This window comes from Halochromatium glycolicum (genome assembly GCF_016584085.1).
In the GTDB taxonomy this organism is placed as follows: Bacteria; Pseudomonadota; Gammaproteobacteria; order Chromatiales; family Chromatiaceae; genus Lamprobacter; species Lamprobacter glycolicus.
The window spans coordinates 1-57,671 of record NZ_NRSJ01000008.1 but is presented as its reverse complement, the minus strand read 5'-3'; the positions used below and the strand labels follow the sequence as shown (position 1 = coordinate 57,671).

Annotated in this window: 42 protein-coding genes and 1 riboswitch (1 of these 43 running past the window's edge); of the genes, 24 read left to right on the top strand and 18 right to left on the bottom strand. The window is 65.5% G+C overall.

Translation table 11 applies throughout. The features are described 5' to 3' along the window. Window positions 1-32 carry the beginning of a dodecin family protein gene (locus tag CKO40_RS06585; RefSeq protein WP_200345407.1) on the bottom strand. The gene continues 169 nt to the left of window position 1, outside the view, so the window shows 32 of its 201 coding nt (coding positions 1-32); its start codon is at window positions 30-32; its stop codon lies beyond the left edge, outside the window. A 737-nt stretch (window positions 33-769) separates the two neighbouring features. Between CKO40_RS06585 and CKO40_RS06580 the strand changes: the two genes are divergently transcribed. Further along, window positions 770-3,886, top strand: coding sequence for a cation-translocating P-type ATPase (locus CKO40_RS06580; protein ID WP_200345406.1), 3,117 nt, complete (start codon window positions 770-772; stop codon window positions 3,884-3,886). A gap of 138 nt (window positions 3,887-4,024) precedes the next feature. After that, a complete protein-coding gene (locus CKO40_RS06575) occupies window positions 4,025-4,807 on the top strand; it encodes a VIT1/CCC1 transporter family protein (protein WP_200345405.1) in 783 nt (260 codons plus the stop codon). A gap of 90 nt (window positions 4,808-4,897) precedes the next feature. Here the strand turns inward: CKO40_RS06575 and CKO40_RS06570 are convergent, their stop codons facing one another. Next, window positions 4,898-6,547, bottom strand: a complete 1,650-nt coding sequence (locus CKO40_RS06570; protein WP_200345404.1) for a response regulator — start codon at window positions 6,545-6,547, stop codon at window positions 4,898-4,900. 9 nt (window positions 6,548-6,556) lie between these two features. Next, complete coding sequence (locus CKO40_RS06565; RefSeq protein ID WP_200345403.1) at window positions 6,557-8,017, bottom strand: ATPase domain-containing protein; 1,461 nt, start codon at window positions 8,015-8,017, stop codon at window positions 6,557-6,559. 32 nt (window positions 8,018-8,049) lie between these two features. Between CKO40_RS06565 and CKO40_RS23930 the strand changes: the two genes are divergently transcribed. Together CKO40_RS23930 and CKO40_RS06560 are read left to right on the top strand one after the other, a co-directional pair. Next, window positions 8,050-8,238 (top strand): hypothetical protein, encoded by a 189-nt coding sequence (locus tag CKO40_RS23930; protein ID WP_207173453.1) that lies wholly within the window; start codon window positions 8,050-8,052, stop codon window positions 8,236-8,238. Between the two features lie 133 nt (window positions 8,239-8,371). Next, window positions 8,372-8,815 carry a YbhB/YbcL family Raf kinase inhibitor-like protein gene (locus tag CKO40_RS06560; RefSeq protein WP_200345402.1) on the top strand — a complete coding sequence of 148 codons (444 nt, stop codon included), beginning with the start codon at window positions 8,372-8,374 and terminating at the stop codon, window positions 8,813-8,815. Window positions 8,816-9,073: 258 nt separating this feature from the next. Here CKO40_RS06560 and CKO40_RS06555 read toward each other — a convergent pair whose 3' ends face one another. Beyond that, a complete protein-coding gene (locus tag CKO40_RS06555) occupies window positions 9,074-11,797 on the bottom strand; it encodes a sensor domain-containing protein (protein WP_207173451.1) in 2,724 nt (907 codons plus the stop codon). Here CKO40_RS06555 and CKO40_RS25275 point away from each other — a divergent pair. Both CKO40_RS25275 and ppsA read left to right on the top strand, forming a co-directional pair. Continuing rightward, a complete protein-coding gene (locus CKO40_RS25275; RefSeq protein WP_420827364.1) occupies window positions 11,745-12,041 on the top strand; it encodes a hypothetical protein in 297 nt (98 codons plus the stop codon). The two genes, CKO40_RS06555 and CKO40_RS25275, sit on opposite strands and share 53 nt — an antisense overlap. 449 nt (window positions 12,042-12,490) lie before the next feature. Beyond that, window positions 12,491-14,908 carry a phosphoenolpyruvate synthase gene (gene ppsA / locus CKO40_RS06550; RefSeq protein ID WP_200345468.1) on the top strand — a complete coding sequence of 806 codons (2,418 nt, stop codon included), beginning with the start codon at window positions 12,491-12,493 and terminating at the stop codon, window positions 14,906-14,908. A 57-nt stretch (window positions 14,909-14,965) separates the two neighbouring features. On the opposite strand, the gene CKO40_RS06545 is transcribed toward ppsA, so the two are convergent. Next, window positions 14,966-15,790: a lytic transglycosylase domain-containing protein gene (locus CKO40_RS06545; RefSeq protein ID WP_200345400.1), complete on the bottom strand. Its 825-nt coding sequence runs from the start codon at window positions 15,788-15,790 to the stop codon at window positions 14,966-14,968. Window positions 15,791-15,962: 172 nt separating this feature from the next. Between CKO40_RS06545 and mepK the strand changes: the two genes are divergently transcribed. Then, window positions 15,963-16,502, top strand: coding sequence for a peptidoglycan L,D-endopeptidase MepK (gene mepK / locus CKO40_RS06540; protein WP_200345399.1), 540 nt, complete (start codon window positions 15,963-15,965; stop codon window positions 16,500-16,502). Between the two features lie 401 nt (window positions 16,503-16,903). Here mepK and gltX read toward each other — a convergent pair whose 3' ends face one another. Further along, the gene (gene gltX / locus CKO40_RS06535) at window positions 16,904-18,322 is read right to left on the bottom strand and encodes a glutamate--tRNA ligase (RefSeq protein WP_200345398.1); all 1,419 of its coding nucleotides are present in this window, start codon (window positions 18,320-18,322) and stop codon (window positions 16,904-16,906) included. 330 nt (window positions 18,323-18,652) lie between these two features. On the opposite strand from gltX, the gene CKO40_RS06530 reads away from it, so the two are divergent. Both CKO40_RS06530 and CKO40_RS06525 read left to right on the top strand, forming a co-directional pair. After that, entirely contained in the window at window positions 18,653-19,717 is a 1,065-nt protein-coding gene (locus CKO40_RS06530) for an HVO_0234 family beta-propeller protein (RefSeq protein WP_200345397.1), read from the top strand. A 28-nt stretch (window positions 19,718-19,745) separates the two neighbouring features. Next, the gene (locus CKO40_RS06525; protein ID WP_200345396.1) at window positions 19,746-20,414 is read left to right on the top strand and encodes an SOUL family heme-binding protein; all 669 of its coding nucleotides are present in this window, start codon (window positions 19,746-19,748) and stop codon (window positions 20,412-20,414) included. A gap of 305 nt (window positions 20,415-20,719) precedes the next feature. On the opposite strand, the gene CKO40_RS06520 is transcribed toward CKO40_RS06525, so the two are convergent. Beyond that, window positions 20,720-23,263, bottom strand: a complete 2,544-nt coding sequence (locus CKO40_RS06520) for an FAD-dependent oxidoreductase (RefSeq protein ID WP_200345395.1) — start codon at window positions 23,261-23,263, stop codon at window positions 20,720-20,722. Window positions 23,264-23,449: 186 nt separating this feature from the next. On the opposite strand from CKO40_RS06520, the gene CKO40_RS06515 reads away from it, so the two are divergent. The 3 genes from CKO40_RS06515 (at window position 23,450) to CKO40_RS06505 (ending at window position 28,033) form a co-directional block, all read left to right on the top strand. Then, the gene (locus CKO40_RS06515) at window positions 23,450-24,889 is read left to right on the top strand and encodes a dynamin family protein (RefSeq protein WP_338074136.1); all 1,440 of its coding nucleotides are present in this window, start codon (window positions 23,450-23,452) and stop codon (window positions 24,887-24,889) included. 81 nt (window positions 24,890-24,970) lie between these two features. Next, a complete protein-coding gene (gene treZ, locus CKO40_RS06510; RefSeq protein WP_200345394.1) occupies window positions 24,971-26,848 on the top strand; it encodes a malto-oligosyltrehalose trehalohydrolase in 1,878 nt (625 codons plus the stop codon). Between the two features lie 672 nt (window positions 26,849-27,520). Beyond that, window positions 27,521-28,033, top strand: a complete 513-nt coding sequence (locus tag CKO40_RS06505; RefSeq protein ID WP_200345393.1) for a Uma2 family endonuclease — start codon at window positions 27,521-27,523, stop codon at window positions 28,031-28,033. Between the two features lie 300 nt (window positions 28,034-28,333). Here the strand turns inward: CKO40_RS06505 and CKO40_RS06500 are convergent, their stop codons facing one another. Further along, window positions 28,334-29,842 carry an ABC transporter permease/substrate-binding protein gene (locus CKO40_RS06500; RefSeq protein WP_200345392.1) on the bottom strand — a complete coding sequence of 503 codons (1,509 nt, stop codon included), beginning with the start codon at window positions 29,840-29,842 and terminating at the stop codon, window positions 28,334-28,336. A gap of 280 nt (window positions 29,843-30,122) precedes the next feature. Beyond that, window positions 30,123-30,896, bottom strand: a complete 774-nt coding sequence (locus tag CKO40_RS06495) for an ATP-binding cassette domain-containing protein (protein ID WP_200345391.1) — start codon at window positions 30,894-30,896, stop codon at window positions 30,123-30,125. Window positions 30,897-31,258: 362 nt separating this feature from the next. Between CKO40_RS06495 and CKO40_RS06490 the strand changes: the two genes are divergently transcribed. Both CKO40_RS06490 and CKO40_RS06485 read left to right on the top strand, forming a co-directional pair. After that, window positions 31,259-32,620 (top strand): TrpB-like pyridoxal phosphate-dependent enzyme, encoded by a 1,362-nt coding sequence (locus CKO40_RS06490; RefSeq protein WP_200345390.1) that lies wholly within the window; start codon window positions 31,259-31,261, stop codon window positions 32,618-32,620. A 361-nt stretch (window positions 32,621-32,981) separates the two neighbouring features. Then, entirely contained in the window at window positions 32,982-34,274 is a 1,293-nt protein-coding gene (locus CKO40_RS06485; RefSeq protein WP_200345389.1) for a LysM peptidoglycan-binding domain-containing protein, read from the top strand. A 138-nt stretch (window positions 34,275-34,412) separates the two neighbouring features. On the opposite strand, the gene CKO40_RS24865 is transcribed toward CKO40_RS06485, so the two are convergent. Beyond that, window positions 34,413-35,834, bottom strand: coding sequence for an NAD(P)/FAD-dependent oxidoreductase (locus CKO40_RS24865; protein WP_200345388.1), 1,422 nt, complete (start codon window positions 35,832-35,834; stop codon window positions 34,413-34,415). Next, the gene (locus CKO40_RS06475) at window positions 35,831-37,195 is read right to left on the bottom strand and encodes a hypothetical protein (protein WP_200345387.1); all 1,365 of its coding nucleotides are present in this window, start codon (window positions 37,193-37,195) and stop codon (window positions 35,831-35,833) included. Before CKO40_RS06475 ends, CKO40_RS24865 begins: the two co-directional genes overlap by 4 nt. 157 nt (window positions 37,196-37,352) lie before the next feature. Between CKO40_RS06475 and CKO40_RS25270 the strand changes: the two genes are divergently transcribed. From CKO40_RS25270 to CKO40_RS06445, 6 genes are all read left to right on the top strand, one after another. After that, entirely contained in the window at window positions 37,353-37,751 is a 399-nt protein-coding gene (locus CKO40_RS25270; protein WP_420827363.1) for a diguanylate cyclase domain-containing protein, read from the top strand. A 64-nt stretch (window positions 37,752-37,815) separates the two neighbouring features. Beyond that, window positions 37,816-37,980 (top strand): diguanylate cyclase domain-containing protein, encoded by a 165-nt coding sequence (locus tag CKO40_RS06465; protein WP_200345466.1) that lies wholly within the window; start codon window positions 37,816-37,818, stop codon window positions 37,978-37,980. 53 nt (window positions 37,981-38,033) lie between these two features. Further along, window positions 38,034-39,752, top strand: coding sequence for a circadian clock protein KaiC (kaiC, locus tag CKO40_RS06460; RefSeq protein WP_200345385.1), 1,719 nt, complete (start codon window positions 38,034-38,036; stop codon window positions 39,750-39,752). Then, a complete protein-coding gene (locus CKO40_RS06455) occupies window positions 39,749-40,126 on the top strand; it encodes a circadian clock KaiB family protein (protein ID WP_200345384.1) in 378 nt (125 codons plus the stop codon). Before kaiC ends, CKO40_RS06455 begins: the two co-directional genes overlap by 4 nt. An 87-nt stretch (window positions 40,127-40,213) precedes the next feature. Continuing rightward, entirely contained in the window at window positions 40,214-42,526 is a 2,313-nt protein-coding gene (locus CKO40_RS06450) for a sensor domain-containing protein (protein ID WP_200345383.1), read from the top strand. 93 nt (window positions 42,527-42,619) lie between these two features. After that, the gene (locus tag CKO40_RS06445) at window positions 42,620-43,099 is read left to right on the top strand and encodes an LEA/WHy family protein (protein WP_200345382.1); all 480 of its coding nucleotides are present in this window, start codon (window positions 42,620-42,622) and stop codon (window positions 43,097-43,099) included. A gap of 48 nt (window positions 43,100-43,147) precedes the next feature. Here CKO40_RS06445 and CKO40_RS06440 read toward each other — a convergent pair whose 3' ends face one another. Together CKO40_RS06440 and thiC are read right to left on the bottom strand one after the other, a co-directional pair. Continuing rightward, complete coding sequence (locus CKO40_RS06440) at window positions 43,148-43,501, bottom strand: metalloregulator ArsR/SmtB family transcription factor (protein ID WP_200345381.1); 354 nt, start codon at window positions 43,499-43,501, stop codon at window positions 43,148-43,150. Window positions 43,502-43,675: 174 nt separating this feature from the next. After that, on the bottom strand, window positions 43,676-45,568 hold the full coding sequence (gene thiC / locus CKO40_RS06435; RefSeq protein ID WP_200345380.1) for a phosphomethylpyrimidine synthase ThiC: 1,893 nt from the start codon (window positions 45,566-45,568) through the stop codon (window positions 43,676-43,678). Window positions 45,569-45,644: 76 nt separating this feature from the next. Next, window positions 45,645-45,740, bottom strand: a riboswitch (TPP riboswitch). A gap of 121 nt (window positions 45,741-45,861) precedes the next feature. Between thiC and CKO40_RS06430 the strand changes: the two genes are divergently transcribed. After that, the gene (locus tag CKO40_RS06430; protein WP_200345379.1) at window positions 45,862-46,371 is read left to right on the top strand and encodes a hypothetical protein; all 510 of its coding nucleotides are present in this window, start codon (window positions 45,862-45,864) and stop codon (window positions 46,369-46,371) included. 77 nt (window positions 46,372-46,448) lie between these two features. On the opposite strand, the gene CKO40_RS06425 is transcribed toward CKO40_RS06430, so the two are convergent. Both CKO40_RS06425 and CKO40_RS06420 read right to left on the bottom strand, forming a co-directional pair. After that, window positions 46,449-48,008 (bottom strand): mechanosensitive ion channel family protein, encoded by a 1,560-nt coding sequence (locus tag CKO40_RS06425; RefSeq protein WP_200345378.1) that lies wholly within the window; start codon window positions 48,006-48,008, stop codon window positions 46,449-46,451. A 443-nt stretch (window positions 48,009-48,451) separates the two neighbouring features. After that, on the bottom strand, window positions 48,452-49,489 hold the full coding sequence (locus CKO40_RS06420) for a thioredoxin family protein (protein ID WP_200345377.1): 1,038 nt from the start codon (window positions 49,487-49,489) through the stop codon (window positions 48,452-48,454). Between the two features lie 163 nt (window positions 49,490-49,652). Between CKO40_RS06420 and moaA the strand changes: the two genes are divergently transcribed. From moaA to CKO40_RS06405, 3 genes are all read left to right on the top strand, one after another. Beyond that, entirely contained in the window at window positions 49,653-50,654 is a 1,002-nt protein-coding gene (moaA, locus tag CKO40_RS06415; protein ID WP_200345376.1) for a GTP 3',8-cyclase MoaA, read from the top strand. A gap of 377 nt (window positions 50,655-51,031) precedes the next feature. Then, a complete protein-coding gene (locus tag CKO40_RS06410) occupies window positions 51,032-53,089 on the top strand; it encodes an AMP-binding protein (protein WP_200345375.1) in 2,058 nt (685 codons plus the stop codon). A gap of 15 nt (window positions 53,090-53,104) precedes the next feature. After that, window positions 53,105-56,077, top strand: coding sequence for an AMP-binding protein (locus CKO40_RS06405; protein WP_200345374.1), 2,973 nt, complete (start codon window positions 53,105-53,107; stop codon window positions 56,075-56,077). A gap of 593 nt (window positions 56,078-56,670) precedes the next feature. Here the strand turns inward: CKO40_RS06405 and CKO40_RS06400 are convergent. The 3 genes from CKO40_RS06400 to CKO40_RS06390 form a co-directional block, all read right to left on the bottom strand. Next, complete coding sequence (locus tag CKO40_RS06400; RefSeq protein ID WP_200345373.1) at window positions 56,671-56,925, bottom strand: Txe/YoeB family addiction module toxin; 255 nt, start codon at window positions 56,923-56,925, stop codon at window positions 56,671-56,673. Beyond that, window positions 56,922-57,173: a type II toxin-antitoxin system Phd/YefM family antitoxin gene (locus tag CKO40_RS06395; protein WP_200345372.1), complete on the bottom strand. Its 252-nt coding sequence runs from the start codon at window positions 57,171-57,173 to the stop codon at window positions 56,922-56,924. The genes CKO40_RS06400 and CKO40_RS06395 overlap by 4 nt, the downstream gene beginning before the upstream one ends. A gap of 152 nt (window positions 57,174-57,325) precedes the next feature. Further along, on the bottom strand, window positions 57,326-57,671 hold a 346-nt coding region (locus tag CKO40_RS06390; RefSeq protein WP_200345371.1), incomplete at its 5' end, for a group II intron maturase-specific domain-containing protein.

Below are 57,671 nucleotides of genomic sequence, written 5' to 3'. Positions count from 1 at the left end.
GCGGTGACCTCGATGATCTTGGCGACAGACATGAATGGCTCCTCATCCGGTTGTGTCAGTTGCAGGATGTGCCGGGGTGACCGTGACGGTGACGGTGACCGCGGCACCCTCGCTCTCAGCATGGCGCGTGCCAGCGTCCATCTACCGCGCGCAATCCGTTGATCGGGACGCGCTCGACCCCGAGCCGACCAATTTGGACTCGCGGAATCCGTCATGAGGTAGCCGCGGGCTGAGTGGCGATAGCGGCTGTCGAGCGGAGCACACGGGGCAAAGGCGGTTGTTTTGACAGCCCCATGGCTCATAGCAACCAGCCATCGCAGGCCCGGCCGCTGTCAGACGCGGCTCAGGCCACGTCGGTCGCTCAAGCTGTCGAAACTCGTCGCACAAGACGACGACAGCTCACCCACCATTGATTCAAGAACCCAAGAGAAAGCCCTCAGAATGGCATATAAATTGCTGCCCCTGTCGAGTTAGACCACCGAGGGGCAGCCGTATCTGGCCCCGGCCCAAAGCATCAATCACGATCCAGCAGAGAGCTAATGGAAACTGGGATGCACAGCACCCTCGACCTAAGGCGATTGCCGGAAAAGCTCGTATCGAATTGCGCAGGATTGTCGTTTGCCTTCGAGGAGCGTCGCCGGGAGCATCGCCGGGCTATGTGACCGGCGGCGCGACGAAGAAGGCGAGCGAAAAGACCAGCAAGGCGGTATGAGCTTTGACAGAAATCGCCTAAGCCCCGAGCGAGACCCGAGATAGCCCTTCCGCGCAGATGGCCAATTTCTACCAGCACCCGCCGGAGACCGCGCTCGAGCAGTTCGACAGCGATGCCGACAACGGCCTCGCTGAGGCCGCAGTGCGCGAGCGGCGCGAGCAGGATGGCCCCAATGCGCTGCGCCAGACGCGCTCGCGTCCGGCCTGGCGCATCCTGATCGATCAGCTCACCAGCATCGTCGTGCTGCTGTTGCTGGCGGCCTCTGGTGCAGCGCTGCTGTTCGGGCAGGTCATCGAGGCGATCGCCATTGGTGCCGCGATTCTGGTCAACACCCTCATCGGCTTCGCGATGGAGCTGCGGGCGACGCGTGCGATGGAGGCCCTGCAGCGCATGGGCAAGACCCAGACGCGGGTGCTGCGTGAGGGCCACAGCCGCGAGATCCCGGCCTATGAGCTGGTACCGGGCGACATCGTACTGCTCGATGCTGGCGACCTGGTGCCGGCCGACCTGCGCCTGCTCGAGGCGAATCGGCTGCAATGCGATGAGGCCGCGCTGACCGGCGAGTCGATGCCAGTCAACAAACGGATCGAGGCGATCGAGTCCGCATCGGAAGTCAGGCCAGAGGAGAAGGACAACGTCAAGAGGGGCGCCGGGAAAGGCAAAGGGGAAGGCAATGAGGAAGAAGATATCAGGGAAGAGGCAATAGAAGACAGGAAGCTAGGCTCCACGGAAGAAGCGACGGGCAAAGCGCCGCCGCTAGGCGAACGCTACAACATGGCCTACAAGGGTACCGCCGTGACCCAGGGCTCGGGCAGCGGCGTCGTCGTCGCCACCGGCATGGAGACCGAGCTGGGCCACATCTCGGATCTGGTGGCACAGGCCGAGCAGTCCACGACGCCGTTGGAAAAGCGGCTTGATCGCCTCGGCCGTCGCCTGGTCTGGCTGACGCTGGCGATCGCGGTGGTGGTCGCCGGCGCCGGTCTGATCGCCGGCAAGGATCTGCTCGTGATGTTGGAGACGGCCATCGCACTGGCCATCGCCGCGGTCCCCGAGGGACTGCCCGTGGTCGCGACCCTGGCCTTGGCCCAGGGCATGCGTCAGATGGCCCGGCGCAACGCGGTGGTGAAACGGCTCTCGGCGGTGGAGACGCTCGGTGCCGCGAGCCTGATCTTCACCGACAAGACCGGCACCCTCACCGAGAACCGGATGGTGCTGGCACAGCTCGCCCTCGAGCAAGGCACCCTGCGCTTCGAGCGCCCGGGCCAGACGACGACGGAAGCGACCGAAGGCCGTAGCCAAGACGAACACAGCCGTCATGACGAAGACGGCCGTCGAGATGAGCGCCATCGTGGAGGCAGTGGCGACGGCGAAGTCAGGGCCGGCACCCGGATCACGATCGACGGAGAAGCCCTGGATCTGGCCAATGAGCTGGCTGCTCGCGCTGCCCTCGAGACCGGCGCCCTTTGCAACAACGCCGAGCTCGGGAGCCAAGCAATACCCGGTGATTCCGATGCGCGCGCTGGCGCTGGCGACAACGCCGATGTCCCCGCTGGCGGGACTGCGAAAGCCGAGGCTGGTGGCGATGGCAAGACCAACGCCAATGCTTCTGCTGGCGAGAATGCGAAAGCTGAAACTGGCGGCAGCGCCAAAGCCGATGCCATCTCCAACGCCACCGGCGACCCCACCGAGGTTTCCCTGCTCGAGGCCGCGACACTCGCCGGCCTACACCGCCCTGAACTGCTCGAGCGTTGGCCCGAGCAGCGCGAGATCAGCTTCGATCCCGACCTGAAGATGATGGCGACTGTGCATCAAAGCGATGACGGCTTCCGCATCGCCGTCAAAGGCGCACCGGAGTCGGTGCTCGACGTCTGCGACCAGGTTCTCACCGCAAACGGCGAGACCTCGCTCGATGATGAGGCGCGCGAACACTGGCAGCAGCGCAGCGAGGCACTTGCCGCTGACGGGCTGCGGGTGCTCGCACTGGCACAACGCCAAGCCGAGCGCGAGGATGAAGACCCCTATCAACGCCTCACCCTGATCGGCCTGGCCGGCCTCTACGACCCTCCCCGCCGCGGCATCCAGGACGTGATCGCGGCCTGCCAACAGGCCGGCATTCGCATCGTGATGGGCACCGGCGATCATGCCGCCACGGCGCAGGCCATCGCCGCCGAGATCGGCATCGCTGGCAGCGACGAGCCGGCGATCGAAGGCGCGCGGCTCGACGATCTCGAGCAGCTCGATGACGACGAGCGTCGCGAGCTGCTCGAGCGCTCGGTGTTCGCGCGCATCAGCCCCGAGGAAAAGCTGCAGCTGATCGGGCTCTATCAGGACGCCGGCTGGATCGTCGGCATGACCGGCGACGGGGTCAACGACGCGCCGGCCCTGAAGAAGGCCGACATCGGCATCGCCATGGGTCAGCGCGGCACCGAGGTGGCGCGCGCGGCCTCGGACATGGTGCTCAAGGACGATGCCTTCGCGACCCTGGTCGCGGCCATCGAGCACGGGCGGACCATCTTCAGCAATATCCGCCGCTTCATCGTCTATCTGCTCTCCGGCAATCTGGCCGAGATCGTGGCGGTGGCGGCAGCGGCGCTGGTGGCCGCGCCTCTGCCCTTGCTGCCACTGCAGATCCTCTACATCAATTTCGTCTCCGATGTGATGCCCGCGCTCGCGCTCGCCCTGAGCCCAGGCGAGCGCGGTGTGATGCAGCAGCCGCCACGCGCACCCGATGAGCCCATCCTGATGCGCCGGCATTGGGCCGCTGTCGGCGGCTATGGGGCGCTGATCGCGGCACCGGTCCTGATCGCCTTCGCCATCGCGCTCGGGCCGATGCAGCTCGACACCGCCCATGCGGTGACCATCAGCTTCCTGACCTTCGGCTTCGCCCGGCTTTGGCATGTGCTGAACATGCGTGACACCGAGTCGCCGATGCTGCTCAACGAGGTCACGCGCAATCCCTATGTCTGGATCGCGATCGCGGTCGGCGTCCCGCTGCTGATCGTCGCGACCTACATCGCGCCCCTTGCGGCGATCCTCTCGATCGAGATCCCAACCCTTGGCGAATGGCTGCTGATCCTCGGGTTCTCGCTGCTGCCGCTGATCCTGGTGCAGCTCGGCAAGCTGGTGGCGCATCACCTGACCCGGCGTCGGCGCCCGTCACAGGTCGATTCATAGCACTAGTGCACCAGTGCACCAGTCGCAATCAGGAACGGTGCAAGAATAGCTGGAGCATCCACAGGGCAGCCAAGCCCTTCTTGAGCTAGCCCTCTGCAACAGGTCTGCAACCTCTGCCAACAAGGAGCACATCGCACTATGCCCGCAAAACAGCCTCGACAACGCTCACGCTGGCACCTGGCCCGCGCACACCATGCCGACGAGGTTCGCGCGCGACTCGCATCTGAGGGCGGTGGCGGGCACCTCGGCGATGCGGTGCTGGGCGCGATCGACGGCGGCATCACCAGCTTCGCGGTCGTCGCTGGCGCCGTCGGCGGTGGCTTCTCGAGCCTGGTGGTCATCATCCTCGGCGTCGCCAGCCTGCTCGCCGATGGCTTCAGCATGGCGGTCAGCAACTATCTCAGCACCAAGAGCGATGCCCAGGCCGCCGATCAGGCCCAGCGTGAGGAGCTGCGGCATATCGAGGAGATTCCCGAGCATCAATGCTTGGAGCTGCGCGAGCTGTTCGCCGCGAAAGGCTTCGAGGGCGAGACACTGGATCGCATCGTCGAGACCATCGCCGCCGATCCCGAGCTTTGGGCCAAGACCGTCACCCAGGAGGAATTCGGTCTGCAGCCGGGCGACACCGGTCAGCCGTTGCAGTCGGGTGCCGCGACCTTTGCCGCTTTCGTGCTGGTCGGAGCGATCCCGCTGATCCCGTTCGCGATACCGGCCCTCAGCATCGACCAGGCCTTCATCGCCAGTATCGCCGCAACCTCACTGGCGTTCCTGGGCGTCGGCATCACCAAAGGCTGGGCGCTGGATCAGTCGCGGTTCCGTTCCGGTCTCGAGACCCTGCTCACCGGCGGCGGTGCCGCGGTGCTTGCCTACGGAGCGGGGACCCTACTGCGGACCTGGCTGGGAGCGGGTGCGGTCGCCTGATAAACAGCGAGATCGCCAGGCAAGAGGTCGCGGTCGGCGAATGATCGGCAGCCCGAAGATTAGCGCATACCGCATTGGCGCATTAGCGCCCTAGCGCCCGGCAATGGCCGCCTCCAGCTCCGGCATCGCCACCGGCTTGACTAGGTGACGATCGATGCCGGCGCGGTGCGAGCGGCGCCGGTCCATCTCGCGGCCAAAGCCGGTGACCGCAATCACCCGCAAGCCGGCGAAGCCCCTGAGCCTGCGCAGTCGCGTCGCCACCTCGTAGCCGTCGAGACCCGGCAGGCCGATGTCGAGTACGACGACGTCGGGCCGATGGGACTCGGCCGCGCTGAGGCCTCCGGGGCCGTCGTGGGTTAGCACCACATCATGCCCGCGTTGCTCCAGCAGCCGCTTCAGGCCGTGACCGAAGTCCTGATTGTCCTCGATCAACAGGATGCGTTGCGACGGGTCCGGAGCCCTGTGCACCGGCGCTTGCTGTGTCGGTTCTTGCCCTGCCCCTTGCTGTGTCGGTTCTTGCTGCCCTGCCCCTCGCTGTCCTGGCCCTTGCTGCGTTTGCAGGGAGCGATCAGCCCCGGCCTCGGTCGACGGCGCTGTCTGCAGCGGCAGCAGCACCCGGAATTGGCTGCCTTGGCCGGGTCCGTCACTCTCAGCGTGGATCGAGCCGGCGTGCATCTCGACCAGCGAGCGTGCCAGCGTCAGCCCCACCCCCAAACCGGAGCGTGAGGTCTGCGGCTCGCCGTCGCGCTGCGGGGCCTGAAAGAAGGGCTCGAAGATGCGCGCTTGGGTCTCGGCGCTCATGCCGACGCCCTGATCACGGATGCAAACCTCAGCCAAGCCATCGTGCGAACTGGCGCTGAGCCGAATCTCGCTCTCCGCCGGCGAATAACGGCTGGCGTTGACCAGCAGGTTGGCGAAGATCTGGCGCAGCCGGGTGGCATCGGCCAGCAGCGGCATGGGCTCATCGCTGATGTCGAGCGCGAGACCTTGGTTGCTGGTATCGAGCGTCGATTGGACCTGGACCACGACGTCTTGCAGCGTGGTGCTCAAATCCAGCGGCTCGCACTGCAGGCTGAGCTTGCGACGGGCGATGCGCGAGATATCGGAGAGATCGTCGAGCAGGCGCTTGATCTGCGCCGACTGCGTCGAGATGACGCTCAGGCAACGCGCGACGGCTGGCGCCTCGAGCTGCAGCGAGTCCAAGACTTCACCACAGGTCATGATCGCCGCGAGCGGATTGCGCAGCTCATGGCCTAGGGTGGCCAAGAACTCGTCACGCTGGGCCACATGCTCGGCACGCTCCTTGAGCAGATTCCGCATCCGATATTGCTGACGACGCTCACGCAGCGCCATCGTCACCGCATTGACGAAGACGGTGCTGTTCACGGGCCGCTCGATCAGCCGCACATGACCGTAGATGTCGTAGTCGTCCAAGGCCTCGAGACTGGCCTTGGCGAGCCGCCGGGTGAGCACGATCAGCGGCAGCGACGACCACTCTTCCTGCTGCGCGAACTGCTCCCGGATGCAGACACCGGCATCACCGCGCAACGCCTCGTCTGCGACCACCAGGGCGGCGGCGGACTCCGACTCCGACAGCGCTGAGCAAAGGGCTGCGGTATCGGCACAGATATGAGGCTTCAGCTGCGCCTGACGGAGGAAACGCTCGCACAGCGTCGCATCATTCGGGCTTGGCGCCAAGATCAGGATGCGCTCGGTGCCGTTGGGGGTGCGATGAGCCACGCGCATGACTCAGAGCAGCGGCTTGTCTTCGCCGAGATACTCGGGCAGACCCGTGAGCACACCGCGGAATTCGCTCAGCGGCTCGCCGACGATAACCCCGCCGGTGCCGATCTTGTACTCGCGGATGGTACGCTCATGATCACCATAACGCTTCTTCATCACCGAGAGCGCATAGCGAATCGCCCCAGCGGCCTCGAAGTAGCGCTGGGCAATGACGGTATCGGTCAGATAGCTCAGATCGACCGCGATGCCTTCTTGCCGGTTCCACGGGCTCGGCTGCGCCAGTGTGATCAGCGTCAACGCGCCCTGCGCGCTCAAGTAGCTCAGCAGGTCATGCACCTGAAGGCTGATCGACGGGTCATTCGGCATCGCCTGCAGATAGCCGTTGAGGCTGTCGATGATGATGATCTGGGTCTTGTAATGGTCGACCTCGGCGACGAGCTCACACGCGAGCTCGCCCGGCGCGACCTGGCCAGGGTTGATTTGGCGCAGCTTCAGCAGATCCGAGGCCAGCGCCGAGTCGATCGCGAGTCCCTGACTGAGAGCACGCTTGCGGAAGGTGGTCAAGGATTCATCGAAGGCATAGAGTGCAACCCGCTCGCCGCGCTCCGCGGCTGCCATGGCGAAGCTGCTGACCAAGGTCGACTTGCCGCAGCCGGGCGGGCCGATGACGCCGACGCTGGTGCCGCGCTCGAGTCCTCCGCCGAGCAGCGCATCCAATTCAGCGCTGCCACTCGAGATCAGCCCATTAGGCGATTGCGAGCAGGATCGATCCGCTTCAAGCCGCGGGAAGACGCTCAGCCCACCGGTCTCGATACGCATATCATGAAAGCCACCGACATAGGGCTGGCCGCGCAGCTTCGGCAGCCAGAGCCAGCGCCGTCCGGGTCCGTAGTCATTGAGCCGCTGCTCCATCCGGATGATGCCCCAGGCCAGACTGCGCGGGTGCAGCTCTACGGGTCCGCTCGCCTCGTCGGTGACCAGCAGGGTGGTGCCGAGCTCGACGGCCTTGCTGCGGAAGAGCTCGATATGGCGGCGGAAAAACGAAGACTGATCACTGTAGACACGCAAGGCGGCCAGGGTGTCGAGGACGAGGCGTTGAGGTTTCAGGTCATCCATCTCCGCGAGCGCTGTCTGAACACGCTCATCGAGCGCGATCTCAGTGAGATCGAACAGCGCCGTGCTGTGCATCTCCTCTGAGCTGACCAGGTCGCGCATCTGCAGGCCATCAATGGACCAACCGTGCGAATCGGCGATTACGGCAACCTCTGCCGGACTCTCGGCGAGGGTGATCAGCAGGCAACGTTCGCCGCGGCGCACCCCCTCGAGCAAGAACTGCAGTCCGAACGTGGTTTTGCCGGTGCCCGGACTGCCTTCGATGAAGTAGAGATGGCCCGACCGGAGTCCGCCCTTCAGGACATCATCCAGCCCAGGGACACCGGAAGGGATCAACGCGGTCGACGTCGACATGCATACGCTCCTTATCAAATCACGAGCCAGCAGTGCCTCGCTGGCTGATCGACAATCATCATGTTGCGGTGTCAGCGAAGGTGAACGTGGCTTGGGGAGCACGAGATTCTGATTTCATCATCAATCCAGAAAAACACCACTATTCCGGCTTGTCGCCTGGGCCAGCTTGCATTGAGAAGCTGCCTGAAGTCCCAATCGCGGCGGCAAAGCTCCGTGCTTGAGAGACGTCTAGGGCGGCCAACGCAGCATTTCCAGACAGCTTCTGAGACTGCGCTAGCAAGGCAGGTGTGGCTCAGCCTTTGCTTGCGGCCTTTGGCAGAAGATAACGCTAATCATCGAGACGGAGCCTTTCTTATGTCCATGCAGCTGTCATCCCCGGCCTTCGCCAACGGCGAGCGCATTCCCGATCGCTATACCAAGAGCGGCAGCAACGACCAGCCAGAGCTGATCATCGCCGGCGTGCCCGAAGAGGCGCAGGAGCTGGCGGTGATCTGCCATGATCCGGACGCACCCATGCCCAACGGCTTCACCCACTGGCTACTGTACGGCATCCCCGCCGGCACGGAGCAGATCCCGATGAATGGTGAGAAGCAGTTCCGCCCGGCCGTCAACGATTTCGGCGACATCGGCTGGGACGGCCCGATGCCACCGGAAGGTCATGGCCCGCATCATTATTATTTCTGGCTCTACGCGCTAGACAGCCCCGTCTCTGGCATGCCGGACCGCGAGACCTTTCTGCGCGACTACGGCGCGCATGTGATGGACCAGAGCCGCATCATCGGCCTCTACGAGCGTTGAGGCAGTGGCTGAGGGTCAGGCTGAGGCTGAGGCGTCATCTGAGAACGAAATGCCCCACTCTTGGTGTATTTCCACAACGCGATTCGCCACTGGCTGGCGAAGGACAGATGCCCGTGGCGAAGGCCGTCTTGCAGGACGTCGTCCAAACGAGGGGCACCTGCTGGTATCAACGAAGTCGACGTCGACGTGGCTAGCGCCCATATTCGCCGACGAGCCGGCATCGCGCTTGCCGGCTGACTGAGGAGACGCGTCTCGCGGCTAATCCAATAAGACCCCTTGCGCATCAAGATGGCCCTCAAGGGCTTCCGCGCTCATCGGTCTCGCATAGAGGTAACCTTGAACCTGATCGCAGCCGTGTTGGCGCAGGAACTCAGCCTGCTCCTCTGCCTCGACCCCTTCAGCAACCGTGGTCAGACCAAGCGCCGACCCCAGGGCGATCGTGGCCTTGACGATCTCGGCGTCTCCTGGGTCGGTGAGCAGATCGCGCACAAATTCACGATCGATCTTAAGCTTGTCGGTGTGGAATAGCTTGAGGTACATCAACGACGAGAAGCCAGTGCCGAAGTCATCGATGGCGAAGCTGATCCCGATGTCCGAAAATTCGTGCAAGGCGGCGCGACTGGAGTCGCTCGCCTTCATCAGCATCGTTTCTGTGTATTCAAGCTCCAGCAATCCTGGGTCGACACCCGTGTCGTTCAAGATACCGCGGACGACTTCGGCAAAGGCCTCATCATTGACTTGAGCAGCACAAAGGTTGATCGCAAGCCGTCCAAACACGAGGCCACGAGACGCCCAATCGGCCGCCTGACGCGCAACCTCGTCCAGCACCCAGTTACCGACTGGTCGCATCAGTCCTCGCTTTTCGGCGACCTCGAGAAAATCGCCTGGGTAGAGCACACCGCGTTGCGGATGACGCCAGCGCAGCAACGCCTCGGCGCCGACGAGGCGCCCATCGGCTAGACTGAACTGGGGCTGATACTCGAGCATCAACTCTCCCATCTCGATCGCTTGAAGGAGCTGGCGGGTCAGGCTCATCTCCTGCTGCAGCTCATGCGACATGGACTCTTCGAAGAGCGCATACCCCGCGCGCCCGGCGTCCTTGGCTTTGTAAAGAGCCACATCGGCCCGGCTCATCAGCACATCGACGGATGCACTCGGATCGGTGTTGACCAGAATGCCGATGCTGGCATTGGTGTAGACCAGGTTCTCATCGAGCTTGTACGGCCGGGCGATGGTCTCAATGAGCTTCAATGCCAGCGTGGAGGCATCGGCGGTGTCTGTCAATTCGCGTTGAACCAGTGCAAACTCGTCTCCCCCCAAGCGCGCGACGAAATCATCGCTCGGCACTGCCTCGCAGATACGCGCAGCGACTGATTCCAACAACTGATCTCCAACTGGATGCCCAAGGCTATCGTTGATCTCCTTGAAATGGTCGAGGTCGAGCATGTGCAGGGCGAATATCTGCCCCGAACGCCTCTGCGCGGCTAGCATCTCAGCGAGCTGCTCTTGCAACAGTAGCCGGTTTGGCAGGCCGGTCAGGTGATCATGGAATGCCAAACGCTGGATCTCGGCCTCAGCGCGCCGGACGTCGGTAACGTCGTCTGAGATGGAGACAAATCCACTCACCTTCCCAGCCGCATCGTGCAGGTAGTTCCAATTGACCCGCACCTGGATTCGCCGACCGTCGCCGGTGATGTTCTCATTGTCGAGGGGCTCTGGCGGCGGCTGCTGCTCACACAGATCCTGGATGAAGGCCAAGAACGTCTCACGATGCTCATGCGGCATCAAATCGGCCACGTTCATGGTCCTGAGCTGCTCTTGGGTATAGCTCAGAATGGCTGCAGAGGCCGGATTCGCATAGCGGATGTTCGCTTCGGTATCAATCTCCTGAATGCTGTAGGGGGCCACTTCGACGAGGTTACGATAGCGGGCCTCACTCGCAGCAAGGTCACGCTCAGCCGCTTTTTGTGCGGTAATGTCTGTATGTGTACCAACCAATCGCAACGGACGCCCTTCTGGGTCCCGATCAAAGACCATGCCTTGATCGAGCACCCACTTGTAGCGACCATCTCGGCAGCGTAGCCGATGAGTAAAACGATAATGCTTGGTTTTGCCGTCCAAATGCGCTTGCAACGCCGCTTTGCAGGCATCTAAGTCATCTGGATGAATACGCGATGACCACTCGTCGAGTGCATGACCCACCTCGTCGGGGGCGTAGCCCAGCATCGCTTTCCACTGATGGGAATAAAAGACTTTATCGCAGGTCGCATCCCAGTCCCAGACGCCATGGCCAGCCCCATCCAGAGCCATCACCCAACGTTCCTCGGTTCTTCTCAGCTGCCGCTCAGCAGCCCTTAACGCCGTGACATCGCGGCCCAGCACCACTAAACCGCGGCGCTCACCGTCATCGGCAAACACCGGTACTTTGAGGACGTCGTAGACCCGCTCGCCACCGCCGGCCAAGGGTATCCGCTCCTCACATCGAGCCAGCGTACCGGCCTGCCAGGCAGCCTCGTCACTGGCCTCGCAGGCCAAGAAGGCATCACGGTAGATGGGATCGGTTAGCTCGGCGAGCTCAGCATCCGTCTTGCCTCTATAGTCAACTCCCTGGAGACAAAAGAGCTCGAGGTCGGAGCGGTTGGCCTCCAGCCACCGTCCCTCGCCGTCTTTGAAACAGATGATGTCCGGTGCTGCGGCAATCAGGGAGCGTAAACGCAACTCGCTCTCGCGCAGCTGCTCAGTGCGCTCATCCAGCTCTCGTTGTGACCTGTGGGCGCAATGATGCAGGCTCGCAGTATGCAAGAGCAGTAAGAGCAACAAGGCCCCAAGCCGCAGAGGCCAAGCGACGGCTGGAGTCCATGCCAGAACCACTAGCAGGGTCAATGTAAGCGTCAGCAGTGCAGCAGCGGAGAGTCGCTTCCGGACAGCCATGGCGGGCAGATGGGAGATGACACCAGTGAGAAGCGTCATCGATTCGCCCAACAAACAACACCCCAATGCTGAGCAGCGAGGCCAGGGCAACGCACAGCACTTTCACGAGGCTCCGGCTCGGCTCTGTTGGCCCAACATTCCGGCAGGAGCCAGACAGCTCCCGATGAACGGCGAAAAGCGATTCCGCCCAACGCCGAACGATTTCGGCGAGATTGGCTGCGCCGTGCCAAAGCCGCCACCGGACTTTGGTCCGCACCGCTATTATTCTTGGCTCTACGCATTGGATAACCTGTAATCGGGCATGCCCGACCGTGAGACCTTCCTGTCCCGCTATAGCGCTCATTTGGCCGTATCGTCGCCATCCCCCGGCTCGGCCCCCTTAGGTCTTGATCATCATAGCAGCTCGGCCCTCGCATGCTGAGGCCGATATCCCCCGCGCGCGGTGTATTTCCACAAAGCGATTCGCCACCGGTTTAGGAGACCGACGCTGACGGCACCAGTGACCAGTCTGTTGCCAGGCCTGCCTGTGGTCGCATCACCCCGCATCACCTTGGCATGGCACACCTTAACAGTTGGCACAAGTGCTGCCTTCGATTGGCAAACCGTTAAGTCAACCACCCCGTGCGTCCGCCCCTGACTGAAAACGGTGAAACCGTTGGAGCAGCCTCGTTGCGGTCTTTAAGGGTTGCAGTGTTGGACGCGAACGATTGCTGCCACGCCACCTTCGGCTGGAGAAACCTGATGATCGCTTGGCTCAATGATCTTGGCAGTGATGATGTCGCTCAAGTCGGCGGCAAGAACGCCTCGCTCGGCGAGATGATTCGCCATCTTGGCGCGAAGGGGGTGCGCGTGCCGGGCGGCTTTGCGACGACCGCGCAATCCTATCGGCGGTTCCTTGCTGACAACGCGCTCGAGCCGCGCATCCGCGAGCTGGCCCAAGCCTTTGAGCAGGGTGAGCGCCCACTCAGCGAGGTCGGCGAGCAGATCCGCGCCCTCTTCCTCAACGCCGAGATCCCGGCGGCCTTGGCCGATGCCGTTCGTCACGCTTACCAGGCGCTGACGGAGCAGTCCGGGCGCGATGCGCCCGATGTCGCGGTGCGCTCGAGCGCAACCGCCGAGGATCTGCCCGAGGCCAGCTTCGCCGGACAGCAGGAGACCTTCCTCAACATCCGCGGCGCCGATGCGCTGCTCAATGCCATCCGTCGCTGCTTCGCCTCGCTGTTCACCGATCGCGCCATCTCCTATCGGCAGGACAACGGCTTCGATCAGCTGCAGGTGGCGCTCTCGGTCGGGGTGCAGCAGATGGTGCGCTCCGACAGTGGCAGCTCCGGGGTGATGTTCAGCATCGACACCGACACCGGCTTCCCGCGCGCGGTGCTGATCAACGGCGCCTGGGGGCTCGGCGAGACGGTGGTCCAGGGCCTCGTCGATCCAGACGAATACCTGGTCTTCAAACCGCTGTTGGAGGATGAATCCCTGAGGCCGATCATCACCCGCCAGCCGGGTGGCAAGGCGCAGAAGATGGTCTATGCCGACAGCCAGGCCGACAGCCAGACTGACATCGGGGCCGACAGCGGGGCCGACGACCCGACCCGGCTCGTAGAGACCAGCGAGGATGAGCGCCGGGCACTGGTCCTGAGCGACGCCGAGGTCCTGTCGCTGGCACGCTGGGCGGTGACTATCGAGCAGCACTATGGAAAACCGATGGACATGGAATGGGCCAAGGATGGCGAGACCGGCGAGCTGTTCATCGTCCAGGCGCGACCCGAGACCGTGCACTCGCAGCGCGCCGAGGGTCTGCTCAAGACCTATCGGCTCGAGGCCAGCCGCGACGAGACCGGCGAGCCGCTTGTCAGTGGCACGGCGATCGGCGACGCCATCGCCGCTGGCAAGGTGTTCCGGCTCGATGACCCCGGCGAGAACGGCCGCTTCGAGGACGGCGGCGTGCTGGTGACCGAGATGACCGATCCGGACTGGGTGCCGATCATGCGCCGCGCCGCCGCCATCGTCACCGACCACGGCGGGCGCACTTCGCACGCCGCCATCGTCAGCCGCGAGCTCGGTTTGCCGGCGATCGTCGGCACCGGCCATGGCACCGAACGGCTCGCCGACGGCGACGAGGTCACGGTGTCCTGCGCCAGCGGTGAGACCGGGCGCGTCTACGCTGGGCGGATTCCGTTCGAGGCCGAGGAGATCAGCCTCGACGAGATCCCGACGACGCGCGCCAAGATCATGCTGAACATGGCCAACCCAGCGGCTGCGCTGCGCTGGTGGCAGCTGCCGAGCGATGGCGTCGGCCTGGCCCGGATGGAGTTCATCGTCAATCAGCACATCAAGATCCACCCGCTGGCGCTGATCCACCCGGAGGCGGTGGAGGATGAGGACGCGATCAAGCAGATCGCCGCGCTGACCGCTGGCTGGGACGACCCGCAGGCGTACTTCGTCGATCATCTGGCGCGCGGCATCGCCCGGATCGCAGCGGGCAGCCATCCGCAGCCGGTCATCGTGCGCATGAGCGACTTCAAGACCAACGAGTATGCGGACCTGATCGGCGGTCGCGCCTTCGAGCCGGTCGAGGCCAATCCGATGCTCGGCTGGCGGGGCGCCAGTCGCTATTACAGCGACGCCTACCGGGAGGGCTTCGCCCTGGAATGCAGGGCCATTCGCAAGGCGCGGGAAGAGCTCGGCTTCGACAACATCCGGGTGATGATCCCGTTCTGCCGCACACCGCTGGAGGCCGACCGGGTGCTCGAGGTGATGGCCGAAGAGGGATTGAAGCGCGGCGAGCGCGGACTCGAGGTCTATGTGATGTGCGAGATCCCATCGAACGTGATCCTGGCGCGCGATTTCGCTGCGCGCTTCGATGGCTTCTCGATCGGCAGCAATGACCTGACCCAGCTCGTACTCGGCCTCGATCGAGACTCGGACCGACTAGCGCATCTGTTCGACGAGCGCAACGATGCCGTGCGCCAGATGATCAGCTCGGTGATCGGCGACGCGCATGAGCGCGAGCGCAAGATCGGACTCTGCGGACAGGCGCCGAGCGATCACCCGGATTTCGCCGCCTTCCTGGTGCGCGCCGGGATCGATTCGATCTCGGTCAATCCGGACAGCTTCCTCTCGGTCAAGCAGGCTGTCGCCGAGATCGAGCAAGCAGGTTAAGTCGGACGGGCGCCTAGCGGGGCGCGGATGCCTCATGCTGGCGGACGAGCTGCGTATTCAGGATGGGCGATGCTCCTGTTCCGCCCAGAGAAACTGCAGGACCTTGCGAACATAGTCTTCCGTCTCCGGATAGGGCGGGATCTGGTTACCGTAGCGCTTCACGGCATTCTCTCCGGCGTTATAACCGGCAAGGGCCAACCGGAGATCGTACTCGAATAGATCGAGCAGGAAGCGCAGGTAGGCCGCCCCACCCTCGATGTTCTCGGCCGGGTCCCAAATATCGTCCACCCGGAACCGTGCCGCGGTCCCCGGCATCAACTGCATCAATCCGCACGCCCCGGCATGCGACAGCGCATTCGGTTTGTAGGCCGATTCAGTCCGGATCACCGCATGGAGCAGCTCTGGCATCAGGCCATGGCGGTCTGCCGCGCGCTGAATCAGCGACTCATAACGAAGCCGCCGTTCCCACATCGAGCCGGAGACTGCATCGGTTGGCCGCCGGCCAACAATCGCCCCGTCCCCGTCCAGGGCCTGCAACCGCGCCTCCAGCCGGGCTTGCGCCTCGGCCCGCTCTTCTCGAAGCGTCCGCGAGACTTGCCGGTTCTGCGCTGCGAGCCGCGCGGCTGTGCGCTTCCACTCGAGCCTGAGAGTTGGGCTGCTGAGCGGTTCATCGGAGAAGAAGACGTTGCCCTGCGCGTCGACATACTTGAAGACATCGGCTGCCGATCCGAACGGCAACAAGACCAGCGCCGAGCAGAGAATGCGCAGCCGAATCAACCGGATGATTCCGCCGCCGGACAGCTTTCGAAACTTGTGAAGCCGCTCACAACCGTCAATCCCCTGGCAGCCCTGCGGGCCATTGCCAACCAGTAAATGGCGCATTCTGACAGCAATCAAAGTTCCCGACCTCAAACAGCCGCTTAACAATTTCCCTTGATGTAGTTTAGAGGACGCACGGCTCGCGTCAACGATTTCGCGAGAGCTGTTGCTTTTGTCGCGTCTCGGCCTATACTCCGGGGCACAACAACAGGCTCGACAACTTTAGGGGGAACTTGTGAACCGACGGATTTTCCTCGGTGCAGCTCTAGCTGCGGCCTCAACTCCAGCCTTCGCCCGTAGTCAACATCGCCGCCAGCAGGACAGGCCTCGTATCCTGTCCTTTCATCATCTCCATACCGACGAGCACCTGACACTGACCTACCGCAAGGGGGACCACTATCAGCGCAGCTCCCTCGAGAGACTCGATCGCTTCCTGCGGGATTTCCGAACCGGCGAGATCACCAGCATCGACCCGAAGCTGTTCGACCTGCTCTTCGATGTCAAGCAGATGCTAGGACACGATGACGCGGTGTTCGAGATCCTCAGCGGGTACCGTTCACCGCAGACCAACGCAATGCTCCGGCGCACCTCGGGGGGAGTCGCCAAGCGCAGTCTGCATATGAGTGGCAAGGCGATCGATATCCGAGTCAGCGATATGCCGTCACGCAGCATCCGTGATGCCGCATTGCAGCTCGGACGCGGTGGCGTCGGCTACTATTCGCGCTCTGACTTCGTACATTTGGATACCGGCAACGTCAGACGCTGGGGCGCCTGAACCGGGTACTGGCGGATCGCGACTGGGCTCAAGGTCATCGTCGCCTTTGTGACCGGCGTGGTCTCGCCTGAAACCGGGTACCGGCGGATCGCGGCTCGGCAGATCAGAGTGGCGATCGCCGCCTTCGGGGGTCGTCCGCGAATGACCTGAACAGCTCTCTCAACTTTGCGGCCGAGATGGTCTGGGCCTTGCGCAGCCTGTTCGCGTCATGTGCGGACGCGCGGTGAGCTCAGCCCGAACCGCATCACACCACAGGGCATCGCACCACAGGGGACAGGGTTCGCCGATTTGACGGATCAACCATCCCATGCGGGCTTCAGCGCCGGCTTGTTGTCGCCCTTCGCTATCAGCGCATCATCTTCCCGGTTGCAATCGAGCAGAGGTCATCTGAACAGAGGTCATCAGGCATTCGCTGCGCGGGCGTCGATAAACGCGAGCGCGCGGTCGATCCGGCGCAGGGTCGCGTCCTTGCCGACGAGCTGCAGCGTGACGTCGATACCAGGCGATGCGGCGCGACCGACGACCGCTACACGCAAGGGCTGCGCGACCTTACCCATGTTGAGCTCGAGTTCCTCGGCCACGCGCTCAACCACGCGGTGCAATGTCTCCGGCTCCCAGTCCTCCAGAGCCAGCATCTCAAGCTCCGCGCGCAAGCCCTCCAGCGCCGGCCGCGCCACCGGTCGCAGATGCTTTTTGGCTGCGGCCTCGTCATAGTCTTCGAAATCGCGATAGCAGAATGCACTGATCGCGGCCAGCTCCTTGAGCGTCTTCGCTCGCGCCGCTTGGGCCATGACCACATCGACCAGCTCAGGACCGTCCTCGGCCGGATCGATCCCAAGCTCGCCCATATGCGGGCTGAGCAACCGCGCGATGTGCTTGGGCTCGCCGTGCTGGATGTAGTGCTGGTTGAGCCAGTCGAGCTTCTCGACGTTGAAGGCCGAGGCCGCGGTATTGACGTCACTGATATCGAACAGCGCGATCATCTCGTCAAGCGAGAAGACCTCCTGGTCACCGTGCGACCAGCCGAGCCGGACCAGATAGTTCAAGAGGGCCTCGGGAAGATAGCCGTTGTCGCGATAGGAGACGACGCTCACGGCGCCGTGCCGCTTCGACAGCCGTTTCCCGTCCGGACCGAGGATCATCGGTACGTGGGCATACCGAGGCGGCTCATGGCCGAGCGCCTTGAGGATGTTGATCTGACGCGGCGTGTTGTTGAGATGGTCGTCACCGCGGATCACATGAGTGATCGCCATGTCGGCGTCATCGACCACCACCGTCAGATTGTAGGTTGGAGAACCGTCGCTCCGGCGGATGATCAGATCGTCGAGCTCGGTGTTCGCGAACGGGACCCGGCCGCGGATCAGATCGTCGACGATCACGGCACCATCGACCGGGTTCTTGAACCGGACCACATGTGGCTGCTCGGGGTCGATCTCGCGGCCGCGGCAATGGCCGTCATAGCGCGGCTTCACCTTCGCCGCCATCTGGGTATCGCGCAGCCGGTCCAAACGCTCTTTTGGGCAATCGCACCGGTAAGCGAGCCCCCGCTCGAGGAGATCATCGACCACCTGCTGATAGCGCTCGAAGCGCTCGGTCTGGAAGAACGGCCCCTCGTCGTAATCCAGACCCAGCCAGGTCAGCCCCTCCATGATCGCGTTGACCGACTCGGCGGTCGAGCGTTCGAGATCGGTGTCCTCGATCCGGAGCACGAATTGGCCGCCATGGCGCCGCGCGAAGAGATAGCTGAACAAGGCGGTACGGGCACCCCCGACATGCAGGTAACCGGTCGGGGAAGGGGCGAATCGGGTTCGGACGGTCATCTTGCTGCTCTCGGTTCTATTGCTTCCTGCGAGGCAAGAGGCCCCGCCATCGCCAAGGACTGCTGCGCCGCTGGTGACGAAGCGCCCTTGCGCATCGCACATTGCAACCGCGCGCTCATCCCGGAACCGGCCCCGAGGCGAGGCAACCGAGGCGCAGCGGCTCGTCGTGGCCGGCGATGATAGCAGAGCCGCCGAGGTAGGGTTCACGACTTGCTTGAAGCAGACCGGATCAATATCTGTTAAACCTCTCCAACAGCCCCAGCCCAGACCCGACAAGAATCGAGTGGGGGCTTCAGGTCACGAACTCACACCACATCTCGAGGAGTACTTATGAAAGCAAGCCGCCCGGTCGCCATCGGGATCGCCGCGCTCGGTTTGATCCTACTGGTAGCAGGCCCGCTGATCCCAGGCGGCGAGCGCCTGGTGCGCAATGCCCCTGTCGGTAGCGGCCATGTGACCGATCTCGCGCGTGCCGACGACGGCTCGATCCTGGCTGGCACCCAGGATGGCGAGCTCTGGCGGCTCGCCGATAGCCAGTGGGAACCGGTGGACGTCGACCTCGGCGGTCACCCCGTCACCGCACTCTCAGCCGACCTGTCCGGCGACGCCTCAGAGGGTCCGATCGGCACCGGCGGCGGACTCGTCAACGCACCATCCGGCATGCCGCCGCTAGCGCTTCGGGTCGCTGATGAGATCCTGGCCGACGATCGGCTGATCGTCGCAACCGGGGACGGCCTTTATGTCCAAGGCGATGGGACCTGGCAGCGGGCGCTCGAAGGCACCTACGTCTACCGCCTCGAGCTCCAGCCGCACAGCGGGCAGGACTGGGTCCATGCCGGAACCATCGACGCCGGCGTCTTCACTGCCGAAGCGACCGATCCGCTCAGCTGGCAGCCAAACCGCACCGGACTGCCGGATCAGATCAACGTCTTCAGCTTCGTCATCACGGATGCCGGCCATCTGATCGCCGGCACCGACAACGGGCTGTTCTGGCAAGCGGCACCGCTCGAGCGCTGGCAGCAACTCGAGGTCGGGCTCGAGAACAGCCGGATGCTCTCGCTCTACCTGGAGCCCGCCGCTGAGGGAGAGCCGGAGCGCCTCTGGATCGGCAGCGACGACGGCCTCTGGCGAGTCGAGCTCGACGAGTCTGGCGCAGGTCCGGAAGCGCTGGCTTACGCTGAGTTGATCCAGGCCCCGCCGGACCATGTGCGCTACGCCGTGAGCTGGATCGTCCCCTACGGCGACGGGGTGATGCTGAGCGCCGGATCGGTCTATCAGTTTGGCCCGATGGGATTCCAGGGCTGGTATTGGATCTCGCTCGGAGGCCTGATCCTGCTGCTGTTGGGCGGCTGGCTACTGCCGGGCCGCCAGCCGGACGAAGCCGCGAAGGCCTGATTGGAGAGCCTGACCAGAAACCAAGCCAATGAAGCTCATTCTCATCCTGATCGCTGGACTGCTCCTAGCCGGCCTCGTCGGCATGCTGGTGTTCGTCTATGTCATCCAGAACGTCGAGACACCCGATTACGAGGTCCTGACCAAGGATGGCGACTTCGAGCTCCGCGATTATCCGCCACTCGTCGTCGCCGAGATCGATACCGCAGGCGGCCGCCAGCAAGGGTTGAGCAGCGGCTTCGGGCCGCTCGCGCGCTACATCTTCGCCAAGGAGCGCGCTGGCGAGCGCATCGCCATGACCGCCCCGGTCCAGCAACGTGCAGTCGCGCCGGGCGAGAAGATCGCGATGACGGCGCCGGTCACGCAGACCGCCACCGAAGACGACCGCTGGACGGTGCAGTTCATCATGCCGTCCGAGTACCAGCTCGACGACCTGCCGGAGCCGGAAAACAGCGAGGTGACGCTGGAGCGGATGCCAGCGCGGCGTATGGCCGCCGTGCGTTTCAGCGGCCGCACCAACGACCAAGCGCTCGCCGAGCAGCAGCAGCGTCTCGAGGACTGGCTCCGCAAGCGCGATCTGAAACCGATCGGGGCACCGGTCTACGCCTATTACAACGACCCCTTCACACCCGGCCCGCTGCGCCGCAACGAGGTGCTGTACCAAATCAGCAGTGACGCCGAGACGAACGATCCGAACTGAACCGCGACGCATGCGCCCTTGGGGCCCTCGTCCGCAAATAACCTGCTCGAGACATGGCCTGCTGGCAGCCAAAACGCTGAGCTGTCTTTATGAAGGTGCACAGATTATTCGCGGACAGGCGCTTCGGGCAGGACCTTGGCTTGCCCAACCAAGGCGATATCGTCACCCGCCCTGGTTTCCGGACAGGCTGAGCCCATCGGTACCGACTGTTCCGGCGCTTTCTGCCCGGCGATCACGCCGAATGGCGATATCGTGCCGGCGCCTCGTCTCCGTTGCGCGACGCCCTGTCAACGCAGCCCGCTCGGCTAACCTTGTGCTTGCGCGGCGCCGGCCAGCAGCCGTCCGGCCACCGCCTCACCGCTCAGCCAGGCACCCTCGACGCGTGCGCCGTTGCACCAGTCACCGCAGGCGCCGATGCCGAGCGCCGGGTCCCAAAGACAGCCCGACTCGAGCGGGCTGTCGACCAGCGAGTAGAGCCAGCTATGCGATTGCTGCCAGCTCGGGTCGGCCTTCGCAACGCCGGTCACCGCCACAAACGCCTCCAGCAACGCCGCCTCCACCCTCTCCCTCGGAGCGCCCAGGTGCTTCTTCGACCATTCGGGCCTGGCCTGCAGCACCCAGGTCTCGCCCTGTCCAGGCGCACTGCGGCCCGGCTTACTACTATTGCGCGCGATCCAACGCAGCGGCCCCCGGTTGACGAAGATCCCGTCATACGACACATCGCTCTTGGCCGCGAGCGCGATCATCAGGGTCCAGCAAGGCGCGTAGTCGACACAGGCGGCTTGGGCGGCAAGCCGCGGCGCCGCGCTCAGCAGCTCGGCTGACTGCGGCGCCGGCGCACTGATGATGACCCGATCGAACCGCCCGAGGGTCCGGCCCTGCTCATCGGTGAGCAGCCATTCGCGGCCGACCCGCTGCGGCGGCGCAACCTTGGTCTCGAGCCGCAGATCGAGGCCCGCGACCAACCCGCGGCCCAACGCGCTCATCCCGGGCGCCCCGACCCAACGCACGTTGTCCTGACCGGTGGGCATCAGCCGCTTGCCGTCAAAGGCGCCAATCTGCCCGCGCCATGGGACGACCAGCCCTCGCTCGGCCCAGGCCTGGACGCGGCGCAGAAAGCGCGGATCACGGGCCGTAAAGTACTGGGCGCCGTGATCGACCCCGAACGCCGGCGCACCCGGTCGCGTCGCGCGCCGGGTCGCCGCGCGTCCCCCGCAGCCGCGCGACTTCTCGAGCACCAATACCTGATGGCGTTGATCGCTCAGGACGCGCGCCGCGGCCAGACCGGACAGGCCGGCGCCGATCACCGCGATCCGCAACCGCTGCGCGACGGCCGGCGCCGTCACCCGACGCGCATAGGCGTCCAGATCGAGCCGCTCGGCATGGACTGCAGTCGGACGGCCACGCAGCCGCCCGATCACCGGCTTATCGGGATCGAATGGGCGATCGAACAGCCCGAGCGTCCACAGCAGGCCGCCATAGGAGTTGGGATCGCAACCGTCGAGCGCATGGCGATGATTGAGGTCGATCAGGGTCGCGAGCGCCGCGGCCGGGTTCGGGCGCCAATACGGGATCGCCTTGGCCCAGGTCATCCGCAGGTTGTTGTGCAGCTCGCCATGCACCAGCAGCGAGGTCTGCGCCAGGTCCCAAAGGCGGTCGCCGCTCTGTCCGCGCGCCAGTGTCTCGGGGTCGATCTGCCGTTCGCGCGCATCCTCGGCATGCGCCGCCAGCGTCTCCCGGGCCCACTCGGGCAGCACGGCCAAGCGCTCGACCTCATCGGCATGGAAGCAGAGGTTGTGCGCGAGCTCGCGCCAGATCAGCAGCTCGTCGAGGAACTTCGCGGCGCCGTCGCCGGCCCCTTCGCCTGCATCAGGGCCTGCATCAGGGCCTGCATCAGGGCCTGCATCAGCGCTTGCCTCGCGCGCGATCCGAAACGGCGATACCTGGCCATGGTGCAGATAAGGCGACAGGCGGCTGACCCCGAGCGGCCAGGGCTGGGCCGCATCGTTGCGTCGCTGATGATAGCTCGCCAGCCCTTCTCGGCGGAATCGTTCCCAACGCTGATACCCGGCCTGCGAGCCGCCCGGCGTCTGCGGCACCGCGGGCAGGCTGTGATCGATCGCGCAGTCGGCGATCAATGCGGCGAGGTCGGCCCGACCGAGAGCGATCGGCGCGAATGGCAGCTCGCCGTCGAAGCGCGCCGGCCGGGCCTCGACCACAGGCCAAGGCCGCACGACGCGCTCGGCATAGGCGGCCTCATTGTGCTGGCGCAGCGCGAATGCCCGCTCGAAGCGCCGCGGCTGCAGCCGCATCGGCACAATGCAGGCGGTATCGACCAGCCAGACCGGGGCGCCGCTGCGCTCGGCCAGCCGCCGCGTCCAGCTCGGGAACGGTGGCGCCGGAAAATCCTCGGTCACCACCAGCGCCGATCGCCGCGCCAGCTCGATCAGCGGTGACGGTGCCCCCGGATCAGCTGGGAGATGGAAGACCGCGCGGACACCAAGCGCCTCGAGCTCGGCATGGGCGTCGCGTGCGCCCTCGAGGATGAAGGCATGATGCCGGTCCGCATTGTATCGATGTCGCCCTGCGAGTCCCTGGTAGACCAGTAGCGGCAAGCCAAGGGCCTCGGCAAGCAGCCGAGCGACATCGAGGGCCGGGTTCTCGTGGCCGCGCACCGCATGATGCATCCAGTAGATGACGAGCTCCCCGTCTCGACTCGGGGCCCGCGCATCGCAATCCGGAGACCGATCGACCAGCAGGCGCACACGTTCACGCAGATGCTCGGGTAATTCGTCGGCGAGCGGGTGCTCGCAGGGCGAAAACGAGCGCGGCGAGACATCTCTGTTCATAGGCGGCATGACTGCAGGCAAAGGCGTTGTGACCCGACGGATAAGGGTCCGTTCCCCCGCGCCTAGCCTGGACCGCCATCCCCGGCCTCATTCGCCTCCCCAACTGGCTCGACTTGCACGCACAGCGTCGGTTAGATTTCTTAATCCCTCATCGAGCAGCCGAAAAGAGGACGTCCTTTGCAAAACGTGATGGAAATGTTCGCGAACCGGATCCGCGGCTACTACGAGGACATCCTCGACCCGCTGGCAAAAGAATTCCTGTTCCGACGACCGCCCACTGTGGGCGAGCTGCGTCGGCCGCCACAGGTCTTGCTCTTGGGCAATCACTCGTCGGGGAAGTCCACGTTTGTCAACCACATCCTAGGCGACGCCGTTCAGAGCACTGGGGTTGCTCCCACCGATGACGGGTTCACGATCATCACGTATGGCGCGACCGCGACCGAGCGGGATGGCGCTGCTGTCGTGAGCAATCCGGACTTGCCCTACGAGGGGCTCCGACACTTTGGTGACCAATTGGTCTCGCATGTGCGGCTGAAGCTGCGCCCCGCTGAACTGTTGCAAACGGTGACGCTGATCGACAGCCCGGGCATGATCGACGAGGCCAAAGCCGAGCACGGACGTGGTTTTGACTTCCCCGGTGTGGTGCGTTGGTTCGCCGAACGCGCCGACCTGGTGATGATCTTCTTTGATCCGGATAAGCCGGGAACGACCGGCGAGACACTACAAGTGTTCCGCGAGTCCTTGGCGGGCATCGACCATAAGATGCTGATCGTCTTGAACAAGGTGGATCAGTTCCAGAGCTTGCACGACTTCGCGCGGGCCTATGGGGCCCTCTGCTGGAATCTCGGCAAGGTGATCCCGCGCAAAGACCTGCCGATGATCTATAACACCTTTGTACCGCTGGCCGACAAACCGAAGTCGCGCTTGCCGATGGAGGACTTCGAGAAGGCGCGTAACGACCTGATTGGAGAGTTACGCCGTGTACCGACCCGGCGGATGGACAACCAGATCACGCAGATCCAGGCCTATGCGGAGCGGCTGCGGCTGCATGCGATGGTGATCGGCGAGGCGGCCAACAGGCTCAGATCGGTCCGCGCGCGCTGGGCAGGTTTCGCGATCCTGCTCTTCGGCGGGCTGAGCGCAGCCGCCGTTGGCACCGGCATGCTCGTGGCGTTGCCCGGGATTGCAGTGGCCGCAGTCCTGGCTGTCGTCTTCATCGGGTACCTGATTCTCCCCAGGGCCAGGAAGCGTCTGATTGCTCGCTTCGACCAGATCTTTGAAACGCTGCACGATCGCGAGTTGCTGTTGCGCGACCGGGCGGAGGACTTGCGCATGATGTGGGAGGAGATCAGCTCACGCACGCGCGAGATCGCTGAAAAGCGCGGCCTCCAGTCGTTCGAAAAGATGCGCTGGCACGACCGTGAGCAACTCGAGGAATTGACGGACAAGCTGCTCCCGCAGCTTCGGAGCGAGCTCTACCACGCCATGCGTGATGGCGACGCACCCGCAACCGCCTCGGAGCCGGATCGCCCGGCGACGCCCCCGACATCAGAGCCGCGCCATCCAGTCCTGGTCGAAGGCGACAGGGTCAGCAACCAGAAACCGAAGCGGAAAACCTTCTTCTAACGTGATCAGGCAGGGGGGCGGGTCGGCCTGGCCCTGGCCTCCCCTTTTTCGATGGTCTCCTCCCGCGAATACCAGCATTCCATGCCCTTCGGGCCCGAGCGCCTGCCCGGCGGCGGCGCCGAGTTCCGGCTTTGGGCGCCCGGCGCCGAGCGCGTCGAGCTGCAACTGACATCGGCTCAAGGCGCGCTCGAGGTGCCGATGGGCAGGTCCAGTGACGGCTGGCACCGCGTCGCGATCCCGAGCGCGACCCCGGGCGACCGCTACCGCTACCGCATCGACGGCGGCCTCGCGGTACCGGACCCGGCCTCGCGCTTCCAGCCCGAGGATGTGCATGGCCCGAGCGAGCTGGTCGATCCAAGCGCGTTCGATTGGGGCGCCGCCGAGCGCGACTGGGGCGGACATCCTTGGCACGAAGCTGTGATCTACGAGCTGCATGTCGGCACCTTCTCGGCAAGCGGCGACTACGCCGGGATCGAGGCCCGCCTCGATCACCTGGTCGAGCTCGGAGTGACGATGATCGAGCTGATGCCGCTGGCCGACTTCCCAGGCCGGCGCAACTGGGGCTACGATGGCGCCCTGCTCTACGCGCCGGACTCGAGCTATGGCCGCCCGGACGACCTCAAGCGCCTGATCCGTGCCGCGCACCAGCGCGGGCTCTCGGTGCTGCTCGACGTCGTCTACAACCACTTCGGCCCCGAGGGCAACTACCTGCACCTGTACGCGCCACCCTTCTTCCACAGCGACCGGCATACGCCCTGGGGCGCCGCGATCAACTTCGACGGCCCGGATGCCGGCTGGGTGCGCGCGTTCTTCATCCACAACGTCCTCTACTGGCTCGAGGAGTATCGTTTCGACGGGCTGCGGCTCGACGCCGTCGACCGCATTGAGGACGCCAGCCGCCCGGACATCCTCGACGCCCTCGCTGAGCGCGTGCGCAACGGCCCCGGCCGCGACCGCCACATCCACCTGATCCTCGAGAACGATCACAACGACGCCCGCCGCTACCAGCGCGACGACGCCGGTCGGCCGCGCCATTTCACCGCCCAGTGGAACGATGACCTGCACCACGCCTTGCACGGCCTGCTGACCGGCGAGACCGACGGGCCCTATCAGGACTTCGGTCCCGACGCCCATGACTCGACAACCGCGCTGACCGCCCGTGCGCTCACTGAGGGCTTCGCCTACCAGGGCGAGCGGTCGGCCTTTCGCGGAGGCCGCCCGCGCGGTACGCCGAGCGCCAATCTACCACCGGCCGCGGTCGTCAACTTCCTGCAAAACCATGACCAGGCCGGCAACCGCGCGTTCGGCGAGCGACTGCATCAGCTGGTTTCAGCCGAGGCTCTCGATGCCGCGCTCGCGCTGGTGCTGCTCGCGCCCTCGCCGCCGCTTCTGTTCATGGGCGAGGAATTCGACGCGGCCAGCCCATTCCTGTTCTTCTGCGACTTCGGCGCCGACCTCGCCGACGCGGTCCGCGAAGGCCGGCGGCGCGAATTCGCGCGCAGCGCCCGCTTCGCCGACCCCGAGAGCCGACGCCTGATCCCGGACCCGAATGCCCCGGCGACCTTCGAGCGCTCACGGCTCGACTGGCGCTGGCGTGATGACCCGGAAAGCGGAACCGATACCTCGGCCGAACAGCGGCGGTTCGCGCACTGCCAGGCAGTGCTCGCGCTCCGCCGCAAGCACATCGCGCCGCTGATCCCGCTGCTCGAGCACGGTGGCGACGCGCTCGCGCTCGGCCCAGGGCAGCTGGCCGCTCGCTGGCACACCAGCGACGGCCGTCAGCTGCAGGTGGTCGCGAACCTGAGCGCCGAGCGGCTCGAGCTGCCAAGCAGGGTCGCACCGCCGCCAACGGCTGAGCTAGTCATGGACCACGGACCAGGCCCCGAGCCAACCCCGGCGCATTCGGCCGAGCTGCCGCCGTGGTCTGTTCGCTGGACGGTCGCAGCCACCGAGTGCTGAGCGGTTGAGGCCGACGCCCTGGCCGAAACCAATCACTCGAGCCAGCAGGCGCGGACACCGATCGACCGCCCAGCCGTCGCGAACCTGCGGGGCAGCGCGGCAAGGTCGGACTTGGTCATGGACAAGCAATGGCAGCGCCGGATCGCCCGCGATCGTCCGTCACGGCAGTGCCATCGGCATGATGACCGCAAGCCCCCGAGGCGCCGATCAAGGATACCGGCCGGCACGGCAGGTCGCGCTGGAGGCACGCGCGGGTATGCTCAAGCTGGACGCGCAGGCACCGCGGGGCTTACGGACGGCGCGATCGATGGTCATCAAATCAATCGGCCACTGCCCGCGACTTAACGCAACCGGCAGTGCGGGAATGGCTCGGCCAGGCCAAGCCCGCTTGCCGACCCGTCAACGCTAGGCTAGCCTAAGGCGATTTCTGTCAAAGCTCATACCGCCTTGCTGGTCTTTTCGCTCGCCTTCTTCGTCGCGCCGCCGGTCACATAGCCCGGCTATGCTCCCGGCGACGCTCCTCGAAGGCAAACGACAATCCTGCGCAATTCGGTACGAGCTTTTCCGGCAATCGCCTAAGTTCAGGCAACGACTCAGCGTGCGGCGACCATGCAAGCTATCGCCCAGCAGGTTCCCCAACGACACCGGATCACCGTGCAGGAGTTCTTCCGCATGGGCGAGATCGGCGTGTTCGAGCCGGAGGCTCGAATCGAGCTGATCGACGGAGAGTTATTTGATATGCCGCCCATTGGACCGCCGCACGCGAGCGAAACCGCGCGGATCAATCAGATTCTCGTCGAAGCAACGCATGGCCATGCCATCGTTTGGCCGCAGAATCCTGTTCGCCTAGGCGACCTCAGCGCCCCGCAGCCGGATATCGCCTTGCTGCGATGGCGGCAAGACTTCTACCGACAGGAGCACCCAAAGCCAGAGGACGTGCTGCTGATAGTCGAGGTCGCCGATACCAGCCTCGCCCATGACCGGGACCGCAAGCTCCCCCTCTACGCCCGTTTCGCCATCCCCGAGGTCTGGCTCATCAACATCGGCGCGCGCGCAGTCACCATCCATCGCGACCCGCGATTGGAGCAGGCCAGCTACGCCACCGCTTTTCCCTTGGAGCCGCCCGGACTGATCCGGCCGGTCATGCTGCCGGACTTGGAGCTGGACCTGACGGCGCTGGTCTGACCGCGCAACGTGCCCGCGCTCGGGGTCTGCGTCGTGGGCGCTCTTGTCCTCAACAATCCTGCGGATCCGTGAGGCCGACCTTGGCCTCGACGAGGCCGGCCAGTATCGCCCGAGCGAGCGCCAGGCCCGCGTCATCCTGGTCAAGCCAACGCGCGTTGCGTCAATAGCAGTCTGGCGGGTTGACGCCAGCCCAATGCGGCGGCAACCCGCCAGAGCGATTGCCGGGCTGTTCGGCTTGCGCGTCTGCCGCGCCGATGCGTCAACGGCGAGCACCACGAGCACGGTAGCCGATCCAGTTGCTCAATCCTGAGGCCCTGCAGTTGCCGGACGCAACCGCAGCCCGCGCGGAACTACCCAATGCTCGCCGAACTCGAACAGACCCTGGAACGCGAGCGCCAACCCAGCGGCCGGCACCGCGCCCTGCATGATCAGCCCGACATCGTCGAGCCGGATGCCGGTCAGGATCGGTTGCCCGTAGCCGCCGGCTCCGATCAGGGCCGCCAGGGTCGCAGTGCCGACATTGAGCACCGCCGAGGTCTTGATCCCGGCCAGGATCGCGCGTGCCGCCAGCGGCAGCTCTACCAGCCGCAGCCGCGCGTTCGGGGTCAGTCCGATCACATCGGCCGATTCGCGGATCGGGCGCGGGATATCGATCAGCCCGGCATGGGTATTGCGCAGGATCGGCAGCAGACTGTAGACGAACAACGCCGCGACGCTCGGCGGCCAGCCGATGCCGAGTAGCGGGATCAGGAACACGAACAAGGCCAGCGATGGCACCGTCTGCAGGACGCCGGTGACCCCGAGCAGCACCTGCCCGAGCCGCGGCCGGCGCGCGGCAACGATCCCGAGCGGCACCGCGACCAGGATCGCCGCGCTCAGCGAGACCGCGACCAGCCCGAGATGCTCCGCAGTCCGCTGCCAGAGCCGCTGCCAAAAGCCGACGGTCTCGGCCTCGACCGCCAGCCCCAGCCGCTCTTGCAGCAGCTCGACCGCCGCCTGATGCTCACTGATCCCATCGAGTTTGACCCGCCCATTGAGGGACGCCATCACCGGCTCGCTAATCAGCCCCTCGAAGCGCCGAAGCAGCACGGCCGCCCCCGGCGCGCGCTCGGCGAGATCGGCCCGGTAGAGGAGCACCGCCTGGTAGTCGTCGAAATAACCGCGATCGTCGTCGAGCAGCCGCAGCCCATAGCGCTCGATCTCGGCATCGGTCGTATAGACCACGGTCACATCGATGCGCCCAGTCGCGAGGCCACGATAGGCGAGATCATGATCCAGCCCTTGCACCCGGGTCTGCGGCAACCGATAACGCACCTTCAGCCCAGGCCAGCCATCACCGCGGTCGAGGAACTCGCTACTGAAGCCCAGGCGCAGATCGGGATGGGCGCGCAGGTCCGAGATCGTCTCGAGCCCGAGCCGCGCCCCGGTCGCCTCAGTGACCGCGAGCGCATAGGTATTCTCGAAGCCGAGCGGCGCCGACATCCGGATGCCCTGCTCGGCCAGCGCCGCGCGCAGCGCGCCGAGGTCCGGCAACGCGCGCTCGGCCAGGATCTCGCGCAGCAAGGTCCCGGTGTATTCCGGATAGGCATCGATCTCGCCGGACCGCAACGCGCCCCAGAGGATGCGCGTCCCGCCCAAGCCGGCGCGGTGCGCCACCTGAAAACCGCCATCGGCCAGCAGCAAGGTCAACGCCTCGCCGAGGATCACCGACTCGGTGAACTTCTTCGAGCCAACACTGAGTGATGGATTCGCTGCCGGCTCAGCGGCGACCGCCAGACTCAGGACAAGCAGCGTCAGTCCCAGCGCCATTCGGCACAACCTCGAGCAGCGGTGCCCTCTCGCGCCATCGCTTCGTGCCTGCACGGCGATTGCCTCGCTCGAGCCAGACCATTCGGGCGTCGCAACAGGCACCTGGCAGGGCCTGTTATTCAACGGAATCACTCATCGCCAAGGCGCTCCGGCGGCCAATGGTCAAACACGACGTGCCAACTCGAGAACTGCCGATTCTCCTGCCCCCAGCTCCGACGGCCAATGGTCGAACGCGACACATCCGCAAGCATTGCGACCTCGACCCATCGCGAGCTGACGGTTAGACATCGGCGGGGCGCATGTGCTCAGCCGCCTCGGCCAGCAGCCGCTGCGGCGCCCGCTGGGCGTTGACGAAGTCGGCGACGAAGGCCTCGGCCGGGGACTGCAGCAGCGCCTGTGCCGAGCCTTGCTGCACGACGCAGCCAGCGCGCATCAGCACCAACCGGTCGCCGAAGAAGACGGCCTCGGCCAGATCATGGGTCACCATCAGCACGGTCTTGTGCAGGCGTGCGAAGATCGCCGCGAGCTCGCGCTGCAGCTCGACCCGGATGATCGGGTCCAGCGCCCCGAGCGGCTCGTCGAGCAGGATCAGGTCCGGGTCCAGCATCAGCGCCCGCATCAGGGCGGCGCGCTGGCGCTGCCCGCCCGAGAGCTCGAGCGGATAGCGCTCCCAGAGCCTGGCCGGCAAGCGCACCAGCTCCGCCAGCTCGCTGAAGCGCGCGCGCCGGCGCTCAGCAGGCCAGCCGAGCTCGCGCGCCATCAGCTCGACATTGCCGCGCACGCTCAGGTGCGGGAACAACCCGCCCTCCTGGATCATATAGCCCATGCGCAGGCGCGCCGCGCGCAGGTTATTCGCTGCAAGCGGCGCCCCTTCGAACCAGACCCCGCCCCGATCGGGCCGAATCAGCCCGGCCGCGAGCCGCAGCAGGGTCGACTTGCCGCAGCCGCTGGGGCCGATCAGCACGCTGGTTCGTCCCTCGGGACAGTCGAGGTCCACGCCATCGAGTGCAATCTGCCCCGAATACTGCTTGCGCACACCGAGGTATCGAAGCATCGGGATGACCTTCGGGCAAGAGGTTGGCTAACGAACTGCTGAACATAGCGCTGCGGCTGCCAAGCGACAAGCAATCAGTCTCTTCGCACTCTGCCTTGAGCCTGGTCTATTCAGCCGCGGCGGACAAGCTGGCACACTTGCGGGCACCGCGCTCCCGCATCGCTGATCCAGGCGCGCCTCGGCCGTCACGAAACGCCCGACGCCGCCCCCGGTGCAGCCCAAGGGTGCAAGCCTAGGTTGCAGCCCCAGATTGCGGCCACAGGTTGCGGCCAGCGAGCCGGTCCCGAGGGACAGCCAGCAGCGATAGCGACGCAGCGCGAACAAGAGAAGCATGAACACCCTGGCGAGCCCGAACAACGACCATGAGCGATAGCGTCAAGTACCTGCTCGACGAAGAGCGCCTGCCCAAGTACTGGTACAACATCAACGCGGACCTGCCCGAGCCGATGGCGCCAGTACTGCATCCAGGGACGAAACAGCCGATCACGCCGGACGATCTAGCGCCGATCTTCCCGCGCGGCGTGATCGAGCAGGAGATGAGCACCGAGCGCGAGATCGAGATCCCGGAGCCGGTGCGCGACGTCTATCGCCAATGGCGGCCGGCACCGCTGTTCCGCGCCCGTCGCCTCGAGAAGGCCCTGGATACCCCGGCGCGCATCTACTACAAGTACGAGGGCGTCAGCCCCGCGGGTTCGCACAAGCCGAACACCGCGATCGCGCAGGCCTTCTACAACAAGGCCGAGGGCGTCAAGCGCATCACCACCGAGACCGGTGCCGGCCAATGGGGCTCCTCGCTGGCGCTCGCCGGCACCTTCTTCGACCTCGAGATCGTCGTCTTCATGGTTCGGGTCAGCTTCGACCACAAGCCCTATCGGCGCGCCTACATGGAGACGCTCGGCGCCGAGTGCATCGCCAGCCCGAGTGAGCGCACCGACTCCGGCCGCGCGATCCTCGCCGATCACCCGGACAGCACCGGCAGCCTCGGCATCGCCATCAGCGAGGCGGTCGAGCTCGCGGTGCAGCGCGACGACACCCGCTACGCGCTCGGCTCGGTGCTGAACCACGTGCTGCTGCATCAGACCGTCACTGGGCTGGAGGCGATCGAGCAGATGCAGATGGCCGACGACTATCCAGACCTGGTCATCGGTTGCACCGGTGGCGGCAGCAACTTCGCCGGCCTTGCCTTCCCGTACCTGCATCACGCGCTGCGCGACAACCTCAAGACCGAGTTCATCGCGGTCGAGCCCTCGGCCTGCCCGACCCTGACCAAGGGCGCCTTCGCCTACGATTTCGGCGACACCGCCCATCTCACGCCGCTGGTCAAGATGTACACACTGGGCTCCGGCTTCGTACCGCCCGGCTTCCACGCCGGCGGACTGCGCTACCATGGGATGGCCCCGCAGATCAGCCATCTGGCCAAGCTCGGCCTGCTCAAGCCGCGGTCGTACAATCAGCTCGAGTGCTTCGATGCCGGCATCCAGTTCGCCAAGGCCGAAGGCATCCTGCCCGCACCTGAAGCCAACCATGCGGTGCGCGGCGCGATCCACGAGGCCGAGAAGTGTCGCGAGTCCGGCGAGTCGAAGGCGATCCTGTTCAACCTCTGCGGCCACGGCCACTTCGACATGCAGGCCTATATCGACTACAACGAGGGCAAACTGAAGGACCTCAGCTACGATGAGGGCGAGATGGCGATGGCCCTCGCCGGCCTGCCTTCGGGCTGCTGAGTAGAGCCGCTCGTCCTGATCCCCAGGAACGCAGAGCACGTTGGCACCAGGTTGCCCACCTAGGCTGCCCGGTGATTCAGGCAGAGCGGCTGAGAAGCACGAACAGAATGCCCTCTATGGCGAAACAAATCAGCAACTTGTGTAGGCTAGCCGGGCATTTTGATCGGGCCTCTAAAGGATCTGGAGACGCTGAATGGGTCAGCGCCTCCGCAGTGACTGCCCAACCATGGGCTCCGGATGGCTGCCCGGCCGTTCTCATCCGGCCGTTCTCATCCAGCAGAAAGCAACGACCGACGATCATTGAGCACACCCGCCCGATAGGCCGGGCGTTCCCTCATCTTGGCGACCCGACGGAGACAAGATGCGCAAACCCAATGTCCTCGCCCTCACCACCCCTCACCCCGTTGTCCAGCCTTGTGCCCGCAGCATCGGTAACCGGCCACTGCTCGCCGCACTGCTCGCGGGCGGCCTAGGACTGACCGCTGTCGCAGTCGCCGCAGCCGATACCGATCCGGCCCCCCAGCCGGATGTTGCTGCAGAGTCAACGGACGCTTCGTCGGGCTCGCCCGACGCCTCAAGCCACGCGGATGCGGCCGAGGCCAAAGCAGACGACCCAGGCGCCGAAAGCGAGCGCTCAGCGCTCCAATCCAAGCTTGAAACACTCCAGTCAAGGGCCGAGTCCCTGCAGGAGCGCGTCACGGCGCTGCAGGCAGAGCTCAACGGGGTCAATGCGGAAAAGGCGGCGCTCACCAGCGAGATCGATCGGCTCAATCAGCAGCAGACCGAGCTCGAGGCCAAGGCCGCCAAGCTGCCGCGGCTTGAGCAGGAGCTAGGCCAGGCGCAGTCAGCGGCCGAGCGCGCCGAGCAAGAAGCGGCCCGGCTGCGCGAGCAGATTGTCCAGCTCGAGCGGCAACGTGACTCCGCCGCCCAAGAGCACCGCGCCCGACTCACTGCCTCCGAGATGCGCGTGCGCGAGCACAAACGCCGGATGAGCGGTGTCGAGGCCCAACTCCAGCAGCTCGAACGCCGGCTCGCCCAGCGCGAGGCCCAGATCGAGCGCCTCGAGGCCGCCGAGGCGCGCCGCGCTCAGACCAACGAGCAGCTCGAGCGCCGGCTCGCCGAGCGCGAGGCCCAGATCAAGCGCCTCGAGGCCGCCGAGGCGCGCCGCGCCCAGACCAAGGAGCAGCTCGAGCGCCGGCTCGCCCAGCGCGAGGCCCAGATCGAGCGCCTCGAGGCCGCCGAGGCGCGCCGCAGCCAGACCAAGGAGCAGCTCGAGACCCGCCTCGCCGAGCTACGCGATCAACTCCCGGCGCCCGAAGGGGGCACAGTGACAGCCGATGAGGCGCGCGAGCAAGCCGAGCAGGATGCCGCAGCCCTCCGTAAGTTGCTCAACGAGGGCCAAGGGGTCCAGAATCCGCAGCTTTGGCAGCAGGTCCGCGCGACCGAGAACGCCCTGCATCGCAGTCAATTCCTGCTCGCTCGCGCGGACGGCGCCCGCACCGTCTACCGCATCCGCCCCGGTGATTCGCTCGCCCGCATCAGCAGCCTGTTCTACGGCGACGGCGACGACTGGTCGCGCATCTTCGAGGCCAATCGCCATCTGCTCGAGGACCCCAACCAGCTCTATCCGGGGCTGACCCTAGTGATCCCCTAATGAACCCGCCAGTGATCTCCCCCTTGGTGATCCCCTCTAGTCAACCGCACCGATATCCGTACAGACCCTTTTGGTTGTCCGGCATCACTGCTGCCAGAATCAAAGGGGTCAGTACTCGCATGAGGTGAGATGGCTGTATCAATCCCTTTCCGGGCGCGTGGTTTCCCGGCCCCGTTCGAGGGCCGGCTTCGATAACACTAGCCGCGCCAGCTCGGCCGGCTGCAGGATGCGCCGCGGCGGCGCGGCCCCAAAGCAGACCTGGATCAGCGTATCGACCAGCGCCTGCCCCTGCTCGCCGCGGCCGAACAACCGATCGAAGACCCAGGGATTGAAGGCATAGCGCTGCGCGAATTGCATGAGCCGAAACAGCGGCCCAAAACGTCGATCCAACGCCTGCCGGTAACCGGCCAGGCGGGCGACCGGCAGGGCACCCTCCCCCGCCTCCTGTCGCAGCGCATCGAGGATGGCCTCGGCCGCGAGCTCTGCTGATTCCAGCGCGTAGTCGATCCCCTCGCCGGTGAACGGGTTCACCAGCCCAGCGGCCTCCCCGACGGCGAGCAGACCTGGTGCCGCGACCGGCGCCCGCAGGAAATCGGTACGGATCGGGTAGCCCTTGATCGCTGCGCGCAGCGCGCTGTCCGCGGGTCCGCCATCAGACCCGCCTAGGGCCCCGGCACCCGAGCCCTGAGCCACCTCAGTACCATGACCAGCGCCAACGCCTGGCGGGGTAGCTGATCCGGGATCAAGAGCCGCACCAGAGCCGGAAGCCGGATCAGTGCGCGATACGGGACCCGGGCCGCCCGGCACGGCGCCCGCGGTCAGCGCGCGCAGCTCAGGATGCTCGGCCAGCAGACGCGGCAGCAAGGTCGACGCCGAGACAGCGTCGCGGCCGGCGTACCAGTAGCCGAGATTGGCGCTCGTCGGCCCAGTCGGGAACAGCCAGGCATAACCGGGCAGCGGCAGCTGATCGAAGAAGAACCGCAGGTCCGGCCCCGGACCCGGCGCCGGCAGCCGCTCCAGATAACAGCGCGCCGCCAGGCTATGCACCGGTCCGCGCGGCGCCAGCGGGGTCTGCTTGATCAGCCCGAGCGCCGCGCCGGTTGCGATCACCACCAACCTTGCCGGCAGGCGCTCACCGGCGAGTTCGACCCCGCCCTCTGGCAGCAGCCGCCGGACGTGCCCGACCCGGAACCGGACACCGGCCGTCACGGCCTGCTGCTGCACCAGATGATCGAAACGCTGTCGCGGCAGCACCAGGGTGCGATTGGGAATGGCGCCGTCGCCGGTGATCCGGGTCGCGGCCGCTGCGCCGCCGGGCGCGCGAAAGCGGATGTGCTCGGAGCAATGTGACTCGGCCGCGACCTGCTCCAGCAACCCCATCCGGTCCAAGTAGCGCTGTGCGCGCGGACTCAGGCAGTCGCCGCAGACCTTGTCGCGCGGGAACGCCGCCTTGTCGATCAACAGGGTCGCAATGCCGGCTCGGGCCAGATGGTACGCCGTTGCACTGCCGGCCGGTCCGGCCCCGACCACGATCACCTGCTGCGCATTGGCGCCTGTCATACCGATCTCCTGGGTGCGCGCAATCTAAAATGGGCCAGCTCCCCACCGCAGCGCTGGCCCCTAACCTCGGCGAGACAACGCCCGTGGGCGTCCTCGAGCCACCAGTCGGCAACACCGATCTCTTCGCTGATGAAGAAATGGCGTACCGCGAGCTGATGCCGCCGCAATAGCGGAATCCGATGTAACACCCGATTCTCGACACGCACCTGCAGCCCCGCGTCGCGCGCTTCAATGGTCCTTCGCAGCGGCCGCCAGACCCCGAGTACCGGATCGAAGGTGCGTTCCGACCAGTCGAGCCGGACCCTGTTGGCCTCGAACCGATGGTGCCGCGTCACGCCATCCTGCCGCCAGCAGACCTCCAGATAACGCAGCTGGCGACTACCGCGATAGGTCTGCAAGACCACCGCCTCGCCGGTCGCCGCCTTCGGTACGAACAGAAAGTCCCAGCCATGCAAGGGCAACGGCCGAATCCCGAAGCTGTGCTCGGCATAGCCATCGGCCGCCTGCCAGCGAAAGACCTGCTCGCCAGCCGAGACCCGAGCCCGCAGCGCCGGCGTTGCATAGCTGTCGGCGTCGTCACCGGCGGCCGTGGCCAGGCATGCCAAGCTGTCCCCACCAAACGCGATGGCGCCGTCGCACCGGGCGACAGGCGATGGGCAATCGACCAGCCAGTGGCTACCGAGCAGCCGTCCCAGAGGGGCATCCAGATCGCTGCCCAGCACCGGCGCAAGCTGGGTGTCGCTCACGCCTTGATGCACCAGATCCAGCTGCAGTCCGTTCGCTGTCTCGAGCCGCAGCTCGGCCTGCGCTGCATCGCTCTGGCGCAGCGAGAGCCGACAACGACGGTCCTCGGCCTCTAACGCACCGGGAGCTGGCCCGTCGAACAGGCAGACATCGGGCGAGAACAGATGCATCCAGCACAGCTCGGCCTGACCCGTCGCAACCCGATTCTCCGAAACCCGATTCTCCGAAACCCGATTCTCCGAAACCCGATTCTCCGAAACCCGATCAGCCGAAATCCGATCCGCCGGACCCAGGTCGCTCGGAACCAGCATAGGAGACGCGTCAGATGGGCCGTCCGGCATCGGCGCCCGACCGAGCACCCCGGCAACGATCACCAAGAGCCCGCCTTCCGCCACGGCCGCGAAGCGCCGTTCGGGATTGACCAGCGCGAGTCCGACGAGGCCGTGGAACGCCGGTGAGAGGACCGCGAAATAGCGCCATTCGATCAACGCAGCCGCCGCGAGCCCCCTCAGACTCGGTTGATCGACCGGCACAGGCCAGCCCCCATCTGCACCCCGAATGAGGCTGTCCCGGTATCGCGGCCAGCGCCAGCGCTGGCTCGAGTCTGCTTCGCTCATCGTCCCCTCCCGCTATCACTGACGACCCGATCACGCCTCATCATGCCGATCTGAGACATGGATCTCGTTATACCAGTTGCGCAATTCCGGCCGGTTCCGGTGACCTCTCATCGCATCTGATCGTTAATCATTCGGCTCTCGCCGGCCTCTCAGATTGATGTGCCCACGCAGCACCGGTCGCGGACGATGGTCGCGGCTCGCTGAGCGCCGCGCAGCTCGATCATGGACAGGCTCGAGGCTGACCGGCCTTGCGAAACGCCGCCTGTTCACCGACCGCTTGGCGCAGACCCTCGCCCGCTATCGGCGCACCGGTGAGCGCTTCTCACTGCATCTGCTCGACCTCAGCCACTTCAAGGAACGGCGCAAGAATAACCGGGGCATCGACTGGCCAGTTAGGCGATTTCTGTCAAAGCTCATACCGCCTTGCTGGTCTTTTCGCTCGCCTTCTTCGTCGCGCCGCCGGTCACATAGCCCGGCTATGCTCCCGGCGACGCTCCTCGAAGGCAAACGAAAATCCTGCGCAATTCGGTACGAGCTTTTCCGGCAATCGCCTTAAGCCCTTCTTGAGCGGCCTTCGTTGGTGGAGTTGTGCCGGTTGTTTCTGAACCGTTCCCAAGGAGATCAACGACCGACTCGGGCACCCGAGCGGCGAGCGCGTGCTCTGCGCGATTGCCGAGCGCGGCAGTGGCCTGCTGCGCGAGGTCGATCTATTCGCGCGGCACCGCGGCGATGAATTCGCGGTGATCCAGCCCGGAGCAGGTGCGTACCATGCGCATGAGCACTAGCAGCCATGTATGATTTAAGGATTAGACGCTGATGGTTTAGGTAGAGCAGCCACGTGAGCAGTAGACGCGACCCGTTACCCAAGGCCCCCACTGGTATCCTGGGATTCGACGAGATCACCGAGGGCGGATTGCCGCGCGGTCGCCCGACCCTGATCTGTGGCAGTGCGGGTTGCGGCAAAACCCTATTCGCAATGGAGTTCCTGGTCCGCGGGGCGACCCAGTTCGAGGAGCCGGGGGTGTTCATCGCCTTCGAGGAGACCGCTGAGGAGCTGACCCAGAATGTGGCATCCCTCGGCTTCGATCTCGATGAACTGGTCGCGCGCGAGCAGCTTGCGCTGGACTTCGTCGCGATCGAGCGCAACGAGCTCGAGGAGACCGGCGACTTCGATCTCAGCGGCCTGTTCATCCGGCTCGGCTACGCGATCGATTCCATCGGGGCCAAGCGCGTGGTGCTCGATACCCTCGAGGCCGTCTTCGCGGGGCTGCCGAATCCGGTGATCCTGCGCGCCGAGCTGCGCCGGCTCCTGCGGTGGCTCAAGGACAAGGGCGTGACCGCGATCGTGACCGGTGAGCGCGGTGACGGCCAGCTCACCCGCCAAGGGCTGGAAGAATACGTTTCCGATTGCGTGATCACGCTCGACCACCAGCAGCGCGAGCAGACCTGGACGCGGCGGCTGCGCGTGGTGAAGTACCGCGGCTCCAGCCATGGGACCAATGACTACCCGTTTCTGATCGATGCCCAGGGCCTCTCGGTGACCCCGATCACCTCGCTCGGCCTCGACCACACTGTCTCAAACGAGCGCATCTCCACCGGTATCACGCGGCTGGATGCCATGCTCGGTGACGCCGGCTATTTTCGCGGCAGCAGCATCCTCGTTTCGGGCACCGCTGGAACGGGCAAATCCAGTCTGGCCGGGCATTTCGCATCCGCTGCCTGCGCACGCGGCGAGCGGGTGCTGTATTTCGCATTCGAGGAATCGCCGTCGCAGATCCAGCGGAACCTCAGCGCCATCGGCCTCGACCTGGCGCACTGGGTCGATCAGGGCCTGCTCCAGTTCCATGCGACGCGCCCATCCTTCTCCGGGCTGGAGATGCATCTCTCGCTGATCCATCGGGCGGTCCAGCAGTTCGAGCCCTCGGCCGTGATCCTAGACCCGCTCAATAGCTTCGTCAGCGGTAACAACACGCTCGAGGTCAAAGCCATGCTGACGCGGCTGATCGACTTCCTGAAGACACGCCAGATCACGGCCCTGTTCACGAGCCTGACGACGGGCGGCGAGTCGCTAGAGCGCACCGACTCGGCGATCTCATCGTTAATCGATTCCTGGCTGCTGCTGATGGCGGTCAACACCGGCGGCGAGCGCAATCGCACCCTCAGCGTCCTGAAGTCGCGCGGGATGGCGCACTCGAATCAGACCCGCGAGTTCCTGATCACCAACGATGGCATCGAACTGCGCGAGGTCTATCTCGGGCCGGACGGGGTGCTGACCGGCTCCGCTCGCGCTGTCTGGGAATCCGCCGAGGAGAGCGAACGGCTCGCGCGCCGGCAAGAGATCGAGCGCCGACAGCATGAACTCGAGCGTCGGCGCGCCGTGCTAGACGCCCAAATCACGGCCTTGCGCCAAGAGTTCGAGGCCCAGGAGGCGGAGACCATGGCGATGATCGAGCGCGAACGCGAACGCGAAACACAACGACAGCAGGACCGCGCATCGGTGGCCTCGCTGCGCCGCGCCGGCCCCGCGCAGCGGTCGCCCGAGGCGAACAATCCGTGAATCAACCTGACCAAGACGACAATGACGCGCCTGGCCGCGTCCCGAGCAATCACGATCGGGACGGCCAGGATCTCACAGGCGGCGAAACCTGGACGCTGCGGCTCTATGTGGCCGGACAGACCCCGAAATCACTCAGCGCGTTCGCAAATCTGCAGGCCCTCTGCGAAAAGCACCTGGCCGGACGCTACCGGATCGAGGTCATCGATCTCCTCGAACAGCCGCAACTGGCGCAAGGGGATCAGATCCTTGCCATCCCGACGGTCGTGCGCCGCCTTCCGCTGCCAATCCGCAAGATCATCGGCGATCTCTCTGACGTGGAACGCGCCCTGGTCGGACTCGACCTGCGGCCATCCCCCGCGGAAAAGCGCGACTGATCGGCGAGCCGCGGCCCGCCTGCCCCAACGGCGCGGCGTGTGCGCGATTGCAGGCCCGAGCACTGTTGCAAGACCCAGAGTCGTTCGATGACCTCGAAGCAGCGCGTGAACGGCTTATCAACGGACCCAGCGAGCGAGCTCCAGACCTTGCGGAAGCGCTTGGCGGAGGCCGACGCGGTATTGGATGCCATCCGCACCGGCGGGATCGACGCATTGTTCGTCGCCGGGGACCGAGGCGGACAGGTGCTCGAGCTGCAGGGGGCCGAGCATGATTATCGCCTGCTGGTCGAGGAGATGGGCGAAGGCGCCATGACCGTCACGGCGAACGGCCATCTCTACTTCGCCAACCGCCGCCTGGCCGCCATACTTGGCGTTCCCCGCGACGCACTGACCGGCTCGACGCTGGCCGAGCATATCGCCCCTGCTGACCGTCAAGCCTATCAGGACTGGCTTCAGACCGGCTCGCCCAGACCACAGCGCCGCATGGAGCTCGACCTGCTCTCTGCCGGTGGCGCCAAGGTACCTTGTCATCTCTCGTTCACCGAACTGCCGCCCGCGCAGAAGCACGGCGCATTCTCGGTGATCGTGACCGACCTCAGCGCTCATAAGAGCGCCGAAGAAGCGGTCCGGCAGAGCGAGCACCGCCTCAAGACCATCGTCGAGAACCTGCCGATCGGCGTCTGGTTCCTGGATCAGCAGGGACAGATCACCTATGGCAACCCGACTGCAGCGCAGATCTGGGGCGGCAAGGACTTCAGCCGTTACAGCGATCGCACTGGGGGCAGCACTGGGGGCAGCACTGGGGGCGACACTGGGCGCAACACTGGTGGCAGCACGGGGTGCGGCATTGCGGGCAGCGAGCCGACGCTCCGCGAGCTGGCTGTCGCGCCGCAGCAACAGGCAGCCGTCCGTGCAATCCGTCACGGCGAGATGATCCTGAACGAGGAGCTCGATATCCTGAGTCTGGACGGCTCGCGGAAGACCATCCTCAGCTCAGCGGTCCCGATTCACGACCGCGAAGGCGAGATCGTCGGCGCGGTCGTGTTAAACCAGGACATCACCGACCGCAAGGCGGCCGAGGAACAGATCGAGCAGCTCGCATTCTTCGACGCCCTCACACAGCTGCCCAACCGACGTTTGCTGATCGACCGACTCGGGCAGGTGCTCGCTGCCATTCGGCGCTCTGCACAGCACGGTGCAATCCTGTTCATCGACCTCGATCATTTCAAAGACCTGAACGACAGCCTCGGTCACGATGTCGGTGATCAGCTCCTGATACAGGTCGCCAAGCGCCTGAGCACCTGCGTGCGATCCCGAGACACGGTGGCCCGGCTCGGTGGCGATGAGTTCGTTGTCGTGCTCGACGGTCTCAGCCCTGAGGCCAACCGGGCCGCCGGCCAGGCACGCTCTATCGCCGCGAAGGTCCAGCGAACACTCGCCCAGCCGTATGAGCTCGGCACCTATATCCATCACAGCACACCGAGCATCGGCGCTGCGCTGATCGACGCGACCGAAGCCAGCGTTGATGAGCTGCTCAAACGAGCCGACCTGGCCATGTATCAAGCCAAGGAAGCAGGCCGAAACACCCTGCGGTTCTTCGACCCGGAGATGCAGACGGCATTCGACCTGCGGACCAGGATGGAGGCGCAACTGCGAGAAGGACTGCGAGCCGGTCAATTCGTGTTGCACTATCAGCCCCAGGTCGACGATGCCGGGCAGATGATCGGAGCCGAGGCCCTGGTGCGCTGGGCTCACCCGGAGCGCGGTCTGTTGAGTCCGGCCACCTTCATCCATCTGGCCGAGGAGTCCGGGTTGATCCTGCAGCTCGGTGAATGGGTGCTGCAGGCGGCCTGCGCGCAGCTCGCGGCCTGGTCGCAGCATGGCAGCTGCGACGAACGGACCCTCGCCATCAACATCAGCGCGCGCCAGTTCCGGGAGCCGCACTTTGTCGGCATGGTGCGCACCGCCCTGAATCGTTACGGCATCAGGCCGCACCGGCTCAAGCTCGAGCTCACCGAGAGCCTGTTGTTGGAGGATGTCGAAGACACCATTCACAAGATGGCCGCGCTGCGTGAGCTCGGCCTGCGTTTTGCGCTGGACGACTTCGGCACCGGCTACTCGTCACTGTCCTATCTCAAGCGACTGCCGCTCGACGAGCTCAAGATCGATCGGTCCTTTGTCGACGAGGTCACCACCGATGCCAATGACGCCGCGATCGTCCGGGCGGTCCTCGCCCTGGCCCCACAGCTGGGCCTGCCGGTGATCGCCGAGGGCGTCGAGACCGACGCGCAACGCCGCTTCCTGATCAGTAACGGCTGCCATGGATTCCAAGGCTACCTGTTCGGCCGCCCGGGACCGGCCGATGCACTCAATGGAGATGCACTCAATGAACACGCTTAGGACTGATCCACCTTTAGCCCCCCGACGCTGCCACGATCAGTGGCACCGCCGAACGCCGCCAGCGACTGATGACCGGATGGGGGCACAGCCATCATGATCTGGCCCCTGCTGTTGGTGCTGCTGCTGGCCCTGGCCGCCGGAGGCCTTTGGGTCTGGCTTATCTACCGCTCGGCACCGCCGGAGGTCAAGCTCTCGGGGTTGCGGCCCGAGCGGGTCACAGCGGCCGCGCAAACGCTGCGCGTGAAGCTGCGCGTCCAAAACCCGGCTCCATTGCCGCTGCCGATCCGTGCGATCACCTATCGCGTCTGGCTCGATGCCTATGAGATCGCCAATGGCGAGGGGGCGCTCGCGCGCTGGGTCCCCGCGCGGAGCGAGGCCGAGATCGAGCTACTGGTCAGTGGCAACGCCAAACACCTCGCTCGCGCATTGCCGGCGCTGGCACTGAAGCAGCAGCCCTGGCCCTATCGTCTCACCGGCACCCTGACGCCCCTGCCGGGACTGCACGTCAACTACGACCACCGCGGCAAGATCGATGCCCGCGGCATCCTGAAGCTCGCCGCATCGCTGCGCTGACGGCCAAAGGCCCTTGGCCTCGAACGGCCTCGGACGGCCTTTCGTCTCTCAGGCGCAGCGCGGCGCGTCCGGCCGGTTCGGCATCGCACCGAGCGCGGCGAGATCATCGACGAAGGGGTTGGTGTCGCGCAGCCCCGCATGCGTCTCGCGCAGCACCGCCTGTGCCCAGCCAGGCAGCTGCGGGTTGACACGATAGTAGATCCAGACCCCGGCGCGGCGATCGGCCACCAGCTCGACCTGACGCAACTGCGCCAAATGGCGTGACAGATGCGGCTGGCTCACGCCGATGGCGTAGGTGAGCTCGCAGACGCAGAGCTCATCGTGCTCGGCCAGCAGCATCAGTGTCCGCAACCGCGTGTCATGGGCCAGCGCGGCGAACAGATCGGTGGCTTGAATGCTCATATCGCGTCGCCAATGGTCGTCGTGCAGCGCCCACAAGCGTGCGCAGCGTCACCGTTCTGACCCACCTGAAGCTTTCGGTCGATTACGGACATCGGTCTCTGATGCTGTATTGTTGGGCGCGGATTCGGCCGCGTGGCGTAACGCTTGGCGCGCAGGTGCTGGTCTCGCCAGGGCTCAGACTTCTCGATAGAGTCGCGCCCCGTCCTTGACGAACTCCTCGGCCTTCTCCTTCATCCCGACTTCCAGTGCGACCTGGTCATCGTCGAGCTGATGCGCCTTCGCATAGTCGCGCACGTCCTGGGTGATCTTCATCGAGCAGAAGTGCGGCCCGCACATCGAGCAGAAGTGCGCGACCTTGTGCGACTGGTGCGGCAGGGTCTGGTCGTGGAATTCGCGTGCCCGGTCCGGGTCCAGCGACAGGTTGAACTGGTCCTCCCACCTGAACTCGAACCGCGCCTTGCTGATCGCGTTGTCCTGGACCTGCGCGCCGGGTAGACCCTTCGCTAGGTCGGCGCCATGCGCGGCGATCTTGTAGGTGACGATGCCATCGCGCACATCCTGCTTGTCCGGCAGGCCCAGATGTTCCTTGGGGGTCACGTAGCAGAGCATCGCGGTGCCATACCAACCGATGTTGGCCGCGCCGATGCCGGAGGTGATGTGGTCATAGGCCGGCGCGATGTCGGTGATCAGGGGCCCAAGGGTGTAGAACGGCGCCTCGAAGCAGTCCTTGAGCTCCTTGGTCACGTTCTCCTCGATCATCTGCATCGGCACGTGGCCGGGCCCCTCGATCATGACCTGGACATCGTGCTCCCAGGCGAACCGGGTCAGCTCGCCGAGGGTCTCCAACTCCGCGAACTGCGCCTCATCGTTGGCGTCGGCGATGCTGCCGGGTCGGAGACCATCACCGAGCGAGAACGAGACGTCATAGGCCCGCATGATCTCGCAGATCTCGGCGAAGTGGGTGTAGAGGAAGTTCTCCTGGTGGTGGGCCAGGCACCACTTGGCCAAAATCGAGCCGCCGCGCGAGACGATGCCGGTGACCCGCTCGGCGGTCAGCGGGATGTAGCGCAGCAGCACGCCGGCATGGATCGTGAAGTAGTCGACGCCCTGCTCGGCCTGCTCGATCAGGGTGTCGCGGAACAGCTCCCAGGTCAGTTCTTCCGGTTTTCCATCGACCTTCTCCAACGCCTGATAGATCGGCACGGTGCCGATCGGCATCGGCGCGTTGCGCAGGATCCACTCGCGGGTCTCGTGGATGTGCTTGCCGGTCGAGAGGTCCATCAGGGTGTCGCCGCCCCAGCGCGCCGACCAGACCATCTTCTCAACCTCCTCCTCGATACTGGAGGTGGTCTCCGAGTTGCCGATATTGGTGTTGATCTTCACCCGGAAGTTGCGGCCGATGATCATCGGCTCGAGCTCCGGATGGTTGATATTGGCCGGGATGATCGCACGCCCGGCCGCAACCTCATCGCGGACGAACTCCGGGGTGATCTGCTCCGGCAGATTGGCACCGAACGCCTGACCGCGATGCTGGCGCAGCAGCTTCGCGTAGCGCGGATCGGCGCGCAGCGCATCGAGGCGCATGTTCTCGCGGATCGCGACGTACTCCATCTCCGGCGTGATCTCGCCGCGGCGCGCATAGTGCATCTGGGTCACATTGCGCCCGGCCTTGGCGCGGCGCGGGGTGCGAATATGCTCGAAGCGCAGATGGGCCAGTGCCGGGTCCTGCTGGCGGCGCTGGCCGAAGCGCGAGGTCGGCCCTCCCAGCAGCTCGGTATCATTGCGCTCGGCGATCCAGGCGCTGCGCACCTCGGGCAGCCCGGCCATCAGGTCGATGTGGGCGTCGGGGTCGGAGTAGGGTCCCGAGGTGTCGTAGACGAAGATCGGCGGGTTCTCCTCGATCCCGTCGCTGGCGTGGGTCGGCGTCTGCGCGATCTCGCGCATCGGCACCCGGATGTCGGGTCGGGAGCCAGTCACATAGCGCTTGCGCGATGCAGGAAACGGGCGGGTGACCTCATCCGAGAGCCGGGCGGTGGTCTCGATGAAGTCTTCAGGGATGGCGCTCATAGCGGCTCCTCTCGGCGACGATGGCAGCGACGGCAGAACCGGCATTGGAAGCGCCGAAACGAGCGGCTGGGCTGACCCTGGCTCGCCCTGGCTTCCCTACGCCGGTACGAACCGGATCAGGTGATTAGGGGACTCTCTCAGCCCGCGGTCGCGGGCACCCCCAGCAGGACTTGACGCAGACGCTATCGAAAGCCAGGGAGGATTTCAACCATCCGTTCCATGCCGCTTGCGACCTTCTGGCAAACTAACGGCGCATCCGCCATCGCGTCGTTTTTCGCTGAGGAGCATTCCGAATGAACTATCCCATGATCGCATCCGTTTTGACCGTCTTGGCGCTCACTGTTGTCGGCTGTGGCGAACAGGACCAGCAAGCAGACACTGCCGAGGAGGGCACGGCCGACAGCGCAGCCCCGGCGTCCGCCCCCGCATCCGAAGACTCAGCCATGGATCAGGTGCGGCAGCAGGCACAGGCGGCGATGGACAGTGCCACCCAGGCCGGTCAGCAAGCGCTGCAGGCCGCTACGGGAGCGCTCGATGTCGCCCAACAGGAAGGCGGCTCCTTGACCGAGTTGGCCAAGACGCAAGTTCGAGAGCTGGTCGATCAGGCCAAGACCTTTCTCGACGAGAACCGGATCGGCTCGGCGCAGGACATCCTGGACAGGCTCAATGAGCTTGATCTCTCGCTGCCCGATTCGGTGCAGGATCAAATCGATCAGCTGCAGACCCGCATCGCTGAAATGCGAACAGAGGGTAGCGCAAGCGAAGCCCAACAACCGGCAGAGGGCGGCGAAGCGGCGAACTGAGTCCTCTCCACAGCAGGCCCGCGCTGCAGCGCATCGGGCGCGGGCGCCGCGGACAGCCTCCTAGGGGCCGCACCGGCTCATTGCCGCGGCGATGCACGGGTTCCGCGCAGCCGCCGTTCGATCCCCTCCCTGACATCGCGCAGCGACAGCCGTCTGACCGGGCGCCGGCTCGCCACCCGCGCCGCATCGGCCGCATCGAGACGGGTCTTGACGACCTCAGCGAGGTACTCCCTCAACTCCGGGCGCTGCTCGATCAGCGCCCGCACCGCCTCGAGATCGATCCGGATCAGGGTCACATCGGTGTTGGCGACGAACTCGAGAAAATTGGGCTGCGTGGTCAGCATCTCCGAGATGCCGAAATGCTTGCCCGGGCCGAGCGTCTCGACCACCTTCGATGAACCGTCCGGCAGCCGCACCGCGCTATCGACCAACCCGCCGATGATCACGTAGAAGGCATCGCTGACGCCGCCCTCGGCCAGGATCTGATCGCCCACGTTGTAGTAGCGATATTCGCTGCGGGCCGCGAGCTGAGCCAGCTCGTCATCACTGAGCACCCCCGCCACATCGAGTCCGCGCAGAGCCAGCGCGATGGTCGGCGGCTCGGCGCGGTTGATGTGCGCTCGGCGGGTGCGCATCTCGGTGACCTCCGGCGCGATCTCGATCCCGGCCTCCTGCAGCCCGAGGTGGATCTCGCGATAGAGCTCTTCGCGCGCCCGGAACATCGAGGGATAGTTCCGCAGATGCACCCAGACCATGTAGCTGTAGGGCATCTTCGATGCATCGGCCAGGCGCACCACCGGGTTTGGGAACTTGAGCACCGATTCGCAGCGCATCGCCGCATCGAGCAGCAACGCCGAGGCGAAGCGCGGTGAGACCTCGGCGGGGATGCTGACGAAATACCAGGGCGCGTAGAGATGGTGATCGCTGTAGTAGTTCTTGAGTGACGCGCTGGCCATGCGGCCGTTCGGGATCACCACAGTCGCGTTATCCCAGCCGCGCAATCGGGTCGCGCGCCAATTGAGATCGACCACCTGGCCGACCAGCTTCTCGTCCGGGATCTCCAACCAGTCGCCGATCCGAAACGGGCGCTCGATCCCGAGCGAGACCCCGGCGAAGAGATCGCCGAGGGTGCGCTGTAGCGCGAGACCGATCACGCCGGCCGCAACACCGGTCGAGACCCAGACGCCGGTGAACGAGTAACCCTGCTGCCACATGAACAGGGCCATCGCGAGGATCAGCATCACGACATAGATCAGCGCCTCGATCAGCTTCGGGATCTGCTCGCTGCGCTTCTTGCGCCGTCGGCGTTGCCGGCTCATCACCGTGACCACCCGCCCCATGGCCCAGGCGGCGGTCAGATAGACGAGTAGAGACGTGGTCCAGTGGATCGGCCCCGACAGCACGGGCAACTGGAGAACACGCGCTGCATAGTGAACCAGCCCGCCGGTGATGATCACCCAGAGTGGCATCAGGATCACATCCAGCAGCGCGGACAGCAGCGGGAAGTGGTCCGCCAGCGGTCGCTTTCCAATGATCAGGGTGCCCAAGCGCCAAAGCACCACCAGCACCAGCAGTCCCAGCAGCAGATACCAATAGCTGTCGGTCAGTCGGTCGACGAACCCTTGCAGCAGATTCATTGCCTAAAGCTCAGCTCGCCTGTTACGCGCAGCAACCGTTCACCTCGCCGCTGGATCTCGCATCATCCTAGAAACCGCAGTTGACCGCTTAGGCGATTGCCGGAAAAGCTCGTACCGAATTGCGCAGGATTTTCGTTTGCCTTCGAGGAGCGTCGCCGGGAGCATAGCCGGGCTATGTGACCGGCGGCGCGACGAAGAAGGCGAGCGAAAAGACCAGCAAGGCGGTATGAGCTTTGACAGAAATCGCCTTAGCCCAGCATGCAACCCTTTGCACTGGTTCCGCTTCTGGCGCTTCATGAAGCGCACCCATGGGTGACGGCCGTCCAACTGCGGCCTTCTAGGATCATCGCTTCGGAGTTGCCCATCACCTGCCTCCCAAAGCTTCCGCGACCGCGCGTGCCGAGATCGGGACGTCCCCTCTCGACGATCACTGGGTGCCGGCCTCAATCGGCGGCCTTCTTCAATGCCTGGCTGCGCGCGTAGCGCTGATAGTTCCAGCCGCGCTCGTAGGCGCGCTCGTTCACGAAACCGATCGAGTTGGTCATCCGACTCTGCAGCACCAGCGCATCGGTCGTCAAAACCGGCTCCCCGGTCTCACTGAAGAAGGCCAATGCCGGCAGCTGGGTGAAGCCGAGCGTCTGATACCAGTCAGCAGCGTTGGTGCGCTCACCGCCGGGTGTCAGCACCGGCGTTTGCTCATCACTGGCATCGAGCCGAACGATATCGAAGCCGGCCAGCTGCTCCCGGATCGTCGCGTCGGCGAGCACCTGGTCATGGAAACGCTCACAGCGCGCACAGCCACTGGTCTCGAACAGCACCAGCAGGGGCCGCTCAGCCGGGAACTCGGAGCGATTCAGTGCAAACGGTGGCTCGGCGAAGAGTGGGTCCGAGCGCAGCGGCGCGGCCGATCCCGAACGGTCGGACCGCAGCACAGCCAGGTATTCGCGCCAGGAGAGGCCCTCGCCGGCATCCGTCGTCAGGTAATCGAGGACCTGGGCAAAGCGCTCCGGACCGTAATAACCGGTCAGCCGCAGCAGCGGCTCGCCATCGGTGTCGACGAACAGTAGCGACGGTGCGAACTCGACGCCCTGCTCCAGCGCAAAGGTCTTGACCCGCGTCTGCTTGTCGTCGAAATCGGTCATCTCGGCGTCGGAGAAGATCTCGAGGCCGATGCTATCGAAGTGCTCGCGCAGCCGGGCCGCGAGCGTCGGATCACCGAGGCTCTGCTCGATGAACAGATGGCAGTAGGAGCAGCCCTGGGTCGTGAAGAACAGGAACAGCCCTTCTTTGCCGGCCGCCTCGGCGTCCTCGGCGTCATCCGCAAGCGTCAGGAAGCTCTGTTTGAACCAGGCCGGGTACTTGATCTGGAAGATCGCCCCATCATCGAACGCGTCGGGAACCTCCTCGCCGGCCAGTGCGGTACCGGACATCAGCAGTAGTGGCCAGCACAGCAGCGCGGCTACGGATAGTGATCGTCGCATGGGTCCTCCTCAATCCCCTTGTGGTTGTCTGTTTGTATCTTGACCAAACCTCACGGCAGAATCGTAGCGCGAGGCCGGCGTTTCGGATACCGAGTCGCCGGTCACCTGGTCACCTTCAGCCTGCCGAACCGCCCGAGCGCGCCTGCCTCGAGGTCAGCCGCCTATGTCCCAGCTACCACCAGCCCTGATCGACCGCTTCGGGCGGCACGTCACCTATGTTCGTTTGTCGGTCACTGACCGCTGCGACCTACGCTGCGTCTACTGCATGGCCGAGGATATGACCTTCCTGCCGCGGGCGCAGGTGCTCACCCTCGAAGAGCTCGCGCGGCTTGGGCGCTGCTTCACCGAGCTCGGCGTCACCAAGCTGCGGGTGACCGGGGGCGAGCCGTTGGTGCGTCGCGATGTGATGACCCTATTCCGATCGCTCGGCACGCTCGACGGCCTCAAGGAGCTGACGCTGACGACGAACGGCACCCAGCTGCCGCGCTTTGCCGATGGGCTCAAGGCCGCCGGCGTCGACCGGATCAACATCAGTCTCGACTCACTGGACCCCGAGCGCTTCAAGCGCATCACCCGGCTCGGCGAGCTGGACAAGGTCCTCGCCGGCATCGAGGCTGCGCGCGCGGCCGGCATCCGCCGCATCAAGCTCAACAGCGTGGTGCTGAAGAACCGCAATCACGACGAGGTCGCGGACCTGGTCGGCTTCGCGCTCGAGCGCGGGCTCGATATCTCCTTCATCGAGGAGATGCCGCTCGGCGTCATCGGCGATCACGACCGCGCCGAGGCCTTCTACCCGAGCGACGCGATTCGCGCCGATCTCGCCCGGCACTACGAGCTGATCCCGACCACCGAGAGCACCGGCGGCCCGTCGCGTTACTGGCGCGTCGCCGGCAGCGATACCCGCATCGGCTTCATCTCACCGCACAGCCACAGCTTCTGCGGCAGCTGCAACCGGGTGCGGGTCACCGCCGAGGGGCGGCTGCTCCTCTGTCTCGGTCAGGAATACTCGACCGACCTCAGGCGCGTGCTGCGTGCCAATCCGCTCGACGACGAGCCGGTCAAACGCGCGATCGTCAACGCGATGGCGATCAAGCCCAGAGGCCATGATTTCGACCTCGAGGCCAAGCCGGTAATCTTCCGCCATATGAACGCAACCGGGGGCTGAGCGAGGCCGCGCTCTGCTGTTCCTCGCCGCGTTAGACTCCCCCCGGGCATGACCAGGGCCCGCATGACCGGGAATGGCTGACGGATCAGCACATCGCCAGGCCCCATCGCGCAGTCTATTCACCGGATCTTGGCCGGCGGCCAACGCCGTCAGCGGCGTGGCATCCTGCCGCTTCGAGTCGCCAGCACGGTCTATACTCGAACTAGGCTTATCCAGATGGCCGCGCCACCCAGGGGTGTGCGCTCCTGCGGCACCGCGGCAGAGAGGTTGTCGTGGAGGCTCGCATCAGAGATCGCGGCATCGTCGGTCCGCGCCGACGGTTGCTTCCGCCGCTCGCGCGGTCAGGGCGCCGCTCGCAAGCACCGGACCCAAGGCCCGTGGATGAGCCGATCGCGCCGGAAGCGGCCGGAACGCTGACAGGGCTGTTCCGGCTCCGTGTCAGCCGGACCCCGCGTGCCCTCGCCTACCGCCAGTTCGAGAACGGTCGCTGGCGCGACTACCGCTGGCACGAGATCGCCGCCGAAGTCGCGCGCTGGCGCGCCGGATTGGCTGCCGAGGGTTTCGCCATCGGCGATCGGGTCGCGATGAGCCTGCCGAACGGCGTCGACTGGGTCTGCTTCGACCAGGCGGCGCTAACGCTCGGGCTGGTAACGGTGCCGCTCTACACCACCGACAGCCCAGGCAATCTCGCGCACATCCTCGCCGATTCCGGTGCGCGGCTCGTGCTGCTGGACAGCGACGCCCCCTGGGCAGCGCTGGTCGCCCAGGCCGATCCGCTGCCGGCGCTGCAACGGGTGCTCTTCAGGCGGCTGACCGGCGCCGTTCCAGGCTCGGCGCCCGGCTCGGCGCCCAGCTCGGCCCAGGACCCCCGATTGCGTACCCTCGACGACTGGCTCCCTGCCAAGCCAACAAGCGCCGCCACAGCTGAGATGGAGCAGACGTTGGCGAAGGCCCCCTCGACCTTGGCATCTCGCTCGGGGTTCGGCTCGGGGTTCGGCTCGAGGTTCGGCTCGAGGTCCGGCTCGACGCCTCGCCCCACGTCTCACCCGACGTCTCACCCGAGGTCTCACCCGAGGTCTCACCCGTCGTCGCACCCGGCCTCCCTGGCTAGCCAGTCTGAATTCGACTCGGCAGCCGACCCCGATGAACTCGCGACACTCGTCTATACCTCCGGCACCACCGGCCGCAGCAAGGGCGTGATGCTCTCGCACCGAAACATCCTCACCAACGCCGCGGCCGTGATCGCGCGCATCCCGCCGCGTCCAAGCGATGTCTTCCTCTCGTTCCTGCCGCTGGCCCATGCCTTCGAGCGCACCGTTGGCCACTACCTGCCGATGATGGCCGGCTGCACCATCGCCTATGCCCGCTCGATCGACCAACTGCGCGACGATCTGATGACCATCCGCCCGACCGTGCTGTTGTCGGTCCCACGGGTCTACGACAAGGTCTACCTCGCCATCCAGGGCAAACTCGGTTCAGAGGGCATCCAGCGGCGGCTGCTCGATACGACGGTGCGCATCGGCTGGCAGCGGTTCCAGGCGAACCAAGGCAGGCAAGCACCCCTGAGCCTGATGGACCAGATTCGCTGGTCGCTGCTCGATCGGCTCGTCGCCCGCAAGATCCGGGGCCGGCTCGGCGGCCGGCTGCGGGTCGCGGTCAGCGGCGGTGCACCGCTGTCGGCGACGGTCGGACGCTTCTTCGTCGGTCTCGGTCTGCCGCTCACCGAGGGCTATGGGCTCACCGAGGCCGCGCCGGTGGTGACCGGCACCACACCACCGGGCTTCCGACCGGGCTGGGTCGGACCGCCGCTGCCCGGCGTCGAGGTCCGGCTCGGAGCTCAGCAGGAGCTCTGTGTGCGCGGACCCAATGTCTGTGCAGGCTACTGGCAGCAGACGGCCGCAACGGCCCAGGCGATCGACGCTGAGGGCTGGCTGCATACCGGCGATATCGGCGAGATCGACGATGACGGCTTCATCGGCATCCGCGGTCGGCTCAAGGAGATCATCGTTACCTCGACCGGTGAAAAGATCCCGCCGACCGAGATGGAGTCAGCGCTCACGATGGAGCCGCTGTTCGATCAGGCGATGGTGGTCGGCGAGGGCCGCCAGTTCCTCGCCGCCGTGCTGGTGTTGAGCGACGCACCTTGGCGTCGGCTTGCCGCTCGACTCGGCCTGGACCCGGACGACCCCTCATCGCTGGCCGATCCTCTAGCGATCGATGCGGCCCTCACCAGGGCCGCAGCCAGGCTGAGCGACTTCCCGGGCTATGCCCAGGTGCACGCGGTTCATCTGACACGGTCAGCTTGGACCATCGACAACGGCCTGATCACGCCGACGATGAAGCTGAAGCGACCGGAGCTGATGGCGGAATTCGGACCCGCCCTCGAGGCCCTCTACAGCCGACCACGACCCGCCCTCCGCGGCAAGAGCGGCTAAGCCAAGACCCTGAGGATGAAGACCTTGTCGCACGGTCAGTCTTCGCAGAAGCAGCGCGCCAACTCCGGTGAAAGCGAAGTCAGCGAAGGCGAAGCCGGTAAAGGCCATTCCGGCGAAGGCCATTCCGGCGAAGGCAGGCGCGACAGCGCTGCGACCGACCAACAGGATATCGGCGAGCAGGTGCTGGCGCTGCTGCGCCAGTTTGCCGACGAGTCCGGCATCACGCTAGCGCCCGGGAAGATCGGCCTCGACACCCGTCTCGAAGCCGACCTCGGTCTCGACAGCATCGGCCGCTCCGAGCTGATCGCCCGGATCGAGCGTCGACTCGGCGCCCGCCTCCCGGACGAGGCAGTGCTGGCGCCGACACCGCGGGACCTGCTGAAACGGCTGCAGCCCGCGCCAGCCGGCTCATCCAGCGCGGCGGCAGGCATCGCAGCAAGCGGCCACCCTGAGGTGGCCGCGACCAGCACGGATACGGACGCGCCGCACGCCCTGCCAAGCGCCGTCCTCACGCTGCCGGAACTGTTGGAGTGGCATACCGAGCGGGCGCCGGAGCGAGTCCACATCCTGCTTTACGAGGATGCACCCGACCCGCGCCCGATCACGCATGCCGAGCTGCACCAGGCGGCGGCCCGCATCGCCGGCGGGCTCCAAACATGCGGCCTCGAGGCGGGTCGCACCGTGGCGGTGATGCTGCCGACCAGTTTCGACTATTTCGCGAGCTTCTTCGGCATCCTGCTCGCGGGCGGCATCCCAGTGCCCATCTATCCGCCGGCGCGCCCAGAGCAGCTCGAAGACCACCTGCGCCGTCATGCCGGCATCCTCGACAACGCCGGGGCGATGGTGCTGATCACCGTGCCGCAGGCGCTAACGGTCGCGCGGCTTCTGCGGGCCCAGGTGCCGTCGCTGCAGGGCATCCTGCAGCCGGGTGACCTCACCGAGGCCGCGCCGATCACCGCCGCAGCAGCCCGCAAGCCGGACGACATCGCCTTCCTGCAGTACACCTCGGGCAGCACCGGCCAGCCCAAGGGCGTGGTGCTGAGCCACGCCGACCTGCTCGCCAACATCCGCGCCATGTGCGACGCGGTCGCGGCGCGCCCTGACGACGTCTTCGTCAGCTGGTTACCGCTCTACCACGACATGGGCCTGATCGGCGCCTGGCTCGGCAGCCTCTACTTCGGCGTCCCGTTGGTCTCGATGTCACCGCTCAGCTTCTTGGCCCGGCCGCGGCGCTGGCTCGAGGCGATCCACCGTCACCGCGGCACCCTCTCGGCGGCCCCCAACTTCGCCTACGAGCTCTGTCTGAAGCGCATCCGCGACGCCGACCTCGCCGGTCTGGACCTGAGCTGCTGGCGCCGCGCCCTGAACGGTGCTGAGCCGGTCAGCGCCGAGACGCTGGATCGTTTCGCCGAGCGCTTCGGCCGCTGCGGGCTCAGCCCTGATGCGCTGGCGCCGGTCTACGGGCTGGCGGAAGCAGCGGTCGGGCTCAGCTTCCCGCCGGCCAGCCGCGGCCCGGCGATCGATTGCATCGACCGTGAGCGCTTCACCACCGCCGGCCGCGCGCTGCCCGTGCCCTGTGATGACCCGCAGGCGACCCGCGTGGTGAGCTGCGGCCGAGCGCTGCCGGGCTACGCAGTGCGGATCACCGCCGAGAACGGCCAAGCGCTGCCGGAGCGCCACGAGGGCCAGGTCTGGTTCCAGGGTCCCTCCGCGACCCGCGGCTACTACCGCAACCCGGCGGCGACGGCGAAGCTGATCCGGGAGATCGACGGTGAGCGCTGGCACGATACCGGCGACCGGGGCTACCTCGCCGACGGCGAGCTGTACCTGACCGGCCGGGTCAAGGACCTGATCATCCGCGGTGGGCGCAACCTCTATCCCTACGAGCTGGAGCAGGCGATCGGCGAGCTGCCTGGCATCCGCAAGGGCTGCGTCGTCGCCTTCGCCGCGCCCGACCCGCAGCGCGGCAGCGAGCGGCTGGTGCTGGCCGCCGAGACGCGCGAGCGCGACCCAGCCCGGCGCACCGCGCTGGCGCAGCACCTGCGGGAGCGCGCGGTCGAGGTGCTGGGTCTGCCGCCCGAGGAGATCCTGCTGGTGCCGCCGCGCGCCATCCCCAAGACTTCCAGCGGTAAGCTCCGCCGCGGCAGCGCGCGCGAGCGCTGGGCCGCTGGCAAGCTCGCCGCGGGAGCGCCGAAGCCGTTCTGGCAGCTGCTGCGGGTGAGCGCCGCCGCGCTCGGCGCCGTGGCGCTGCGCTTCGTCCAGCGGCTGCCGGCGCGGCTCTACGCCGGCTACGCCTGGCTGCTGTTCGGGCTGCTGGCGCCGCCGTTCTGGCTCGGCATCATCGCAGCACCCTCGCTGGTCCTGCGCTGGCGTGCGGCGCGAGCCGGCGTCGCACTCCTGCGTCGCCTCGCGCTGGTTCCGCTCCATGTACAGGGCCTCGAGCGCGTCCCGCCGCCTGGTCAGCCGTTCGTGCTGGTTGCGAACCACCAGAGCTACCTCGACGTCGGCCTGCTGATCCAGCAGATCCGCCGTCCCCTCATCTTCGTCGCCGCCGCGGGGCTGCGCACCAACCCGTTCATACGCTGGCCGATGCAACGTCTCGACAGCCTGTTCGTGGACCGCTTCGACCTGCTGCGCAGCACCGAGGACATGCGCCGTTTCCAAGCGACCCTCGACGCCGGCCGTCCACTCGGTTTCTTCCCCGAGGGCACCTTCCGCCAACAGCCCGGCCTGCTGCCGTTCCGGATGGGCGCCTTCATCACCGCCGCCGGCGCCAATGTGCCCGTGCTGCCGGTGTCCATCCAGGGCAGCCGTGCGCTTTACCCCGGCAACACCTTCGTCCCGCACTGGGGCCGGGTGCGGATCAGCATCGGCGAGCCTTTGTGGCCGGCCGGGAACGACTGGCAGGCGGCGGTGCAGCTACGGCACGATGCAAGGGCCTACATCGCTGCGCATTGCGGCGAGGCGGCAGCCCCTATTGGCGCCTAAGCTCAGCGAAGCGTCTATACCAATTGCGTCACCAGCGCCTTCGTTGAAGTGAGCCATTCATACCTGTGCTTGGCCTCAATCGGTGCATCACGCGCCATGGCCATGGCCCATGTCGGATGCTCGGCTTCCAGCTCGCGGTCCGATTCCCAAATACTCCCAATAAGAGCCCTTGCTACTCCGATTGCGCCACGTCAATGAGCAGCAATTGCAGGCCGCCCACGGTTTGGCGAAACTGCCAATCATTCCGCTGCTCGTCGCGGGCGAAACGAGGAAAGACTGCCGCGATGTCCTTCGCCCACACCCCCGACAGCCGCTTGGCGCGTACCGCCCCAACCAACTCCTCTGCTCGCTGGCGTACAAGGGGCACGCATTGGCAGGCCCGCGCCCACGGGACACTCACTCTAGATACCGGCCCCAACCGGACGTGTCGCCCCGACACGCGCCGCGACGATCAATCGCCAGCCGCATGGCTCGTTACGTTCGGGCGCGCGTTCCGAACATGCGTAAACCGGTCCACTATTGTGCTAGGCTGCCTCCAGGGTAGCACGCGACACACAGTCTGCTGCCTAGTTAACTGTTATGCGCAGATACCATCAGTAGTGATGTCGAAGTTGGGCGATAAAAAGTGAGTCATCTTCTACTTTGTAAACAAAACGGTGCTCGTCGTTTATTCGCCTCGACCAGTAGCCAGACAGCGCATGTTTCAAAGGTTCCGGTTTGCCGATTCCTTCAAACGGAGAACGCTGAATGTCTTGAATGAGCAAGTTGATTCTTTTTAGTAGTTTTTTATCTGCGCGCTGCCAATAAAGATAATCGTCCCATGCGTGTTCGGAAAAAATCAGCTTCATTCCACAAGTTTCCGCTCGATACCGCCACCGTGCTCAAGCTCGGCAACGGATTCCAGCAAGCGCCGGGCGTTTTTCGGGCTACGGAGCAAATATGCTGTTTCTTCAAGGGCTTGGTAGTCATCAAGGGAGATCATCACTACCGAGCGGGAATTTTTCCGGGTAATAATCATCGGCGCGTGGTCATCACACACTTTTTCCATCGTGTCCGCTAACTTACTGCGCGCTTCGGAGTACGTAATTGTATTCATTGGCCTAGCCTTTAAAATGTCTTGGTACAAGTAATTGTACGTCGAAGATTGGCGCATAATCGGGTAAGGGCGGGTGTTTAGCCCGCCCTCCCCACACCACCTAGCATGCGGGTCCGCACTAGGCGATTCACAAGAAGGGAGCACACGACGCTTTAGGCATAGCCATGCGCTTTCATCCACTGATCGCGAATGCTGATCAAGCCCTGGCCTTTCAGCCAGTCATTGGTCATCCCGGTTTGCGTGCCCAGCGAGCGGGACAGATGCCAGTAGCTCTTGGAGCTCATGCCCGTCCAGATCGCGGCACGCTTCGACGACCCCAGGGCCAGCAACTGGCGAATGCGATTGCGCACCCCGCGCCACTGTTTCCAGTAGCACAGGCGGATGCGCCGCCGCAGCCAGTGGTCCAGCTCGGGAATCGGCCGGTAGTAGTCCGAGATGCCGAAGTAGCCCATCCAACCACGGACGTATTCGGAGAGTTTCTTGAGCCGGTACGCCATC

Bases quoted from the DNA above. Each gene is read 5' to 3' on its own strand.
- CKO40_RS06560 (WP_200345402.1), top strand. From the start codon at position 8,372: ATGTCCATGCAGCTGTCATCCCCGGCCTTCGCCAACGGCGAGCGCATT.
- CKO40_RS06505 (WP_200345393.1), top strand. From the start codon at position 27,521: ATGGGCGAGATCGGCGTGTTCGAGCCGGAGGCTCGAATCGAGCTGATC.
- CKO40_RS06525 (WP_200345396.1), top strand. From the start codon at position 19,746: ATGAAGCTCATTCTCATCCTGATCGCTGGACTGCTCCTAGCCGGCCTC.
- thiC (WP_200345380.1), bottom strand. From the start codon at position 45,568: ATGAGCGCCATCCCTGAAGACTTCATCGAGACCACCGCCCGGCTCTCG.
- CKO40_RS06580 (WP_200345406.1), top strand. From the start codon at position 770: ATGGCCAATTTCTACCAGCACCCGCCGGAGACCGCGCTCGAGCAGTTC.
- CKO40_RS06545 (WP_200345400.1), bottom strand. From the start codon at position 15,790: ATGCGCCATTTACTGGTTGGCAATGGCCCGCAGGGCTGCCAGGGGATT.
- CKO40_RS06445 (WP_200345382.1), top strand. From the start codon at position 42,620: ATGATCTGGCCCCTGCTGTTGGTGCTGCTGCTGGCCCTGGCCGCCGGA.
- CKO40_RS25270 (WP_420827363.1), top strand. From the start codon at position 37,353: ATGTGCCCACGCAGCACCGGTCGCGGACGATGGTCGCGGCTCGCTGAG.
- CKO40_RS06530 (WP_200345397.1), top strand. From the start codon at position 18,653: ATGAAAGCAAGCCGCCCGGTCGCCATCGGGATCGCCGCGCTCGGTTTG.
- CKO40_RS06520 (WP_200345395.1), bottom strand. From the start codon at position 23,263: ATGAACAGAGATGTCTCGCCGCGCTCGTTTTCGCCCTGCGAGCACCCG.
- CKO40_RS06500 (WP_200345392.1), bottom strand. From the start codon at position 29,842: ATGGCGCTGGGACTGACGCTGCTTGTCCTGAGTCTGGCGGTCGCCGCT.
- CKO40_RS06485 (WP_200345389.1), top strand. From the start codon at position 32,982: ATGCGCAAACCCAATGTCCTCGCCCTCACCACCCCTCACCCCGTTGTC.
- CKO40_RS06395 (WP_200345372.1), bottom strand. From the start codon at position 57,173: ATGAATACAATTACGTACTCCGAAGCGCGCAGTAAGTTAGCGGACACG.
- CKO40_RS06405 (WP_200345374.1), top strand. From the start codon at position 53,105: ATGAAGACCTTGTCGCACGGTCAGTCTTCGCAGAAGCAGCGCGCCAAC.
- CKO40_RS06490 (WP_200345390.1), top strand. From the start codon at position 31,259: ATGAGCGATAGCGTCAAGTACCTGCTCGACGAAGAGCGCCTGCCCAAG.
- CKO40_RS06440 (WP_200345381.1), bottom strand. From the start codon at position 43,501: ATGAGCATTCAAGCCACCGATCTGTTCGCCGCGCTGGCCCATGACACG.
- CKO40_RS25275 (WP_420827364.1), top strand. From the start codon at position 11,745: ATGGCGGGCAGATGGGAGATGACACCAGTGAGAAGCGTCATCGATTCG.
- CKO40_RS06495 (WP_200345391.1), bottom strand. From the start codon at position 30,896: ATGCTTCGATACCTCGGTGTGCGCAAGCAGTATTCGGGGCAGATTGCA.
- CKO40_RS24865 (WP_200345388.1), bottom strand. From the start codon at position 35,834: ATGACAGGCGCCAATGCGCAGCAGGTGATCGTGGTCGGGGCCGGACCG.
- treZ (WP_200345394.1), top strand. From the start codon at position 24,971: ATGCCCTTCGGGCCCGAGCGCCTGCCCGGCGGCGGCGCCGAGTTCCGG.
- CKO40_RS06450 (WP_200345383.1), top strand. From the start codon at position 40,214: ATGACCTCGAAGCAGCGCGTGAACGGCTTATCAACGGACCCAGCGAGC.
- moaA (WP_200345376.1), top strand. From the start codon at position 49,653: ATGTCCCAGCTACCACCAGCCCTGATCGACCGCTTCGGGCGGCACGTC.
- CKO40_RS06420 (WP_200345377.1), bottom strand. From the start codon at position 49,489: ATGCGACGATCACTATCCGTAGCCGCGCTGCTGTGCTGGCCACTACTG.
- CKO40_RS06430 (WP_200345379.1), top strand. From the start codon at position 45,862: ATGAACTATCCCATGATCGCATCCGTTTTGACCGTCTTGGCGCTCACT.
- gltX (WP_200345398.1), bottom strand. From the start codon at position 18,322: ATGACCGTCCGAACCCGATTCGCCCCTTCCCCGACCGGTTACCTGCAT.
- CKO40_RS06400 (WP_200345373.1), bottom strand. From the start codon at position 56,925: ATGAAGCTGATTTTTTCCGAACACGCATGGGACGATTATCTTTATTGG.
- CKO40_RS06475 (WP_200345387.1), bottom strand. From the start codon at position 37,195: ATGAGCGAAGCAGACTCGAGCCAGCGCTGGCGCTGGCCGCGATACCGG.
- CKO40_RS06565 (WP_200345403.1), bottom strand. From the start codon at position 8,017: ATGTCGACGTCGACCGCGTTGATCCCTTCCGGTGTCCCTGGGCTGGAT.
- CKO40_RS06575 (WP_200345405.1), top strand. From the start codon at position 4,025: ATGCCCGCAAAACAGCCTCGACAACGCTCACGCTGGCACCTGGCCCGC.
- CKO40_RS06425 (WP_200345378.1), bottom strand. From the start codon at position 48,008: ATGAATCTGCTGCAAGGGTTCGTCGACCGACTGACCGACAGCTATTGG.